General features: G+C 63.3%; 36 protein-coding genes and 2 riboswitches (2 of these 38 cut by a window edge). Of the genes, 18 read left to right on the forward strand and 18 right to left on the reverse strand.

Annotation, left to right across the window (positions count from 1 at the left end; genetic code table 11):
• The 7 genes from VRB54_RS09780 to gloB all read right to left on the reverse strand — a co-directional run.
• Positions 1-837: the 5' portion of an ABC transporter ATP-binding protein gene (locus tag VRB54_RS09780; RefSeq protein WP_338480596.1), read on the reverse strand. Its footprint begins 774 nt before the window's first position; the window shows 837 of its 1,611 coding nt (coding positions 1-837); it begins with the start codon at positions 835-837; its stop codon lies off the left edge, out of view.
• Position 838: 1 nt separating this feature from the next.
• Positions 839-1,858, reverse strand: coding sequence for an ABC transporter permease (locus tag VRB54_RS09785; protein WP_003235508.1), 1,020 nt, complete (start codon positions 1,856-1,858; stop codon positions 839-841).
• A gap of 1 nt (position 1,859) precedes the next feature.
• Positions 1,860-2,933, reverse strand: a complete 1,074-nt coding sequence (locus VRB54_RS09790) for a microcin C ABC transporter permease YejB (RefSeq protein WP_209981197.1) — start codon at positions 2,931-2,933, stop codon at positions 1,860-1,862.
• Entirely contained in the window at positions 2,934-4,772 is a 1,839-nt protein-coding gene (locus VRB54_RS09795) for an extracellular solute-binding protein (RefSeq protein WP_338480598.1), read from the reverse strand.
• The gene (locus VRB54_RS09800) at positions 4,769-6,598 is read right to left on the reverse strand and encodes an extracellular solute-binding protein (protein ID WP_338480600.1); all 1,830 of its coding nucleotides are present in this window, start codon (positions 6,596-6,598) and stop codon (positions 4,769-4,771) included. The genes VRB54_RS09795 and VRB54_RS09800 overlap by 4 nt, the downstream gene beginning before the upstream one ends.
• 210 nt (positions 6,599-6,808) lie before the next feature.
• Positions 6,809-8,215, reverse strand: a complete 1,407-nt coding sequence (locus VRB54_RS09805; protein WP_338480602.1) for a transglycosylase SLT domain-containing protein — start codon at positions 8,213-8,215, stop codon at positions 6,809-6,811.
• Between the two features lie 98 nt (positions 8,216-8,313).
• Positions 8,314-9,081, reverse strand: a complete 768-nt coding sequence (gene gloB, locus VRB54_RS09810) for a hydroxyacylglutathione hydrolase (protein ID WP_338480603.1) — start codon at positions 9,079-9,081, stop codon at positions 8,314-8,316.
• 65 nt (positions 9,082-9,146) lie between these two features.
• Between gloB and VRB54_RS09815 the strand changes: the two genes are divergently transcribed.
• The 4 genes from VRB54_RS09815 (at position 9,147) to VRB54_RS09830 (ending at position 12,066) form a co-directional block, all read left to right on the forward strand.
• Positions 9,147-9,905, forward strand: a complete 759-nt coding sequence (locus VRB54_RS09815) for a class I SAM-dependent methyltransferase (RefSeq protein WP_338480604.1) — start codon at positions 9,147-9,149, stop codon at positions 9,903-9,905.
• Between the two features lie 32 nt (positions 9,906-9,937).
• Complete coding sequence (rnhA, locus tag VRB54_RS09820; protein WP_003207474.1) at positions 9,938-10,390, forward strand: ribonuclease HI; 453 nt, start codon at positions 9,938-9,940, stop codon at positions 10,388-10,390.
• 72 nt (positions 10,391-10,462) lie between these two features.
• Positions 10,463-11,203, forward strand: coding sequence for a DNA polymerase III subunit epsilon (gene dnaQ / locus VRB54_RS09825; protein ID WP_338481081.1), 741 nt, complete (start codon positions 10,463-10,465; stop codon positions 11,201-11,203).
• Between the two features lie 284 nt (positions 11,204-11,487).
• Positions 11,488-12,066, forward strand: coding sequence for a GNAT family N-acetyltransferase (locus VRB54_RS09830; protein ID WP_057009524.1), 579 nt, complete (start codon positions 11,488-11,490; stop codon positions 12,064-12,066).
• A gap of 31 nt (positions 12,067-12,097) precedes the next feature.
• Here VRB54_RS09830 and VRB54_RS09835 read toward each other — a convergent pair whose 3' ends face one another.
• Positions 12,098-13,012 (reverse strand): LysR substrate-binding domain-containing protein, encoded by a 915-nt coding sequence (locus VRB54_RS09835; protein ID WP_338480605.1) that lies wholly within the window; start codon positions 13,010-13,012, stop codon positions 12,098-12,100.
• Positions 13,013-13,193: 181 nt separating this feature from the next.
• Between VRB54_RS09835 and VRB54_RS09840 the strand changes: the two genes are divergently transcribed.
• Positions 13,194-13,538: a hypothetical protein gene (locus tag VRB54_RS09840; protein WP_338480606.1), complete on the forward strand. Its 345-nt coding sequence runs from the start codon at positions 13,194-13,196 to the stop codon at positions 13,536-13,538.
• A 62-nt stretch (positions 13,539-13,600) separates the two neighbouring features.
• Here VRB54_RS09840 and VRB54_RS09845 read toward each other — a convergent pair whose 3' ends face one another.
• A complete protein-coding gene (locus tag VRB54_RS09845) occupies positions 13,601-13,837 on the reverse strand; it encodes a hypothetical protein (protein ID WP_057009432.1) in 237 nt (78 codons plus the stop codon).
• Between the two features lie 227 nt (positions 13,838-14,064).
• On the opposite strand from VRB54_RS09845, the gene VRB54_RS09850 reads away from it, so the two are divergent.
• Positions 14,065-14,622, forward strand: coding sequence for an NADPH-dependent FMN reductase (locus VRB54_RS09850; RefSeq protein WP_057009431.1), 558 nt, complete (start codon positions 14,065-14,067; stop codon positions 14,620-14,622).
• 67 nt (positions 14,623-14,689) lie between these two features.
• Here VRB54_RS09850 and poxB read toward each other — a convergent pair whose 3' ends face one another.
• Together poxB and VRB54_RS09860 are read right to left on the reverse strand one after the other, a co-directional pair.
• Complete coding sequence (gene poxB / locus VRB54_RS09855; protein WP_338480607.1) at positions 14,690-16,414, reverse strand: ubiquinone-dependent pyruvate dehydrogenase; 1,725 nt, start codon at positions 16,412-16,414, stop codon at positions 14,690-14,692.
• A 78-nt stretch (positions 16,415-16,492) separates the two neighbouring features.
• On the reverse strand, positions 16,493-17,725 hold the full coding sequence (locus tag VRB54_RS09860; protein WP_338480608.1) for an NADH:flavin oxidoreductase/NADH oxidase family protein: 1,233 nt from the start codon (positions 17,723-17,725) through the stop codon (positions 16,493-16,495).
• Between the two features lie 71 nt (positions 17,726-17,796).
• On the opposite strand from VRB54_RS09860, the gene VRB54_RS09865 reads away from it, so the two are divergent.
• Positions 17,797-18,198 (forward strand): MerR family transcriptional regulator, encoded by a 402-nt coding sequence (locus VRB54_RS09865; protein WP_338480609.1) that lies wholly within the window; start codon positions 17,797-17,799, stop codon positions 18,196-18,198.
• A gap of 130 nt (positions 18,199-18,328) precedes the next feature.
• Here the strand turns inward: VRB54_RS09865 and VRB54_RS09870 are convergent, their stop codons facing one another.
• Both VRB54_RS09870 and VRB54_RS09875 read right to left on the reverse strand, forming a co-directional pair.
• On the reverse strand, positions 18,329-18,823 hold the full coding sequence (locus VRB54_RS09870) for a DUF934 domain-containing protein (RefSeq protein ID WP_338480610.1): 495 nt from the start codon (positions 18,821-18,823) through the stop codon (positions 18,329-18,331).
• Positions 18,807-20,465 carry a nitrite/sulfite reductase gene (locus VRB54_RS09875; RefSeq protein ID WP_338480611.1) on the reverse strand — a complete coding sequence of 553 codons (1,659 nt, stop codon included), beginning with the start codon at positions 20,463-20,465 and terminating at the stop codon, positions 18,807-18,809. The genes VRB54_RS09870 and VRB54_RS09875 overlap by 17 nt, the downstream gene beginning before the upstream one ends.
• Positions 20,466-20,889: 424 nt before the next feature.
• On the opposite strand from VRB54_RS09875, the gene VRB54_RS09880 reads away from it, so the two are divergent.
• The gene (locus tag VRB54_RS09880) at positions 20,890-21,957 is read left to right on the forward strand and encodes an ABC transporter substrate-binding protein (RefSeq protein ID WP_338480612.1); all 1,068 of its coding nucleotides are present in this window, start codon (positions 20,890-20,892) and stop codon (positions 21,955-21,957) included.
• Positions 21,958-21,993: 36 nt separating this feature from the next.
• On the opposite strand, the gene metH is transcribed toward VRB54_RS09880, so the two are convergent.
• On the reverse strand, positions 21,994-25,704 hold the full coding sequence (metH, locus tag VRB54_RS09885; protein ID WP_338480613.1) for a methionine synthase: 3,711 nt from the start codon (positions 25,702-25,704) through the stop codon (positions 21,994-21,996).
• Between the two features lie 165 nt (positions 25,705-25,869).
• Here metH and VRB54_RS09890 point away from each other — a divergent pair, with 165 nt between their 5' ends.
• A complete protein-coding gene (locus tag VRB54_RS09890; protein ID WP_338480614.1) occupies positions 25,870-28,161 on the forward strand; it encodes a fatty acid cis/trans isomerase in 2,292 nt (763 codons plus the stop codon).
• 100 nt (positions 28,162-28,261) lie between these two features.
• A complete protein-coding gene (gene nfuA / locus VRB54_RS09895) occupies positions 28,262-28,846 on the forward strand; it encodes a Fe-S biogenesis protein NfuA (protein WP_003190728.1) in 585 nt (194 codons plus the stop codon).
• Between the two features lie 146 nt (positions 28,847-28,992).
• Here the strand turns inward: nfuA and cobM are convergent, their stop codons facing one another.
• The 4 genes from cobM to VRB54_RS09915 form a co-directional block, all read right to left on the reverse strand.
• Positions 28,993-29,739 carry a precorrin-4 C(11)-methyltransferase gene (gene cobM / locus VRB54_RS09900; RefSeq protein ID WP_338480616.1) on the reverse strand — a complete coding sequence of 249 codons (747 nt, stop codon included), beginning with the start codon at positions 29,737-29,739 and terminating at the stop codon, positions 28,993-28,995.
• Between the two features lie 69 nt (positions 29,740-29,808).
• Positions 29,809-30,201, reverse strand: coding sequence for a cobalamin biosynthesis protein (locus tag VRB54_RS09905; RefSeq protein ID WP_338480618.1), 393 nt, complete (start codon positions 30,199-30,201; stop codon positions 29,809-29,811).
• Entirely contained in the window at positions 30,198-30,890 is a 693-nt protein-coding gene (locus VRB54_RS09910) for a CbtA family protein (RefSeq protein ID WP_338480619.1), read from the reverse strand. The genes VRB54_RS09905 and VRB54_RS09910 overlap by 4 nt, the downstream gene beginning before the upstream one ends.
• An 11-nt stretch (positions 30,891-30,901) precedes the next feature.
• On the reverse strand, positions 30,902-31,090 hold the full coding sequence (locus tag VRB54_RS09915) for a CbtB domain-containing protein (RefSeq protein ID WP_338480621.1): 189 nt from the start codon (positions 31,088-31,090) through the stop codon (positions 30,902-30,904).
• 94 nt (positions 31,091-31,184) lie between these two features.
• Positions 31,185-31,399, reverse strand: a riboswitch (cobalamin riboswitch).
• A gap of 69 nt (positions 31,400-31,468) precedes the next feature.
• Between VRB54_RS09915 and VRB54_RS09920 the strand changes: the two genes are divergently transcribed.
• The 8 genes from VRB54_RS09920 to VRB54_RS09950 all read left to right on the forward strand — a co-directional run.
• Positions 31,469-32,971 carry a M10 family metallopeptidase C-terminal domain-containing protein gene (locus VRB54_RS09920; RefSeq protein ID WP_338480622.1) on the forward strand — a complete coding sequence of 501 codons (1,503 nt, stop codon included), beginning with the start codon at positions 31,469-31,471 and terminating at the stop codon, positions 32,969-32,971.
• Between the two features lie 51 nt (positions 32,972-33,022).
• A riboswitch (cobalamin riboswitch) is annotated at positions 33,023-33,222 on the forward strand.
• Positions 33,223-33,315: 93 nt separating this feature from the next.
• Complete coding sequence (cobW, locus tag VRB54_RS09925) at positions 33,316-34,377, forward strand: cobalamin biosynthesis protein CobW (protein WP_338480623.1); 1,062 nt, start codon at positions 33,316-33,318, stop codon at positions 34,375-34,377.
• Positions 34,378-34,380: 3 nt separating this feature from the next.
• Positions 34,381-38,142: a cobaltochelatase subunit CobN gene (gene cobN / locus VRB54_RS09930; protein WP_338480625.1), complete on the forward strand. Its 3,762-nt coding sequence runs from the start codon at positions 34,381-34,383 to the stop codon at positions 38,140-38,142.
• Between the two features lie 44 nt (positions 38,143-38,186).
• Positions 38,187-39,185: an ATP-binding protein gene (locus VRB54_RS09935; RefSeq protein ID WP_338480627.1), complete on the forward strand. Its 999-nt coding sequence runs from the start codon at positions 38,187-38,189 to the stop codon at positions 39,183-39,185.
• 2 nt (positions 39,186-39,187) lie between these two features.
• A complete protein-coding gene (locus VRB54_RS09940; RefSeq protein WP_338481082.1) occupies positions 39,188-39,841 on the forward strand; it encodes a vWA domain-containing protein in 654 nt (217 codons plus the stop codon).
• An 836-nt stretch (positions 39,842-40,677) separates the two neighbouring features.
• A complete protein-coding gene (locus VRB54_RS24525) occupies positions 40,678-48,462 on the forward strand; it encodes an amino acid adenylation domain-containing protein (RefSeq protein ID WP_422396077.1) in 7,785 nt (2,594 codons plus the stop codon).
• Positions 48,463-48,470: 8 nt separating this feature from the next.
• On the forward strand, positions 48,471-53,582 hold the full coding sequence (locus VRB54_RS24530) for an amino acid adenylation domain-containing protein (RefSeq protein ID WP_422396078.1): 5,112 nt from the start codon (positions 48,471-48,473) through the stop codon (positions 53,580-53,582).
• Positions 53,579-57,671, forward strand: the 5' end (the start) of a protein-coding gene (locus VRB54_RS09950) for an amino acid adenylation domain-containing protein (protein ID WP_338480629.1). The gene runs 7,244 nt beyond the window's last position; 4,093 of the gene's 11,337 nt are visible here — the first part of the coding sequence; its start codon is at positions 53,579-53,581; the stop codon falls past the right edge of the window. The genes VRB54_RS24530 and VRB54_RS09950 overlap by 4 nt, the downstream gene beginning before the upstream one ends.

The following is a 57,671-nucleotide window of genomic DNA, read 5'->3' on the forward strand; positions in this document are numbered from 1 at the left end:
GTCGACTTCCAGCAAGGGTGGCCCAACTTCATTGGTGGCCGGCCCTCCGCTGGGTTCCGCCGCCAGCAGTTCCTGGGTGTAAGGGTGCTGCGGCGACTGGAACAAGGTCTCGCAGTCGGCCTGTTCGACGATGCAACCCTGTTGCATCACGCACACCCGATGGGCAATGCGCCGAACCAGGTTCAAGTCGTGGCTGATCAACAGCAGCGACATGCCCAGCCGCGCCTGCAGTTCCTTGAGCAGTTCGAGAATTTTCAGTTGCACGGTGACGTCGAGGGCGGTGGTCGGCTCGTCGGCGATCAATAGTTCCGGCTCGTTGACCAGGGCCATGGCGATCATCACGCGCTGGCGCTGCCCACCGGACAGTTCGTGGGGCAGGGCCTTGAGGCGCTTGTGTGGCTCGGGAATGCCCACCAGTTCGAGCAGTTCCAGCGTGCGCCGGGTGGCCACCTTGCCGGTGAGGCCCTTGTGCAGGCCGAGTACTTCGTTGATCTGTTTTTCGATGCTGTGCAGCGGGTTCAAGGAGGTCATCGGCTCCTGGAAGATCATCGCGATGCGGTTGCCGCGAATATGCCGCAGGGTCTTTTCCTTGAGCGTCAGCAGGTCTTGCCCGGCATAGCGGATAGTGCCGCTCGGATGCCGCGCCAGCGGGTAGGGCAGCAGGCGCAGAATCGAATGGGCGGTGACCGATTTGCCGGACCCGCTTTCGCCTACCAGGGCGAGAGTTTCGCCGCGCTTGATGTCGAAGCTGAGGTTGTTGACCACCCGGTGGTGGTGCTCGCCCGTGACGAACTCGACGGAGAGGTCGCGGACTTCGATCAGATTGTCCTGATTCATCTCATTTCCTCGGGTCGAAGGCATCGCGAGCGGACTCGCCGATAAACACCAGCAAACTCAGCATGATCGCCAGCACGGCAAAGGCACTGATGCCCAGCCACGGCGCTTGCAGGTTGGATTTGCCCTGGGCTACCAGCTCGCCCAGGGACGGAGAGCCGGCCGGCAGGCCGAAACCGAGGAAGTCCAGGGCGGTGAGGGTGCCGATGGCGCCGGTGAGGATGAAGGGCATGAAGGTCATGGTGGAGACCATGGCATTGGGCAGGATGTGGCGGAACATGATCGCACCGTTCTGCATGCCCAGTGCCCGGGCTGCACGCACGTATTCAAGGTTGCGCCCGCGCAGGAACTCGGCGCGCACCACGTCCACCAGGCTCATCCACGAGAACAGCAGCATGATTCCCAGCAGCCACCAGAAGTTGGGCTGCACAAAACTGGCCAGGATGATCAGCAGATAAAGCACCGGCAAACCGGACCAGATTTCCAGAAAGCGCTGCCCGGCCAGATCCACCCAGCCGCCATAGAAGCCCTGCAAGGCGCCGGCAATCACGCCGATGATCGAGCTGAGCACGGTCAACGTCAGCGCAAACAATACCGACACACGAAACCCGTAGATCACTCGCGCCAGCACATCGCGGCCCTGGTCATCGGTGCCCAGCAGGTTGACGCTGGACGGTGGCGCGGGAGCCGGCACCTTAAGGTCGTAGTTGATGCTCTGGTAGCTGAACGGAATGGGCGCCCACAGAGTCCAGGCGTCCTTGGCCTTGAGCAGTTCGCGGATGTACGGGCTTTTGTAGTTGGCTTCCAGCGGGAATTCGCCGCCGAAGGTGGTCTCCGGGTAGCGCTTGAGCGCCGGGAAATACCAGTCGCCGTCGTAGTGCACGGCCAGTGGCTTGTCGTTGGCGATCAACTCGGCGCCCAGGCTCAGGCCGAACAGGATCAGGAACAGCCACAGCGACCACCAGCCACGCTTGTTCGCCTTGAACCGCTCGAACCGGCGGCGATTGAGGGGGGACAGATTCATCTCAATGCTCCCGGCTGGCGAAGTCGATACGCGGATCGACCAGGGTGTAGGTGAGGTCGCCGATCAGTTTCACCACCAGCCCCAGCAGGGTGAAGATGAACAGCGTGCCGAACACCACCGGGTAATCGCGGTTGATGGCGGCTTCAAAACTCATCAGGCCCAGGCCGTCGAGGGAGAAGATCACTTCAACCAGCAGCGAACCGGTAAAGAAGATACCGATGAACGCCGAGGGGAATCCGGCGATCACCAGCAGCATGGCGTTGCGGAACACGTGACCGTAGAGCACGCGGTGGTTGGTCAGGCCCTTGGCCTTGGCGGTGACCACGTATTGCTTGTTGATCTCGTCGAGAAAGCTGTTCTTGGTCAGCAGGGTCATGGTCGCGAAGTTGCCGATCACCAGCGCCGTGACGGGCAGCGCCAGGTGCCAGAAGTAATCGAGGATCTTGCCACTCACGCTCAGCTCGTCGAAGTTGTTGGAGGTGAGCCCGCGCAGGGGGAACCAGTCCAGGTAACTGCCGCCGGCAAACACCACGATCAGCAGGATGGCGAACAGGAACGCGGGGATCGCGTAGCCGACGATGATTGCTGAGCTGGTCCACACGTCGAAATGGCTGCCGTGCCGCGTGGCCTTGGCGATCCCCAGGGGAATCGACACCAGGTACATGATCAGCGTGCTCCATAACCCAAGGGAGATGGACACCGGCATCTTTTCCCTGATCAGGTCGATGACCTTGGCGTCACGAAAGAAGCTGTCGCCAAAGTCCAGCCGGGCGTAGTTCTTGACCATGATCCACAAGCGTTCCGGCGCCGATTTATCGAAGCCGTACATTTTCTCGATTTCCTGAATCAGCGCCGGGTCCAGGCCTTGGGCGCCACGGTAGCTGGAGCCGGCCACGGCCACCTCGGCACCGCCGCCGGCGATGCGGCTGGTGGCGCCTTCAAAGCCTTCTAGCTTGGCGATCATCTGTTCCACCGGGCCACCGGGGGCGGCCTGGATGATGACGAAATTGATCAGCAGTATCCCGAACAGGGTGGGAATGATCAGTAACAGGCGGCGAACGATATAGGCCAGCATTCAATCGCCTCCCTTCGCCGGATCGGCGTCAGCCTGGGTGCCTGCGGCGGTCACCGGCGGCACATTGGGTTTGGCCCACCAGGTGGCGGTGCCGACGTCGTACAGCGGTGACACTTTCGGATGGCCGAGGTTGTTCCAGTAGGCCACGCGGAAGGTCTTGATGTGCCAGTTGGGAATCACGTAGTAGCCAAATTGCAGCACGCGGTCCAGGGCCTTGGCGTGGGCGATCAGGCTGGTGCGCGAGTCCGAATCGATCAGTTCCTCCACCAGTTGGTCGATGGCCGGGTCCTTGAGGCCGATGTAGTTGCGGCTGCCGGGCTTTTCGGCACTGGTGGACTTCCAGAACTCGCGTTGTTCATTACCCGGCGACGAGGATTGCGGGAAGCTGCCCACCACCATGTCGAAGTCCCGCGAGCGCAGGCGAGTGACGAACTGGGAGACGTCGACCCGGCGAATCACCAGGTTGATGCCCAGGTCCGCCAGGTTGCGCTTGAACGGCAGCAGGATGCGTTCGAACTCGGTCTGAGCCAGCAGGAACTCGATGGTCACTGGTGTGCCGGTGGCGTCGACCATCTTGTCGTCAACGATCTTCCAGCCAGCCTGCTGCAGCAATTGGTAGGCCTCGCGCTGCTGGGCGCGGATCATGCCGCTGCCGTCGGTTCTGGACGGCTCGAAGGCCTGGGTGAATACCTCGGGCGGGATTTTGTCGCGCAGTGGCTCGAGAATGTTCAGCTCATCGGGGCCGGGCAGGCCGGTGGCGGCCATGTCGGAGTTTTCAAAATAGCTGCGGGTGCGGGTGTAGGCGCCGTTGAACAGCTGTTTGTTGCTCCACTCGAAGTCCAGCAACAGGCTGATGGCCTTGCGCACGCGCACGTCCTGGAACATCGGCTTGCGGATATTGAATACAAAACCCTGCATGCCGGTGGGGTTGCCGTTGGGGATTTCTTCCTTGATCAGCCGACCCTGGGTGACTGCCGGTACGTTGTAAGCATTCGCCCAGTTCTTGGCGCTGAACTCGGACCAGTAATCGAACTGCCCGGCCTTGAGCGCTTCGAGGGCCACGGTGGCATCACGGTAATAGTCGGTGATGCGGTTGTCGAAGTTGTACAGGCCCTTGTTGATCGGCAGGTCCTTGCCCCAGTAGTCCTTGACTCGTTCATAGCGCACGGACCGCCCGGCCTTCACTTCGGCCACTTGATAAGGGCCGCTGCCGAGGGGGAACTCGAGGTTGCCCTTGTTGAAGTCGCGGCTGGCCCACCAGTGCTTGGGCAGCACCGGCAGTTGGCCGAGGATCAGCGGCAGCTCGCGGTTGTTGGTGCGCTTGAACTTGAACAGCACGCGCAACGGGTCTTCGGCGATCACTTCGTCGACATCGGCGTAGTAGGTGCGATAGAGCGGGGTGCCGTCCTTGATCAGGGTCTGGAAGCTGAAGACCACGTCGTCGGCGCGAATGGGGTGGCCATCGTGGAAGCGCGCCTCGGGGCGCAGGTAGAAGCGCACCCAGCTATTGTCCGGGGCCTTTTCGATCTTGCCGGCCACCAGGCCGTATTCGGTGAAGGGCTCATCCAGGCTCTGGGTGGCCAGGGTGTCGTAGATCAGGCCGATATTGTCGGCGGGCACGCCTTTGCTGATGAACGGGTTGAAGCTGTCGAAGCCGGTCAGGCTCGACTCGCGAAACGTGCCGCCCTTGGGCGCGTCCGGATTGACGTAATCGGTGTGCTTGAAGTCGGCCGGGTACTTGGGTGGCTCGTTGTACAGGGTCAGCGCATGCTGCGGCGCGGCCTGGGCGGCGCTGCACAGCAACAGGCTGCCCAGCAGGACGTTGCGCAAAGACATCATTGGGCTTTCTCCGAAGCTTTCAGCCACCACGCGCTCAGGCCCAGGCTGTAGGGCGGCGTGGTGACAAAGGCGAACCGGTTGCGGTAGGCCAGGCGATGATAGTTGAGGTACCAGTTGGGAATACTGTAGTGCTGCCACAGCAGCACCCGGTCCAGCGCGCGGCCGGCGGCCAGTTGTTCTTCGCGGGTCTGGGCCGCGAGCAGTTGGTCCAGCAGGTGATCGACCACCGGGTTGGCAATGCCGGCGAAATTTTTGCTGCCCTTGATCGCGGCCTGGCTGGAGTGGAAGTACTGCCACTGTTCCAGGCCTGGGCTGAGGGTCTGGTTGAGGGTGATCAGGATCATGTCGAAGTCGAACTGATCCAGGCGCTGCTTGTATTGCGCGCGGTCGACGGTGCGCAGGCGGGCGTCGATGCCGATGCTGATCAGGTTCTCGACGTAGGGCTGCAGGATGCGTTCCAGGTTCGGGTTGACCAGCAGAATCTCGAAGCGCAGCGGTTGTCCGTCCTTGTTCAGCAGGTGTTGGCCCGACAGTTTCCAGCCGGCCTCGCCGAGCAGGCCGAGGGCACGACGCAGGGTTTCGCGAGGGATGCCGCGCCCGTCGGTCTGCGGCAGGCTGAAGGCTTGGGTTAACAGATTGGGCGGCAACTGGTCGCGGTAAGGCGAGAGCATCAGCCATTCATGGCCGACCGGTATGCCCGTGGCGGCGAACTCGCTGTTGGGGTAATAGCTGAGGGTGCGCTTATAGGCATTGCTGAACAGGGCGCGGTTGGTCCACTCGAAATCGAACATCAGCCCCAGGGCTTCGCGCACCTTGATCTGGCTGAAGGTGGGCCGCCGGGTATTCATGAACAGGCCCTGGCTCTGGGTAGGGATCTGGTGGGCGATCTGCGCCTTGATCACCTCGCCACGGTTGACCGCCGGGAAGTTGTAGCCGTTGGCCCAGTTCTTGGCCTGGTGCTCGATATAAATGTCGAACTCGCCGGCCTTGAACGCCTCGAACGCCACATCGCTGTCGCGGTAGAACTCCACTTCGACCCTGTTGTAGTTGTAAAAGCCTCGGTTGACTGGCAGGTCCTTGCCCCAGTAGTCCTTGACCCGCTCGAACACCAGTTGCCGGCCCGGGGTGACCTTGCTGATGCGGTACGGGCCGCTGCCCAGGGGCGGCTCGAAGGTAGTGGCCTTGAAGTCGCGGTGCTTCCAGTAATGCTGGGGCAGCACCGGCAGTTCGCCCAGGCGCAGGATCAGCAACGGGTTGCCCGCGCGCTTGAACACGAAGCGGATGCGATGGCGGTTGAGAATGTCCACCCGGGCCACTTCCTGCAGGTTGGTGCGGTACTGCGGATGGCCTTCAGTGAGCAGGGTGCGATAGGAAAACGCGACGTCGTAGGCGGTGATCGGCTTGCCATCGTGAAAACGCGCTTGCGGGCGCAGGTTGAACACTACCCAGCTGCGGTCCTCGCTGTATTCCACCGACTGCGCGATCAGGCCGTAGCTGGACGCGGGCTCGTCGCCGGACGGCGCGTACTGGCCGGTGCCGACCATCAGCGGCTCGTTCAGCTCATTGACGCCGTATTGCAGGAAATTGGGTGTGGAAACCGGGCTTGAGCCCTTGAAGGTGTAGGGGTTGAGGGTGTCGAAGGTGCCAAACGCCATCACCCGCAGGGTGCCGCCTTTCGGCGCTGCAGGGTTTACCCAATCGAAGTGGGTAAATTTGGCCGGGTACTTGAGCGTGCCGAACTGCGTGTAACCGTGGCTCTCGGTTATCGTCGCGTGCGCACCAAAGCTCAAGGCCAGACTTATTAGTAGAAGGAGGGGACGCTTCAAGTCAGAGATCCGATCCAGGCGGCTTGGGCTTTATGGTCGGTACAGTAACAGCTTGTTCCGGTTGGAAAAAGCCGGTTTGGATGATGGAGAACCAATGTGGGAGGGGGCTTGCTCCCGATGGCGGTGTGTCAGCCAGTACATGCGCTGGCTGAATCACTGCTATCGGGAGCAAGTCCCCTCCCACATTGGATTTTCAGTGTTGCCGAGGATTCAGCGCGGTGCCGAAACCACCAGCATTTGACCCGGCTTCAGCGCCTGACCCGTGCGCGGGTTCCAGCGCTTGAGATGTTGCATCTCGACGTTGAAGCGCTTGGCGACGATATACAGCGAGTCGCCTTTCTTGACCTTGTACTGCACCGGTTTTTTGGCGCTGGCCACGGCGCGGCGGGTGTCCTGCATCACCAGGGTCTGGCCAACCTTGAGCGCCTGGCCATTGAGCTTGTTCCAGCGCTGCAGGTCATGCACGTCGACCTTGTTGGCCTTGGCGATCAGCGTGAGGTTGTCGCCGCTGCGCACCTTGTAGTTGCGGGTACGCCCGGCCACGCGTGCGGTCTCGACTTCGTCGAACACCTGCTTTTTCGGGCGCATGGCCAGCAACTCTTCGGGCTTCATCATCGACAGCGTGCTGGTCAGCAAGTGCGCCTTGGAGCTGGGTACGAGCAGATGCTGGGGGCCGTCGAGGGTGGTGCGCTGCTTGAGGGCCGGGTTGAGCTGGAACAGTTCGTCTTCGTCGATTTCCGCCAGCGCGGCGACCCGTGAAAGGTCCATGCTCTGTTTGACTTCAACCACTTCGAAGTACGGCGTGTTGGCAATCGGGTTCAGATTGACGCCATAGGCCTCAGGCGCCAGCACCACCTGGGACAGCGCCAGGAACTTGGGCACGTAGTCGCGGGTTTCCTGAGGCAGGGGCAGGTTCCAGTAGTCAGTGGGCAGGCCGAGCTTTTCGTTACGCTCGATGGCGCGGCTTACCGTGCCTTCACCGGCGTTGTAGGCCGCGAGAGCCAGCAGCCAGTCGCCGTTGAACATGTCATGCAGGCGCGTCAGGTAATCCAGGGCGGCGGTGGTGGATGCGGTGATATCACGGCGGCCATCGTAAGCGCGGGTCTGGCGCAGATTGAAGTAACGCCCGGTGGAAGGAATGAATTGCCACAGGCCGACCGCATCGCTGCGCGAATAGGCCATCGGGTTGTAGGCGCTTTCAATCACTGGCAGCAGCGCCAGTTCCAGCGGCATGTTGCGTTCTTCGAGGCGTTCGACGATGTAGTGAATGTAGAGGCTGCCGCGTTCGCCGGCGTTTTCCAGAAAGGATGGGTTACTGGCGAACCACAGGCGCTGTTGCTCGATACGCGGGTTGACGCCTGCGCTGTCCTGTAATTGAAAGCCCCGACGCATGCGTTCCCAGACATCCTGGGGCACTTCGGGGCTGGGCTTCTCTGAAAGCCAGATGGGTTTTTGCTTGATCTTGGCAGCAAGATTCGGTTTGGGTTGCACGGTGGTTTGTGCAGCATATTGTGTGGATTGGCAGCCCGCCAGAGTTGCGGAAACGGCCACCGCCACGGCTTGAGCCAGGCGGGTCAATGCGTCTGAAGAGATGGATTTACGAATAGATGACGACATTGGCTGGAAGTAAGTTCCGGGCAAAAATGTCGGGCGATTCTAGAAAGCGCTTTGGTTCCGGTCAACCATTCAGAAATTACGTATCAGAATACGTAGGCTTAGAACGTATCTTTCCATGCCCTCAAGCTGGCAAACACCTCGGCCCCAGCCCGGTTGTCGCGACCATCCCGTTCGTCCGCTTTTTGTTTAACGGATGTTTCAGAGGTTCGTAGAAAGGGGTTGGTGCGCTTTTCCAGAGCCAGGTTCGAGGGCAGCGTCATCTCGCCGCGAGCCCGCAATTGGCGGACGTTTTCCACCCGTTCGGCGATATCGGCGTTGTGCGGTTCCACCGCTTGGGCAAATTTCAGGTTGCTTTGTGTGTATTCGTGGGTGCAATACACCTGCGTGTCGTCGGGCAGGTCGGCCAGACGCAGCAACGAGGCGTACATCTGCTGCGGCGTGCCCTCAAACAGGCGGCCACAACCGGCGGCGAACAGAGTGTCGCCGCACAGCAGCACGCCCAGGTGATAAAACGCGATATGGCCGAGGGTGTGGCCGGGCACGCTGTAGACGTCAAAGTCCCAGCCCAGCACGCTGATGCGGTCGTTATCGTGCAGGGCCACGTCCCGCGCCGGGATGTTCTCGCTGACCGGGCCGTAGACCCTGGCGCCGGTCACGTCCTTGAGCTGTGCAACACCGCCCACATGATCGTGGTGATGGTGGGTAACGAGGATGTCGCTGAGGGTCCACTCCGGGTTCTGCCGAAGCCAGGCCAGCACCGGCGCGGCATCGCCGGGGTCGACAGCGGCGCAGCGGCGGGTGTGCGGGTCCTGTAACAACCAGATGTAGTTATCGGTGAAGGCGGGCAGGGCACTGATCTGTATCATTCTTCGATTCGCCAAGCTGAACACATTGGTGCATCTTAGAACGTCCAGGCGAGTAGGAGAATGCAATGACTGATAAAGCGTTCGCCCAGGCCGATCCTGAGTGGCTCGCGCTGATCGGCGCAGCCCGCGAATGGCTGTCCGGGCCCATCGGGCAATTTTTGCTGGAGCAGGAGCGGCGCATGCTCGAAGACGAGCTGGGCCGGTTCTTTGGTGGCTACCTGGTGCATTACGGCCCATCGGCCCAGACCCCGCCCGCCGCGCCGCAGGTGCAGCGCAATGTGCGCCTGGGGGCCCCATTGCCCGGTGTGGAGATTGTCTGCGAGGAACAGGCCTGGCCGTTGAGCGAGCATGCCGCCGATGTGGTGGTGCTGCAGCATGGCCTGGATTTCTGCCTGTCGCCCCACGGCCTGCTGCGCGAAGCGGCGAGCAGCGTGCGCCCCGGTGGCCATTTGCTGATTATCGGTATCAACCCCTGGAGCACCTGGGGCCTGCGCCATGTGTTCGCCCAGGACGGCCTGCGCCAGGCTCGCTGCATCGCGCCTTCTCGGGTGGGTGACTGGCTCAACCTGCTGGGCTTCGCGCTGGAGAAACGCCGCTTCGGGTGCTATCGTCCGCCGCTTGCCTCGACCCGGTGGCAGGGCCGTCTGGCCGGCTGGGAACGTCGCGCGGGTACCTGGCAATTGGCCGGTGGCGGCTTCTATCTATTGGTAGCGCGCAAGATCGTGGTCGGCCTGCGCCCGGTGCGTCAGGTGGCCCGCCAGCCCATGGGCAAGCTGGTGCCGATGCCGATGGCCAAGGTCAATCGCAAGCAAAGCGAACCCTGAACTCCTCTTTTTGATTCAAGACCGAGCAAACGATGACCGATACCGTAGAACTTTTCACCGATGGCGCCTGCAAGGGCAACCCTGGCCCCGGCGGCTGGGGCGCATTGCTGGTGTGCAAGGGCGTGGAGAAGGAGCTGTGGGGCGGCGAAGCCAACACCACCAACAACCGCATGGAGCTGATGGGCGCGATTCGCGGCCTCGAAGAACTCAAGCGGCGCTGCGACGTGCTGCTGGTGACCGACTCGCAATACGTGATGAAGGGCATCAACGAGTGGATGGTCAACTGGAAGAAGCGCGGCTGGAAGACGGCGGCCAAGGAGCCGGTCAAGAACGCCGACCTGTGGCAACTGCTCGACGAGCAATGCAATCGCCACAACATCACCTGGAAATGGGTGCGCGGGCATATCGGCCATCCAGGCAACGAGCGTGCCGACCAACTGGCCAACCGTGGCGTGGATGAGGTGCGCGGCTACAAGCAGAGCTGAGGCCGGCTGCCGTGTTAACATCGCGCCTTCTACACACTCCACCATACCGTTGAGAGCTGAACCCTGATGGCCATCCGATCTGTTGTACTCGATACCGAAACCACCGGCATGCCGGTGACCGACGGCCACCGGATCATCGAAATCGGCTGTGTCGAACTGATGGGTCGTCGCCTCACCGGGCGGCACTTCCACGTGTACCTGCAACCGGACCGGGAAAGTGACGAAGGCGCGATTGGCGTTCACGGCATTACCGACGAATTCCTCAAAGGCAAGCCGCGTTTCGCCGAGGTGGCCGACGAGTTCTTCGAGTTCATCAACGGCGCGCAGTTGATCATCCACAACGCGGCGTTCGACATCGGCTTTATCAACAACGAGTTCGCCCTGATGGGGCAGACGGACCGTGCGGATATTTCCCGGCACTGTTCGATCCTCGATACCCTGATGATGGCCCGTGAGCGTCACCCCGGCCAGCGCAACAGCCTCGATGCATTGTGCAAGCGTTATGGCGTCGACAACTCCAACCGTGAACTGCACGGCGCCTTGCTCGACTCCGAGATTCTCGCCGACGTCTACCTGACCATGACCGGCGGGCAGACCAGCCTCTCCCTGACCGGTAACGCGTCCGACGGCAGCGGCTCGGCGGAAGGCTCGGGCAACCGTCCTTCGGAAATCCGCCGCCTGCCGGCCGATCGCACACCCACGCCGATCATCCGCGCCAGTGAGCAGGATTTGGCCGAGCATGTGGCGCGGCTGGAAGCGATTGCCAAATCGGCGGGTGCGCCGGCGTTGTGGACCCAACTGACTCAACAATGACTCGAATTCAAATGCGATCAAACGTGTGGTAGGGAGCATGCCTTCTCCTACAGTTGATCGCCTTGAACCGTGAAATCTTCATTCGCCACATCCGCTTCCGGCTTCTACCCTTGTGGCAGGAAGTGTTCGTCTTTCGCCGCGCCCTGGCCAAACGCTGCGCGCTGCGAAGTGGAGGCGGTGTCGATGGATGCCGATCTGCATGGGTTACAACATGAGGATGACGGCAGTGGTCGTTGTTACACCGTAGATTGCATCAAGGGTTGAGGAACGTTATGCAAGCTGTCATGAACCCGAAGTATCCAGGGCTCAGTGTGCGGGTCGCCGATGCAGGCTTTGATGCCTATGTGTGGGGCAACGATTTCAGCTTTGAGGTCAGTGCCTATGGCGTGCCGGAGATGGGCAAGCGCGTTGATCAATGGCAGGTGGAGCGCATCCTGCCGTATCGCAAGTGTTATGGCATCGACCCCGAGGAGTTTGCCAGTTTTCGCGATGCGCCCGACAGTGCGATCTTTATGGCCTACCTGGATGATTGCCCGGTGGGGCATATCGTGGTCAGCACCAATTGGAACGGGTTTGCCCACGTCGACGAACTGGCGGTAATCCTGCCGGCACGGCGTCACGGCGTAGCCAAGGCGTTGCTGGATGTGGCGCAGTTCTGGAGCCGCAAGAAAAACCTGCCGGGCATGATGCTCGAAACCCAGAACAACAACCTTGGTGCGTGCCGGTTGTATGAGCGCTGTGGCTATGTGATGGGTGGTATCGACCACCTGCGCTATCGCGGCATCGACCCGCAAACCCGCGAAGTGGCGATTTTCTGGTATCGGTTATTCAAGTCCGAGGCGGTGCTGAAAGCGCAGTCATGAGCCGATCCAGCGCTGGGGCCTGGAGAGCCTGTTACGCGACAGGCGTATGGGGCGAAGTGCCCGCCAGCAGAGCCTCGGCCTTGTGCGCAACGATCTCCAGCAGCGCGTTCAGCGCGGGCGTGGGTTCGACGTTCTTCGACATCAATGCGTAAAGGACCACCGGGATGGGCGGCGACAATGGGCAGGCATCCAGCCCGGCCTCGTGCGCGCCGGCTGCCGTGAACGGGTCGACAATCGCCAGGCCTTCGCCGGCCTCCACCATGCTGCGCATCATCTGATAAGTCTGCACCCGCGTCTGCACCACCGGCAGCGGGCGCAGGGCTTGCAGTTTGGCGTCCAGCAGACGGCTCAAGGGGTCGTGCCCTTCAAGCCCGATCAGCGACTGCCCGGCCAGGTCCTGCAGTGCGATGTACTTTTGCCGTGGCTTGAGCCAGCCTCGAGGCGCGAGTACTTGCAGTTTGCCTTGGGCTACTTGGGTACTCTGGATCTGCGGATGTTCCGGATCATGCAGGCTCAGCCCCACCTGCGCTTCGTGAAGCAACAGGCTTCTGACGATCTCTCGCGTCGGCTGGCTCGACAGGCTGCATGGCGTGTCCTGAAAACGGCGGCGCAATGCGGCAATGCTTTGCGGCAGCAGCTGATTGGCCAGGGGGGTGCAGAGGGCGTGCAGGGTGGGCGCGTGGTGATGTTTCAAGCGGCTGGCCAGGCGTTGCACCGGCTCCAGCGCCTCATAAAGATGGGCAATGTGCGTCTGTAATTCGAGGGTCTCGCGTGTCGCCTGCAGGCGCCCGCGCACGCTGGCAAACAGCATGAAGCCCAGTTGCTGCTCGGCATCCTTGAGCGAGGCTTGTACATCGCCCACCGGGAGTTGCAACCACTCGGCGGCCGTGCCGAGGTGCCCGGTCTGCAGGATGGCTTGAATCACTTCGATATGACGTAAACGCATGGCCGGAGTCTATGTGCAGCGCCGCGGGTATTCAATGGCGCAGGCCATTGTGCGCAAAAAAGACAGTTGGTGTCGGCCATGCGTATGGCGTTGGGCCACGACCTCACTAGAATGACGCGTCTGATCATCAACGACCACTGCCGGCCCGCCGGTACTTACAACAAAAACAGGTCTGGTCTCAATGCGCATGCCCTCGCTGTTTCGCGGGGTAACGGTCAAGCAACTCCTGGTCCTGGTGACCGTGGGGTGTGCGGCTGCTTATCTCCTGCACAATCAAGATGAAATCATCCCGGAAGATTTGGTACTGGAACGCTATATCCGCGCCCAGGAGCAGGTGGACGAACAGGTAGGGGCGATTCTGGGGATCAGGCTGGTCAGGCAGGTCGAGGCTTATCCGGTGGCCGATTCGCCGGGTTACCTGCGTTCATTGTTTGCTGTCGAGGGGGAGCGGGGCAGCCTGATGGTGACGCTCAAGCAGATCAAGGGAGAGGAGGGCATAGAGCTGACGGAGATCCGTCGTCCTTGATCGACCCCGGCCCAGTCAATGCCGTCAATGGCCAGGACTGAGCTGGTAGATGAGGCGAGATCTTATGACGCGAGGGTGGTCTTTGATTCGCGGACGATAACCGTGCCCGATTGAATCAGTCTGAATTCATCGCCTTCCAGTTTCTCTACACGGTCGCCAATGGCCAGCTTGTAGGTCGTGGTGGGCGCCGAGCCAGCCAGGTCGCCTTGGGCCGGGTTGGATTCCTGGAACTCATGCACGGAATACACGCGGCCTTCCGCGTCTCTGGCATGAAACTGTCCGACAAGTACTGCTGCCATCTGCTTAGAACCTCTGGAGATAAACACTCGATTTGCGGTGGTGTAGACCGTCAATAAGCCGGGTAGTTTACCTATGGGAAAAAAATACTATTCGCTGACGAATTCAGACGCTTCCTACGCGGGAGACCGAAAGGCAAACCCGGCGTGAATCTCAAAAAGCTTCTGGTGAACACGCTGCGAAGACTTTATAACTACAGGCTCCTTTATTCAGACGTCGGGAAACCTCAATGAGCAAGGTCTACACGATTGCCGTCCTGGTTGGCAGCTTGAGAAAAGAATCGATCAACCGCAAAGTCGCGCTGGCACTGGCCGAACTGGCCCCTGCCAACCTCAGGTTGAACATTGTCGAAATTGGCGATCTGCCGCTCTACAACGAGGACATTGACGGTGCATCACCGCCGGCAGCCTACAGCACTTTCCGCAGTCAGGTGGGTTCATCCGACGCGGTGCTGTTCGTGACGCCCGAATACAACCGTTCGGTGCCGGCTCCGTTGAAAAACGCGATTGACGTGGGCTCCCGCCCGTATGGCAAAAGCGCCTTCAGCGCCAAGCCCGGCGCGATCATCAGCGTGTCGCCAGGCGCCATCGGCGGCTTTGGCGCCAACCACCACCTGCGCCAGTCCCTGGTGTTTCTGGACGTGTGGTGCATGCAGCAGCCGGAAGCCTACCTTGGTGGGGCCGGGAATGTGTTTGATGAGTCGGGGAAAGTGTCGGAAAAAACCCGGCCGTTCCTGCAGGCATTTATCGATGCCTTTGGCCAGTGGGTAGAAAAACACAACGGTTGAGCGACCAATGATATCCAGGGGTGAGAGCAAGCCTGCTCCCACCCTGGACGATGTAGTGAGCTCAGGATCAGCGCAGCAAGTTGGTCCGTGCCAGTTCAATCACCTCATCCCCACGCCCACTCATCACTGCCTTGAGCATGTACAGGCTGAATCCCTTGGCCTGTTCCAGCTTGATCGTCGGTGGCATCACCAGTTCCTGAGTGGCGGTGACCACGTCCACCAGCACCGGGCCATCGTGGGCCAGGGCGCGGCGCAGGGCCGGCTCCAGGTCTTCGGACTGCTCCACGCGAATCCCGAGGATGCCCATGGCGTTGGACATGGCGGCGAAATCCGGATTTTTCAGCTCGGTGCCCGTGTCCAGATAGCCGGCCGCTTTCATCTCCATGGCGACAAAACCCAGGGATGAGTTATCGAACACGATGACTTTCACCGGCAGGTTCAATTGCGCCAACGAGATGAAATCCCCCATCAGCATGGCAAAACCACCGTCGCCGGACATCGAAATCACCTGCCGGCCAGGGAACGCCGCCTGTGCGCCAATCGCCTGAGGCATGGCATTGGCCATGGAGCCGTGGTTGAACGAGCCGATCAGGCGGCGTTTGCCGTTCATCTTCAGGTAACGCGCAGCCCACACGGTGGGTGAGCCGACGTCGGCGGTGAAGATTGCATCGTCGTCGGCCAGTTCGCTGAGCAGGCGCGCAACGTATTGCGGGTGGATCGGCCGGCCGGCCTTGGACGGCTGCGCGAGGTCATCCAGGCCCTGGCGCGCTTTTTGGTAATGCTTCAGGGAGGTGTCGAGGAAGCTGCGATCGGATTTGCGCGTCAGGCGCGGCAGCAGCGCGGCGATGGTCTCGCCAACGTCGGCGGCGATTCCCAGGTCCAGCGTGGCACGACGGCCCAGTGCCTGCGGGTCGCGGTCGACCTGGATGATTTTCGCATCGGTCGGGTAGAACTGGCGGTACGGAAAGTCGGTGCCGAGCATGATCAGCGTGTCGCAGTCGAGCATCGCGTGGTAGCCGGAGCTGAAGCCGATCAGCCCGGTCATGCCCACATCGAACGGGTTGTCCCACTCCACATGCTCCTTGCCGCGCAGGGCATGCACCACCGGCGCGCCCAGGGCGTCGGCCAGCGCCACCACCTGGTCATGGGCGCCGGCGCAGCCGCTGCCGCACAGCAGAGTGACTTTCTGGCTGCTCTGCAGAATCTCGGTAAGACGCTGCAGGTCCGGCTCTGCCGGCACGCTACGCGGCGCATGCAGGGCAGGCCACGGCTTGAGCTTGGCGTCCACCTCCAGCAGCGACACATCCCCCGGAATGACCACCACCGCCACGCCACGGTTGAGGATCGCCGAGCGCATGGCGCGGTGCAGCACCTGGGGCATCTGTTCGGGATTGCTGACCAGCTCGATAAAATGGCTGCACTCCTTGAACAGCTCCTGAGGATGGGTTTCCTGAAAATAGTTAAGGCCGATCTCCGACGACGGAATCTGCGCAGCGATTGCCAGCACCGGCACATGGTTGCGATGGCAGTCGAACAGGCCGTTGATCAAGTGCAGGTTGCCTGGTCCGCAACTGCCAGCGCACACCGTCAGCTCACCCGTGGCGGCGGCTTCGGCTCCGGCGGCGAACGCGGCGACTTCTTCGTGGCGCACGTGCATCCACTCGATGCTGTCCATGGTGCGCAGGGCGTCGGTGAGGCCGTTGAGGCTGTCGCCGGTCAGGCCCCAGATGCGCTTGATGCCCGCCTGTTCAAGGGTGGTCGCCAATTGCTGGGCCAGGTTGATTTTCGCCATGAAGAACTCCAATCGTCAGTGAGGTAAAAAATTTCTGATCAATAGGGGGACAGTTCGATCACAGCGAATGCTCCGTTTTTAACGTGAAGATTGCTTCATGGCTGCGCGGTATTGTCGAGCACGCCGGGCGATAAACCATTGATCGCGCAGCAATGCCAGCCACGGTGCCATCTTGGCATTGGGTAGGCGGCCGAGGCTCAGGCGGCGCATCTGGTCGCGCATTACGGCGAGAGTAGCGAGGGCGGCCAGAGGCTTGCGTTTCCAACTGATGGGCTGTAGCTGTGGGTTTAGATCGCGGCCTTCGCGCCAGTGCTTGAGCAACTGCGGCTCCAGAGTCAAGGCGGTGGCGATGCCAGCCATGGCGATGCCGCTGTCCAGTACTTGCTGCACCACCGGCAAACGGCGAATCCCACCGGTGACCATCAGCGGCATTTTCGCGATGATTGCCAGCTCCCTGGCAAATTCGAGGAAGTACGCCTCACGCGCCAGGGTGCGCCCGTCGCGCGCCTCGCCTTGCATGGCCGGGGCTTCGTAGCTGCCGCCGGACAATTCGAGCAGGTCGATGGGCAGGGGGTTGAGCATCTCAACCACCGCACGCGCATCGGCGTCATCAAACCCGCCACGCTGGAAGTCGGCCGAGTTAAGTTTGACCGCCACGCAGAATGACGGACTGACCGCCGCGCGCACCGCATGCACCACTTCCAGCAACAGGCGCGCGCGGTTCTCCAACGATCCACCCCAGCGGTCGGTACGGTGGTTGCTCAAGGGCGAGAGAAACTGGCTGAGCAGATAACCGTGGGCGCTGTGGATCTGCACCCCGGTAAAGCCGGCTTTTTCGGCCAGGCGTGCGCTGATGGCGAAGCGTTTGATCACGTCCTGGATATCCTCTTGCGTCATGGCCCTGGGCTTGGCAAACAACCTGGAAAAACTGCCCAGGTCCAGCGCGATGGCAGAAGGTGCCAAAGCCTGCTGGCCAAGGTTGGCCATGGTCTGCCGACCGGGGTGGCTGAGCTGTACCCAGAAGTGCGTGCCTTTGGCGCGGGCCACATCCGCCCATTCACGAAAGCTGTCCAAATGCTGCTCGTCTTCCAGGGCGACGCCGCCGGGACCGGTCATGGCATGGCGGTCGATCATCACGTTGCCGGTCAACAGCAGGCCAGGCTCGCCATCGGCCCAGGCTTTGTACAGTTGCTTCAGCTGGCGGGAAGGTGCTTGCCGAGCATCGGCCATGTTCTCTTCCATAGCAGCTTTGGCGATACGGTTCGCGATAACTTGGCCGTTAGGCAGTTGCAAGGGGTCGAAAGGTGACATGGGTTGACTCCTGAGCAGGGGAGGCCTCAGGCTAAGCTTAAAGTTAACTTTAATGTCAAGCAGGCGTTTTGATGAACATTGGTGAGCTGGCAAAACAGAGCGGACTGGCGGCTTCACGCATCCGTTTTTATGAGGCTCAAGGCCTGATCAGCCAGGTGGGGCGTCAAGCAAATGGGTACAGACGCTACGGGCCGGATGCGCTGCAGACTCTGCAATTGATCCAAAGCGCGCAGCAGGCTGGATTTACTTTGCAGGAACTCAAGGCGTTGATGCCCGCACCAGGCGAGTACAAACGAGACGAACTGATTGAGGGTTTGGAACGCAAGGTAGCGCAGATCGAGGTGATGCAGGCGCAGCTTGAGCACAGTAAGGCACAGTTGCTGGGTGTGATCGAGGCGGTGCGGGCGCAGCCGGAAGGCGTGCCGTGTTCGATGGGGCAGGAGCGGGTGCTGGCGTCGATAAAACAGTTCTGAATGTGCACGGTGCCAATGTGGGAGGGGGCTTGCTCCCGATAGCGGTGGGTCAGTCACGCAGATGTTGACTGAGACTATGCTATCGGGAGCAAGCCCCCTCCCACATTAGGTCCTGCGGCGTTCCGTGAACTCAGCGTCGCCGAAACAGTGGCAGCGGTTCGTCGGTCGCGGCCTGGTAGGTCACCGAAAAGTCCTTCAGGCTATCCAGCGCTTCGTACGGGTCTTTGTCGGCGCGCAGGGCGAAGGCGTCGAACCCGCAACGGCGCAGGTAGAACAGTTGGTCGCGCAGTACGTCGCCAATCGCGCGCAGTTCGCCCTTGTAACCGTAGCGGTCACGCAGCAGGCGCGCGTTGGAGTAGTTGCGTCCGTCGGTGAAGGCCGGGAAGTTCAGGGCAATGACCTGGAAGTGTTCCACGTCGGCGCCGATCTCTTCGGCTTCCTCGTCGGCGTCCAGCCACACACCCAGGCCGCCGTCGCGGGCCTTGAGGGCGTGGCCGTGTTCGCGCCACAGCGCCAGCGGCACGATCAGGTCATCGCAGTTGGAGATGCCGTCGAAGCTCGCGTCCTTGGGCAGCAGGTGCCAGGTTTCGTCGAGGACTTCGTTGTTCTTAATGATTCGCTGCATAGACGCGCTCCTTGAACAGGTCAATGCCGATGCGCTGATAGGTGTCGATGAAACGCTCATCTTCGGTGCGCTGTTCGACGTACACATCGATCAGCTTGCCGATCACCTCGGGCATGGCTTCCTGGGCGAAGGACGGGCCGAGGATCTTGCCCAGGCTCGCATCGCGGCTGGCGCTGCCGCCCAGTGACACTTGGTAGAATTCTTCGCCTTTCTTGTCCACGCCCAGGATGCCGATATGGCCGACGTGGTGGTGACCACAGGCGTTCATGCAGCCGGAGATGTTCAGGTCCAGCTCGCCGATGTCGAACAGATAGTCCAGGTCATCGAAACGACGCTGGATCGATTCGGCAATCGGGATTGACTTGGCGTTGACCAGGGAGCAGAAGTCGCCACCCGGGCAGCAGATGATGTCGGTCAGCAGGCCGATGTTCGGCGTGGCGAAACCGCCTTCGCGCAGCTCGCCCCACAGGGTGAACAACTGGCTCTGTTCGACGTCCGCGAGAATGATGTTCTGCTCGTGGGAGGTGCGCAGTTGGCCGAAGCTGTAGCGTTCGGCCAGGTCGGCGACGGCGTCCAGCTGCTTGTCGGTGATATCGCCAGGCGCAACGCCGGTGGGTTTGAGCGACAGGGTCACGGCCACGTAGCCCGGCTGTTTGTGCGCCAGGGTATTGCGGGTGCGCCAGCGGGCGAAACCCGGGTGCTGCTGATCGAGCGCCGCCAGCTCGGCGTCCTGATTGCTCAGGGTTTTGTAATCCGGGTCGACGAAGTGCCTGGCCACGCGATGCACTTCGGCTTCGGTCAGGGTGGTCTGGCCGCCGCGCAGGTGTTCCATCTCGGCATCGACTTTCTGCGCGAACACCTCAGGGGTCAGCGCCTTGACCAGGATCTTGATCCGGGCCTTGTACTTGTTGTCACGGCGGCCGTAGCGGTTGTAAACCCGCAGGATCGCGTCGAGGTAGCTGAGCAGGTCCTGCCACGGCAGGAACTCATTGATAAAGGCACCGACCACAGGGGTACGGCCCAGGCCGCCACCCACCAGTACGCGGAAACCCAACTCGCCTGCGGCGTTGTGCACCGGCTCCAGGCCGATATCGTGCACTTCGATGGCGGCGCGGTCCGAGGTCGAGCCGTTGATGGCGATCTTGAACTTGCGCGGCAGGTAGGCGAATTCGGGGTGGAAGGTGGTCCACTGACGCACGATCTCGCACCAGGGGCGCGGGTCGATCAGCTCATCGGCGGCCACACCGGCAAACTGGTCGGTGGTGACGTTGCGCAGGCAGTTGCCGCTGGTCTGAATGGCGTGCATCTGCACGGTGGCCAGCTCGGCGAGGATGTCCGGCACGTCTTCCAGCGCCGGCCAGTTGAACTGTACGTTCTGGCGCGTGCTGATGTGGGCGTAGCCCTTGTCGAAGTCGCGGGCAATCCTGGCCATCATGCGCGTCTGGCGCGAGGTCAGCTGGCCGTAGGGCACGGCCACCCGCAGCATCGGCGCAAAGCGCTGAACGTAAAGGCCATTTTGCAGGCGCAGAGGGCGGAACTCTTCTTCGCTCAGTTCGCCTGCCAGATAGCGTCGGGTCTGATCACGGAACTGCTTGACGCGGTCCTCGATGATGCGCTGATCGTATTCGTCGTATACGTACATATAGGTCCTGTTCTCGGCAAATCTGCGCGCACGGCCGCGCACTCCCAACGGAGCCGGCGCACGATAACAGGTTGCGTTTATGCGCAAAAGTGATGTTTGAGTATATGCAAATAACCAAAATGACTAATGCGAACCGTTATCGCGATACCCACATTTGTCATATGGGCAAGCATGAACTTTACTGTGCTCGAGTCTTGATGCAATCACCTATAAAACCGACAAGAGGCGATGCGATGAGCAATTCTACAAAAGCCCGTAAACCCGGCATTACCGTGGATGCCTGGGCCATTCTGTTCCTGGTTGTGCTGGTGGTGGGCACAGCGCTTTTCTGGGTTGGGCATCCATAACGGCCTTTTCGCTGGCGTCTCGATTGCCTGTCGTATTGCCACTATGATGGCGGTCAATATTCAAGGCTTGGACAACCATGTTGAAGGTTCTGATTGCGTGTGTGTGGCTGCTCGGATCGACGTGCGCGGCGATGGCCCAGGCGTCGTCCGTCGTATTTCTCAACCCGGGCATGTCGACGGAAGCGTTCTGGGTCAACTACGCGCAATTCATGCAGGCTGCCGCTACTGACCTCGGCCTGGATTTGCGCGTGCGCTATTCCGAGCGCGTTTCCGACACTACCTTGGCCCAGGCCCGTGAAGCGCTGCAGGGCAGTGCGCGGCCCGATTACCTGGTACTGGTGAATGAGCAGTACATCGCCCCGCAGATCCTGCGCATGGCCGAGGGCAGCGGGGTCAAGTTGCTGATCGTGAACAACGCACTGACGGCCGATCAGGCTCAGTTGCTGGGTACACACCAGCATCCCGACTGGATCGCCAGCCTGGTGGCCGATGACGAGCAGGCTGGTTACCTGATGCTCATCGACCTGCTGCGCCAGTACGGCCCGGTGGCGCCCGGGGCATCCATCGACCTGCTGGCATTCTCCGGCAGCAAGACCACCCCGGCTGCGCAGTTGCGTGAGCGCGGCCTGCAACGCGCCCTGGCCGAGCATCCCGAAGTGCGTCTGCGCCAACTGGTCTATGGCGAATGGAACCGCCAGCGGGCCTTTGAGCAGGCCACGCAGCTGTTCAAGCGCAACCCGCAGACGGCATTGGTGTGGGCTGCCAACGATGAGATGGCGCTGGGCGCGATGCAGGCGGTGCAAGCGGGCGGGCGAACGCCGGGCAAGGATGTGCTCTTCAGTGCCGTTAACAGCTCGCCGGAAATTCTGCAGGCGCGGCTGGACGGACGGCTGACCACCCTGGTGGCCGGGCATTTCACGCTGGGAGGCTGGGCCATGGTGTTGATCAATGATCACGCCAAGGGCGTGGACCTCGACGCCCACGGCGGCCGCGATCGCCAGGCAGCCCTGTTCCAATTGATCGATGCCAACCAGGCCCGGCGTTTACTGGGGCCGCCGACGGCCGTGGACTTTCGCGCGTTGTCGGCGGTGGGCAAGCCCGCGTCCTACCGTTACCCGTTCAGCCTGCAACTGCTGCTGCGTTAAACGCCGGTTGCTAGCAGCACGACCGCCCCGACAAGCCTAGTTGTCATAACCCAGGTTCGGCGCCAGCCAGCGCTCGGTCACGGCCAGGTCCTGGCCCTTGCGCGCGGTGTAGCTGTTTACCTGATCCTTGTCGACCTTGCCGACGGCAAAGTACTGGGCCTGCGGGTGGGCAAAGTACCAGCCGCTGACCGCTGCCGCCGGGAACATCGCGTAGTGCTCGGTGAGGAACACGCCGCTGCGACCGGCATGCATTTCGCGGGCTTCGGGGTCCAGCAACTGGAACAACTGGGCTTTCTCGGTGTGGTCCGGGCACGCCGGGTAGCCTGGGGCAGGGCGGATGCCGCTGTACTGCTCCTTGATCAACGCTTCGTTGTCCAGCGCTTCGTCCCTGGCATAACCCCAATGCTCTTTACGCACCTGCTGGTGCAGCCACTCGGCGCAGGCTTCGGCCAGACGGTCGGCCAGGGCCTTGACCATGATCGAGTTGTAGTCGTCGCCCGCGTCCTGATACGCCTTGGCCACTTCCTCGGCGCCGATGCCGGCGGTGGTGATGAAGCCGCCGATATAGTCGGTTACACCGCTGGCCTTGGGCGCCACAAAGTCGGCCAGAGAGAAGTTCGGCTTGCCGTCGGTCTTGATGATTTGCTGGCGCAGGTGGTGCAGCCGCGCAATCGGCTGGCCGTCGTCGCCGTAGACTTCCAGGTCGTCGTCCTGCACCTGGTTGGCCGGCCAGAAACCGAACACCGCGCGGGCACTGATGAGTTTTTCGTCGATAAGCTTCCTGAGCATTTCCCGGGCATCGGCATACAGCGCGGTCGCGGCTTCGCCCACCACTTCATCGGTGAGGATACGCGGGAATTTGCCGGCCAGATCCCAGGAAATAAAGAACGGCGTCCAGTCGATATAGTCGGCCAGCACGTTGAGGTCGATGTTGTCCAGCACCCTGGCGCCAGTAAAGGTCGGCACCACCGGGGTGTAGCTGCTCCAGTCGAACTGCGGCTTCTTGGCGATGGCGGCCGGATAGCTCAGGCGCTCGGTGCGCGCACTGCGGTTGGCGGTGCGCTCGCGTACGTCGATGTATTCCAGGCGGGTTTTTTCGACAAAACCAGCCTTCAGTTCCTTGGACAGCAACTGCGTGGCCACACCCACGGCGCGCGAGGCGTCGGTGACGTAGATCACCGCGTCGTTGCTGTACTTGGGCTCGATTTTCACCGCCGTGTGCGCCTTGGAGGTGGTCGCGCCGCCGATCATCAAGGGCAGGTGGAAGTCCTGGCGCTGCATCTCACGGGCCACGTGCACCATTTCATCCAGGGACGGCGTGATCAGGCCGGAGAGGCCGATGATGTCGCACTTCTGTTCCTTGGCCACCTGCAGGATTTTTTCCGCAGGCACCATCACACCCAGGTCCACGATGTCATAGCCATTGCAACCGAGCACCACGCCGACAATGTTCTTGCCGATGTCATGCACGTCACCCTTGACCGTGGCCATCAGGATCTTGCCCTTGGCTTCCGGCTTGTCGCCTTTTTCCAGCTCGATGAACGGAATCAAATGCGCCACGGCCTGTTTCATCACGCGGGCGGACTTCACCACCTGGGGCAGGAACATCTTGCCGGCGCCGAACAGGTCACCGACGATGTTCATGCCGGACATCAGCGGGCCTTCGATCACTTCGATCGGGCGCGCGAACGACTGGCGCGATTCTTCGGTGTCTTCAACGATGTGGGTGGTGATGCCTTTGACCAGCGCGTGCTCCAGGCGCTTGTTCACCGGCCAGCCGCGCCATTCCTCGGTCTCGGCTTCCTTGACGCTGCCGTCGCCCTTGTACTTGTCGGCGATGGCGAGCAGGGCGTCGGTGCCTTCCGGGGTGCGGTTGAGCACCACGTCTTCCACGGCATCGCGCAACTCGGCGGGAATCTGGTCGTAAATCTCCAGTTGACCGGCGTTGACGATACCCATGGTCAGGCCGTTGCGGATCGCATACAGCAGGAACACCGAGTGGATCGCCTCGCGCACCGGGTTGTTGCCACGGAACGAGAACGACACGTTGGACACGCCGCCGGAGGTCAGCGCATACGGCAGCTCGTCGCGGATGTACGCACAGGCGTTGATGAAATCGACGGCATAGTTGTTGTGCTCTTCGATACCGGTGGCGACCGCGAAGATGTTCGGGTCGAAGATGATGTCTTCCGGCGGGAAGCCGACTTCATTCACCAGAATGTCGTAGGAGCGTTTGCAGATTTCCTTCTTGCGCGCTTCGGTGTCGGCCTGGCCGGCTTCGTCGAAGGCCATCACCACCACGGCGGCGCCATAGCGCTTGCACAGTTTGGCGTGATGAATGAACTGCTCCACGCCTTCCTTCATGCTGATGGAGTTGACGATGCCCTTGCCCTGGATGCACTTGAGGCCGGCTTCGATCACTTCCCACTTGGAGGAGTCGATCATGATCGGCACGCGGGAGATGTCCGGCTCGCCGGCAATCAGATTGAGGAAGGTCACCATGGCCTTCTTCGAATCGAGCATGCCCTCGTCCATGTTGATGTCGATCACCTGCGCGCCGGCTTCCACCTGCTGCAGGGCAACTTCCAGGGCTTCGGTGTAGTTGTCTTCACGGATCAGCCGGGCAAAGCGCGCGGAACCGGTGATGTTGGTGCGCTCGCCGACGTTGACGAACAGCGAGCTGCGATCAATGGTGAACGGCTCCAGCCCCGACAGTCGGCAGGCTTTGGGAATGTCCGGGATCGCACGCGGTGCATAGCCGGCCACCGCGTTGGCGATGGCTTCAATGTGGCCAGGCGTGGTGCCGCAGCAGCCGCCGACGATATTGAGGAAGCCACTTTGGGCGAACTCTTCGATGACCTTGGCCGTTTCCGATGGCAGTTCATCGTACTCGCCGAATTCGTTGGGCAGGCCGGCATTGGGGTGCGCGGACACATGGGTGTTGGCCTTGTTCGACAGCTCTTCCAGGTAAGGGCGCAGGTCGCTGGCACCGAGGGCGCAGTTCAGGCCCACGGAAATCGGTTTGGCGTGGGCCACGGAGTTCCAGAACGCTTCGGTGGTCTGGCCCGAGAGGGTGCGGCCGGAGGCGTCGGTGATGGTGCCGGAAATCATGATCGGCAGTTCGACATCCAGTTCCTCGAACACACCCTGCACGGCGAAGATCGCAGCCTTGGCGTTGAGGGTGTCGAAGATGGTCTCGATCAGGATCAGGTCGGCGCCGCCTTCGATCAGGCCTTTGGTAGCCTCGGTGTAGTTTTCCACCAACTCATCGAAGGTTACGTTGCGATAGCCGGGGTTGTTCACGTCCGGCGACAGCGAGCAGGTGCGGCTGGTAGGGCCGAGCACGCCGGCGACGAAGCGCGGCTTGGCCGGGTTTTCCAGGGTCTTGGCGTCGGCCACCTGGCGCGCCAGGCGTGCGCCTTCCACGTTCAGTTCATAGGCCAGTTCTTCCATGCCGTAGTCGGCCATGGAGATGCGCGTGGCGTTGAAGGTATTGGTTTCCAGAATGTCGGCGCCGGCGTCCAGGTAGGCCTTTTCGATACCGCCGATCACGTCCGGGCGGGTAATCACCAGCAGGTCGTTGTTACCCTTGACGTCGCTCGGCCAGTCGGCGAAGCGCTTGCCGCGATAATCCTGCTCTTCGAGCTTGTAGCTCTGGATCATCGTGCCCATGCCGCCGTCGAGGATCAGGATACGGTCCTTGAGGGCTTGGTGAAGGGCTTGCAGGCGAGCGCTACGATCGGACATGGGACTACTCTGGGTCAGGCATTACGGAGGGCGTGAATCATAGCAAACCTGTGCCGATTTTGAGCATGTGCGGTTTTTCATGAATATCGTTCATGTTGGTGCGGCGGCTGGCCCGGTAGAATCGCTGGCACTTCATATCGCACGCATTGAATCGGGACCGGATACATGTCACTTCGTTTTATCGTCAGCGCCGCCCTGGCCTTGATCGCCGGCAGCGCTTACGCAGAAGGTCCCGCCGCAGCGATCTCCTACACCCGCGACATTCAACCGATTTTTACCGAGAAATGCGTGGCCTGCCATGCCTGCTATGACTCAGCGTGCCAGCTTAACCTGGGCAGTGCCGAGGGCGCAGCGCGGGGCGCAAGTAAAATGCCGGTGTATGACGGCGAGCGCAGCCAGGCGGCGCCGAGCACGCGTTTGTTCTACGACGCATTCGGTAAACAGGCCTGGCAGCAGAAGGGCTTTTATTCGGTGCTGGACGCTCAGGGCAGCCAGGCGGCGCTGATGGCGCGCATGCTGGAGCTGGGGCACAACGCGCCGCTGCAAGCCAACGCCAAGCTGCCCGACGAGATTGCTCTGGGCCTGAATCGCGCAAACATGTGCGCAACCCCAGCCGAGTTCAACGCCTATGCAGGTGCCCACCCCAAAGAAGGCATGCCGCTGGCGGTGACCGGCCTGACCGACCAGCAATACCAGACGCTGCAGCGTTGGCTGGCGTCCGGCGCGCCGATTGACGAGCAAGGCCTGGCGCCGAGTGCCAGGGAGGCGCTGCAGGTTCAGCAGTGGGAAAACCTGTTCAATCAGCCCGGTGCCCGCGAAAGTCTGGTGGCCCGTTGGCTGTTTGAACATCTGTATCTGGCACATATCTATTTCCAGAACGGCGAGCCGAGGCATTTCTTCCAGTGGGTGCGCTCGCGTACGCCAAGCGGGCAGCCCATCGACCTGATCGCCACGCGCCGCCCGAACGATGACCCCGGCACCCGGGTGTACTACCGCCTGTGGCCGGTGCAGGGGGTGATCGTGCATAAAACCCATATCACTTACCCGTTCAGCGCGGCGAAGATGGCGCGCATCAAGCAACTTTTCTATGCCGGTGATTGGCAAGTGACCGCACTGCCGGGCTACGGCCCCGGTCGCCGTGCCAACCCCTTCGAAACCTTCGAAGCCATCCCGGCCAGGGCGCGCTACCAGTTCATGCTCGATAACGCCGAATACTTCGTGCGCACTTTCATTCGCGGGCCGGTATGCCGTGGGCAGATCGCCACGGACGTGATCCGCGACAACTTCTGGACACTGTTCCAGGACCCCGACCATGATCTGTATATCACCGATGCGCGTTATCGCGGGCAGGCCACGCCGCTGCTGGCGATGCCGGGGCAGAACGACGATGTGGGCAGCGTGCTGGGGTTGTGGCTGAGTTACCGCGACAGGCGCAACCGCTACGAAGCGTTACGCCGGGACAGCTACGCCGACCTGCCGCCGCCGGGGTGGTCGACCCTGTGGGCTGGCAATGACAATGCCTTGCTGAGCATCTTCCGCCACTTCGACAGCGCGTCGGTGACCAAAGGCCTGATCGGTGAAGTGCCGCAGACGATGTGGCTGTTCGATTACCCGTTGCTTGAGCGCACCTATTACCAGTTGGCCGTAAATTTCGATGTGTTCGGCAACGTGGCACACCAGGCCCAGACCCGACTGTATTTCGACCTGATCCGCAATGGCGCCGAGCAGAATTTCTTGCGCCTGATGCCAGCCGATAGCCGTGAGGATTTCCTCGACGATTGGTATCAGAACAGTGGCAAGCTCAAGATGTGGCTGGATTACGAGGCCATTGATGACGACAAGCCCACCGGCCTGCACCTGGATGAAAAACACCCGAAACGAGATTTTGCCCGGCAGTTGCTCACGCGTTATGCCGCGTTGAATGCCAATCCCGACCCGATCAACCGCTGTTCGGGCGCCTATTGTTCGCGCGATGGCATTGAGCCTGCGTTGCAGGATGCGGAACAGGCGCTGAGCCGCGTTACCTCGCGCCCGGCCGCCGGGCTCAAGGTCATCGAGCAATTGCCCGAAGCGACGATGCTGCTTGTCGAAACGGCCAGCGGCAGGCACCAGGTCTACAGCCTTTTGCGCAACCGCGCCCACAGCAACGTGGCGTTTTTGCTGGGCGAGGCCTACCGCTATCAGCCAGGCCTGGACACCTTGACCGTTTATCCAGGCGTACTCAGCAGCTACCCGAACTTCATGTTCGCGCTCAAGGCTCGTGAAGTACCCGAGTTCGTGGCTGAACTGGAGCAGGTCACGGATGCCGCAGGCTTTGAAAAAATCGTCGACCACTGGGGCGTGCGCCGCAGTCATCCGCAGTTCTGGCAGTATTTTCACGATTTGTCGCAGTACCTGCGCGAAACCACGCCGGTGGAAGAAGGCGTATTGGACATGAACCGCTATGAGAATCTGTGAGCGTGCCGATTGCCTTGTCACTATCCCGACAAAAACACTCGGACTTTGTACCTGCGTAATAATTTGGCGTAAACTCCCCCCAAGCCTGTGAGGAGTTTCCATGACTGCCATAACCATTACCGACGCCGCCCACGATTACCTGGCTGACCTGCTGTCCAAGCAGAACACCCCGGGTATCGGCATCCGCGTCTTCATCACCCAGCCCGGTACCCAGTACGCCGAGACGTGCATTGCCTACTGCAAGCCTGGCGAAGAGAAACCTGAAGACACCGCGCTGGGGCTCAAAAGCTTCACCGCCTACATCGACGCCTTCAGCGAAGCCTTCCTGGACGATGCCGTGGTCGACTACGCCACCGACCGCATGGGCGGCCAGTTGACGATCAAGGCACCCAACGCCAAGGTGCCGAACGTCAACGCCGACAGCCCGGTCAATGAGCGCATCAATTACTACCTGCAAACCGAGATCAACCCGGGGCTGGCCAGCCACGGCGGCCAGGTCAGCCTGATCGACGTGGTCGATGACGGTATCGCCGTTCTCAAGTTCGGCGGCGGCTGCCAAGGTTGCGGCCAGGCGGACGTGACCCTGCGCGAAGGCATTGAGCGCACCTTGCTTGAGCGCATTCCGGAGCTCAAGGGCGTTCGCGACGTGACCGACCACACGCAGAAAGAAAACGCCTACTACTGAGTAAGGTGTTCACTGCAAACAAAAAACGGCGCCCGTGAGCGCCGTTTTTTATGCCTTGAATTCAGAAGCTTACACCTGCTATCCAATCAATCAGATCAAATAGGGGAGTGGGCTTGCTCCCTCCCACCGTTTTGCCCCGCGTTCATTCAAGGACGGTAGAGGTGAGCATGACCCGCGCGATACAGCGACGAATCACCAAAACTGTCACTGGCCAGCACCCTGCCCACCACGATCAACGCCGTACGCCGAAAGCCCTTGGCTGCGACTTTTCCGGCAATATCACTGAGCGTGCCCGCTACCCAGTCCTGATCCGGCCACGTTGCCCGGTGCACCACAGCAATCGGACAGTCGGCGCCATAGTGCGGCAGCAGTTCGGCAACGATCTTCTCCAGGTGATTGACCCCCAGATGAATCGCCATTGTGGTGCCATGGCGCGCCAGGCTGTCGAAGTCTTCGCCGTCCGGCATGCGGGTCTTGTCGGCGTAGCGGGTCAGGATCACGCTCTGGGCGATGTCCGGCAGGGTCAGTTCGGTTTCCAGCAGCGCGGCGCAGGCGGCTACCGCCGTGACGCCCGGGATGATCTGGAACGGAATGCCCAGCTTGCGCAAATGACGGATCTGTTCGCCAATCGCCCCGTACAGGCTTGGATCGCCGGAGTGCACGCGGGCCACATCCTGGCCGCTGGCGTGGGCGACCTCGATCAACGCGATGATCTGTTCCAGGTGCAGTTCGGCGCTGTTGACCACCTGATGTGCCTGATGCCCCTCCAGTACCGCCGCCGGTACCAGCGAGCCGGCGTAGATGATCACCGGGCAACTGCGGATCAACCGCTGGCCCTTGACGGTGATCAATTCCGGGTCGCCGGGGCCTGCACCGATAAAGTAGACGGTCATGGGAGTTCCTGTTGGAAATGGGACGAGCATGAAGACTGCTCATGATCAAGGAGGGTGATTATCGAGGTTTCAGCCGGCGCAGGCCAATGCAAAGGTTGCCCTGGCGTTGTTTCTGCGGCTGATCAACAGGCGGGCAGGGGCGCCCGACAGCTGTTCTGCCAGGGCGAGGGCGGCACTTTCGGCAATGCCATGGCAACCGGTGTGGGCAAAGGCGACGGCTGATTTGTGGCTCAGGCGATCCTCATAAATCGCCAATTGCGCAGCGCTGAAACACTGCAATGGCAATTGCAGCCGCTGGGCCAGAGCGATCAGCCCAGGCTCATCCTGTTTGCGATCGATGCTGGCCAGCGCGGTGACACGCTGGCGCTCGATACCCGTCTCGGCAAGGGCGCCGTCAAGCAGAGCCAGCAGGGTGTAAACATCACAACCGCGCTGACAACCCAGGCCTACCGCCAGAATCATGCCGAGTATTGACCGTCGCGGTTGCGCCGGAACAGCCAGGCGCTGATCAGGCCCAGAGCCAGCCAGAATGCGATGTTGGTCAATTGCGACGCGATCTTGAACTGCGCCTCGAGGGCCTCCGGGGCCAGCATTGCATGCACTTCGGGCTGCGGCGCACCGATCACATGGGGCACTGCAAGGATCGCCACGCCGAGAATCTTAAGCAGCCAGTTGCGGCCGAACACGATCAGCGCAATACCCGCAGCCGTGGAGGCGGCGGTACCGATCCACCAGGTCTGGCGCAGTGCAAGGTCGGCGGCGGCAGTGCCCGGCAATTCGGGCGGCAGGCCCAGGGTGGGCGCCAGCACAAACGTCGCGTACCCGGCCAGGCCCCACAACAGTCCCTGGGCCGTGCGGGTTGGGGCGCGCAGGGTGTAGAGACCGGCCAACATCAGCGCGAAACCCACTGCCACCACCAGGTTGCCGCCGGTGGTGGACAGCACACGCTGCCAGCCATCTTCCGGCTCCCAGGCTTCGGCGTCGTGGCTATGGGCAGTGCGCTCATGCGCCACCTCGGTTGCAGCTGGCGCTTTCTCGAAGGTTTCGGCCTGCAGAATCAACGGGGCGACCCAGAAGCTTTGCAGCAGAGTCAGCAGCAGGGCGGCCAGCAGGCCGGTAAAGCCGGCGGTTTGCGCAATACGCTTGATCATGTCGGCAGGCCTCAGTGGCACGGGAATGCGGCGCTGTGGCGAGTATCGTGGGCAGCGTTGTGCACCGCCTCGATATGCGAGAACCCGGCGAAATACACCAGGCATGCGCCGAGGATCGACGCGCCAATGGCGGCGGTGAGGCGTTGGCTCAGGGTGGCGGTGTGGCTGGCGGCGGGTGAGGTGCTGCTGATGATCGACATGGCGCGTCCCTATCAAGTGTCTGGGCGAAACGAGCGCATGAAAACCCCGCGAGCGGGGCACGCGGGGTTTGAACAGCGCCCGCCCACCGCGGGTTTGTTATCTGATTTTCGGGCCGGTCTCCGGGCTTGCGAGGGACGCTGGGTCAAAAAGCATCGCCTTCCCATGCCTGCTGGCACAGTGGATCTGACGCTTCACTCGCTTACCGTTGCGGGGGCAGCACCGGACTCGTCATACCCTGGTATCGCAGGCCATGACTCACCGGTTTCCCGTTTCACCCTGTGAAGGGCACCCGAAACAAGATGTACAGGAAAACACGAGTATGACCGGGGCGTCAATTGAGGCGGGCAATAACGAATATTCGTCGAGGGCGCGACGTAATGGCGTTTTTGCCAAGTAATATTTTCAATTGTTTTATGGGCCTGGCGCACTTCTTTTTTAGTGTTGGTTATTGGAAGGTGGTCGCGCTGAAGTTTATGTCGTCCATTAAGTTAATAAGGTTTTTTATGTCTGTTATATCTCGTGCCAGTTTTAATGCGCCAATTGTTAATCAACATATTATAAACCCGAGTGCTGAATCCGCTGGCCCGCAGGGCAAGGCGCATTATCATGCGGTTTCCAGCAAACCGTCCTGGGCCACCCGCCAAGCTGCAGACCAGATTGATCGAAGGCAGCGCAGATTGCAGGATCTTAATGGCGATAAGTTACTGCGCGTGGGTTATACGTTCCGCGACATTGATCCGGTGGAAACCAGGTTCAATAAAACGCAACAGGAACAGGCCCGTCTTTCAATGCAGTCCTGGTCTGATATTGCAAATATCGAGTTCGAGGAAGACGCCGTTGCGCCCGAGGCCCTGTTACGTTTCGTCAATAGCTCGGAGACAACCTTTGCCGATGCCATGTTTTCCGAAACTTCTGGGCGGGTGCGCCTGAACTCAAGCCACTGGGTCAATCGCGCGCCCTCCGTAAACGGCTATGGGCGCCAAACGCTGACCCACGAAATCGGCCACTTGCTGGGCGCTGCCCATACCGGTGACTACGACGCGTCGCGGGGCCCGAGCAACTACACAGAGCATGCCGTTTTTGCAGAGGACAGCCGGGCCTACTCGGTCATGAGCTATTTCGAAGCGAGCAATACGGATCATGATCACCAGGGCGAGTACGCCTCGGCACCGTTGATGACTGACATTGCCTGGGCCCAAAAGGCCTACGGCGCCAATTACAAGACCCGTAACACGGATACCACCTACGGCTTCAATTCCAATACCCGGCGAGACGATCTTTCACTGGTATCCCCGCGGGACGGCGCCGTTTTCTGCGTCTGGGACGGCGGCGGTAACGATACGCTGGATTTCTCCGGCTATTACCAGAATCAGGTGATCAATCTGAATGCTGAAACCTTCTCCAATGTCGGCGGGAAGAAGGGCAATGTCTCCATCGCCAGGGACGTTACCGTGGAGAACGCTATCGGCGGTTCCGGCAACGATGTGTTGACCGGCAACGCCGCCGACAACCGGCTTGAAGGCGGTGGCGGCGCCGATCGTCTGCAGGGCGGCGCAGGCCGCGATACCTTCGTGTACGACACCGCCACCGATTCGACGTTACGCAGCACCGACCTGTTGACGGACTTCGTCACCGGCCAGGATAAAATCGATATTTCCGGATTGCTGCGCAAGCATGGCCTCCACGACCTCACTTTCGTCAACCGGCTTTCCGGCCGACCAGGGGAGGCGGGGCTGGGCTACGATCCGCAAAAAAACGAGTCGTGGCTGGTGCTTGACCTGACAGGCAATGGCGAAATTGATTTCTACGTTGAAAGCCAGGGGCGCATCGCGCTCGCCGACATCGTGACGGATGTGCCCATCAAACATCGCTATGTGTAGATCGGCGTGCGGGTCCCGGGTTTCCGACATTGACCGCTTGCCATGCACTGCGTAGCCTTGCGGGTTCGAGGTTCTTCGGCCCAGGCCGAAGCTAAGAAGGGAACGCGGTTCAAGCCGCGGCTGCCCCCGCAACTGTGAAGGGTTCTGCTGACTGCCACGCCACTGCCGATCCGGCGGGAAGGCGCAGTTGGCGCCGGTCGCAAGACCCGCAAGCCCCAAGCCAGGAGACCTGCCTCGCAACCGATTTTCCAATTAAACCGGGCGGGGTGATCCGGTGACGAAATCCGCTGCTGCGCGCCGTCGCAGGGCCACTCGTCCCGTATGCCCGCCCCAAAGGGCATCCGATGAAAACACTGGCCAAACTTCCCGTCACCATCGTCACCGGCTTCCTCGGCTCGGGCAAGACCACCCTGTTGCGCCACATGCTCGACAACGCCCAGGGCCGCCGCATTGCGGTGATCGTCAACGAGTTCGGCGAGCTGGGCATCGACGGTGAAATCCTCAAACAGTGCTCCATCGGTTGCACCGAGGAAGAAGCCAACGGCCGCGTGTATGAACTGGCCAACGGCTGCCTGTGCTGCACCGTGCAGGAAGAGTTCTTCCCGGTGATGCGCGAACTGGTTGCCCGTCGCGGCGACCTTGACCATATCCTTATTGAAACCTCGGGCCTGGCCCTGCCAAAACCCTTGGTGCAGGCCTTCCAATGGCCGGAAATCCGCAGCGCCTGCACCGTGGACGCGGTAATCACCGTGGTCGACAGCCCGGCCGTGGCCGCCGGCACCTTTGCCGCCTTCCCGGACCAGGTCGATGCCCAGCGCAAGCTCGACCCGAACCTGGATCACGAATCGCCGCTGCACGAACTGTTCGCCGACCAACTGGCCAGCGCCGACCTGGTGATCCTCAACAAGGCCGACCTGATCAGCCCCGAAGACCTGGCCCGCGTGCGTCTGGAAGTCGCCGAAGAGCTGCCGCCGGCGGTCAAGGTCATCGAAGCCAGCAGCGGCCGTGTGCCGTTGGACGTACTGATCGGCCTGGGCGCCGGCTCCGAAGAACACATCGACGCGCGCCACAGCCATCACGATGCGCACCACGAAGGTGAAGACGACCACGATCACGACGCCTTCGACTCCATCTCCATCGACCTGCCGCAAGCCGACGAAGCCCTGCTGCTCGACGCCCTGACCCAGTTGGTGGTGCAGCACGGCATCCTGCGTATCAAGGGTTTTGCCGCCATTCCCAACAAACCTATGCGCCTGCTGATCCAGGGCGTGGGTACCCGCTTTGACAAGCACTTCGACCGCGCCTGGGGTGCCGACGAAGCGCGCATCACGCGCCTCGTGCTGATTGGCCAGGAACTGGACGCCGTTGGCCTCGAAGCGCAACTGCGCGCCGCGCTCAGCGTTTAATCCATGCACCTGCTAAGGACCCAGCCCGGTGGTTTCGTCTCGGACGACAATATTGCCGACCTTGGACAGACCCCCGCTGAACTGGTGATCCTGTGCAGCGGCGACTCGAGCCTGGCACTGCTGGCCGAAGCGGCCCGGCAGTTGCCCGACGACTACCCCAGCCTGCGCCTGGCCAACCCGATGCAGGTGCAGAACCACGCCTCGGTCGACCTCTACGTGGACCAGGTGCTGCGCCACGCCAAGGTGATCCTGATCTCGCTGCATGGCGGCATCGGCTATTGGCGCTATGGCGTCGAGCGCCTGGTGGCATTGGCCGAGCGCGGCGTGCAGCTGATTCTGGTGCCGGGGTGCGACCGCCCGGACCCGGAGCTGGGCAGCCTGAGCACCGTCGGAGTGCAGGAGCGCGACCGTCTGTGGCACTTCCTGCGCCAGGGCGGTTTGGGCAATGCACTGAATTTCTATCGCTGCCTGGCTTCGGGATACCTGGGCCGCGACTATGGGTGGGCCGAGCCGCAGACCCTGCCGCGGACTGCCATTTATCACCCGCATAACGCCAATGCCGCGCTGCAGGACTGGCAGGCAGCGTGGCGCGCTGATCTGCCGGTCGCAGCGGTACTGTTCTACCGCTCGCATTTGCAGGCGGCCAACACCGGTTTTATCGACGTGTTCTGTCAACGCTTGCAGGCGGCGGGCCTCAACCCGCTGCCGATGGCGGTGGCCAGCCTCAAAGAGCCCGGCTGCCTCGCGGTGGTCGAGGACCTGCTCGACGAAGTACAGGCGGCGGTGATCCTCAACACCACCGGATTTGCCCAGTCCAGCCCCGAAGCACCGCATCTGCGCCCGTTTCGTCGCAATATCCCGGTGATCCAGGCGATCTGCGCGCAAGACAACCAGCCCGGCTGGGAAGCCAGCGCACAGGGTCTCGGCCCGCGCGACCTGGCGATGCATATCGCCTTGCCGGAGCTGGACGGGCGCATCATCAGCAGGCCCATCAGCTTCAAGGACCTGGCCTGGCGCAGCGAGCGCAGCCAGTCGGACGTGGTGTGCTACCGCGCCGCGCCCGAGCGCATGGACTTCGTCGCCGAGCTGGCGCGACGCTGGGTCGAACTGGCGCGGGTGCCCAACGGCGACAAACGCATCGCGCTGATCCTCGCCAACTACCCGACCCGCGACGGCCGCATCGGCAATGGCGTGGGCCTGGACACTCCGGCCGCCGCGCTGAATATCCTGCGTGCCCTGCAGGCCGAAGGTTATCCGCTGCCGGACGCGTTGCCGGAAAGCGGCACGGCGTTGATCCACGAGTTGCTCGGCGGCGTCACCAACGACCTCGACAGCCTCGACCTGCGGCCCTGCCACCAGAGCCTGGGCCTGGACGACTACGCGGCGATGTTTGCGCGCCTGCCCGCCGCCAATCAGCAGGCGGTGCTTGAGCGCTGGGGCGCGCCGCAGAATGATCCGATGTGCCGCGATGGCCGCCTGATGATCGCCGGGTTACGCCTGGGCCTGACCTTCGTCGGCATCCAGCCGGCGCGGGGTTATCAGGTGGACGCCAGCGCCGTGTACCACGACCCCGATCTGGTGCCGCCCCACGGTTACCTGGCGTTCTACTTCTGGCTGCGCCACACCTATGGCGCTCACGGCGTGATTCACGTCGGCAAGCACGGCAACCTCGAATGGCTGCCGGGCAAGGGCGTGGGCCTGTCGGAAAACTGCTGGCCGGACGCATTGCTCGGGCCGTTGCCGAATATCTATCCATTCATCGTCAACGATCCGGGTGAGGGCGCCCAGGCCAAGCGGCGGACCCAGGCGGTGATCATCGACCACCTGATGCCGCCGCTGACCCGCGCCGAAACCTACGGCCCGTTGCGCAACCTCGAGCTGCTGGCGGACGAGTATTACGAAGCGCAGTTGCTCGACCCGCGGCGCGCGCTGGCGCTGCAAAAGGACATCCTCGCGCTGGTGCGCGAAACCCGGATCGACCAGGAGCTGGCGCTGGACAGCGACGCCGAGGCGGCCGTGTGGCTGCCGCGCCTTGACACCTACCTGTGCGATCTCAAGGAGTCGCAGATCCGCGACGGCCTGCATATCTTTGGTGAGTCGCCCCAAGGCCGCCTGCGCATCGACACGTTGCTGGCGTTGCTGCGCATTCCGCGTGACGACGGTCGCGGCGCGCAATCGAGTCTGCTGCGCGTGTTGGCCAAGGCATTCGCGCTGGGTTTCGACCCGCTGGACTGCGCGTTGGCCGAGCCGTGGAGCGGCCCGCGCCCCGACGTGTTGCAGCGCATCGATCCACAGCGTTGGCGCACCGCCGGTGACACCCGCGAACGTCTGGAGCTGTACGCGGCGCGCTTGATCGAGCAGGCGCTCGAAGGCCCGCTGGAGCAGCTTGAGGCGCCAGGCTGGGAGGACGTGAAAGCGGTGATCGAGCATTTGCGCATTATCGTCGCGCCGCGCCTGGACGCCTGTGGCCCGGCGGAAATGCGCGGTTTGCTGGATGCCTTGAGTGGCCGCTTCGTGCCGGCGGGGCCAAGTGGTGCGCCGAGCCGTGGGCGTCTCGACGTGCTGCCCACCGGGCGCAACTTTTTCAGCGTGGACGTACGCAACCTGCCGACCACCACCGCCTGGCGCATCGGTTTCCAGTCGGCCAACCTGATCCTTGAGCGGCACTTGCAGGACCACGGCGACCACCTGCGCCAGCTCGGCCTGTCGGTGTGGGGCACCGCCACCATGCGCACCGGCGGCGATGACATCGCCCAGGCCATGGCGTTGATGGGCGTGCGTCCGGTGTGGGCCACCGGCAGTCAGCGCGTGGACGATTTCGAGATCCTGCCGATCAGCCTGCTCGACCGCCCGCGCGTGGACGTGACGCTGCGCGTGTCCGGGTTCTTCCGCGACGCCTTCGCCAACCTGATCCGCCTGTTCGATGCGGCGGTGCAGGCGGTGGCGGCGCTGGATGAGCCGGATGACATGAACCCGCTGGCGGCCAAGGTGCGCAGTGAGCGCGAGGCTCTGCGCATGGCCGGCCTGGACGAAGACGCGGCGGCAAAACAGGCGGGCTGGCGCATCTTCGGCGCCAAACCGGGCGCTTACGGTGCCGGTGTGCAGGGCGCCATTGACGGGCGCCTGTGGCAGAGCCGCGAGGACCTGGCCGAGGTCTACCTCAATTGGGGCGGCTACGCCTACGGCGGTGCCGATGAAGGCACCGAGGCCCGCGAGCCTTTCGCGCGGCGCTTGAGCCAAGTGCAGGCGGTGGTGCAGAACCAGGACAATCGCGAGCACGACCTGCTCGATTCCAACGACTACTACCAATTCCAGGGCGGCATGCTCGCCGCCGTGGAAACCCTGAGCGGCGACAAGGCCGCCAGCTACCATGGCGACCACAGCCAGCCGGACCTGCCGAAAATACGGACGCTGAAGGAAGAACTCAACCGGGTGATTCGCTCCCGTGCAGCCAACCCCAAGTGGATCGACGGCGTGAAGCGCCATGGCTATAAAGGCGCGTTCGAGATGGCCGCGACCGTGGACAACCTGTTCGCCTTCGACGCCACCACCGAGCTGATCGACGATCACCAATACGCCTTGCTCGCCGACGCCTACCTGCTCGACCCGGACACCCGCGCCTTCGTGCAACAGCACAACCCGGCGGCGTTGCGTGACATGACCGAACGCATGCTCGAAGCCCAGCAGCGCGGCCAGTGGCAAGCGCCGGGCGCCTACCGTGAAGCGCTGGAAAACCTGTTGCTCGATATAGAAGAAGACAGCTGATGAGCGATCGCCACAATAAGTGGCAGAATTTAAAGAGAACCGGTATGACCGATATTCCACATTTCCCGCTGTCCGCCGTCGTCGGCGCCGACGAGCTGAAACTGGCGCTGTGCCTGGCTGCCATCGATCCGAAGATCGGCGGTGTGCTGATCGAAGGCCCGCGCGGCATGGCCAAGTCGACCCTGGCCCGTGGCCTGGCGGACCTGCTCGCCAGCGGGCAGTTCGTCACCTTGCCCCTGGGCGCCACCGAAGAGCGGCTGGTCGGCACCCTCGACCTTGACGCGGCGCTGGGCGAAGGCCGCGCGCAGTTTTCCCCCGGCGTGTTGGTCAAGGCCGATGGCGGTGTGCTGTATGTGGATGAAGTCAACCTGCTGCCCGACCATCTGGTCGACCTGCTGCTGGACGTTGCCGCCAGCGGCACCAACCTGGTCGAGCGCGACGGCATTTCCCACCGGCATGCGGCGCGCTTCGTGTTGATCGGCACCATGAACCCGGAGGAGGGTGAGTTGCGCCCGCAGTTGCTCGACCGCTTCGGGTTCAACGTGGCGTTGAGCGGCTACACCTTGCCGGCCGAGCGTGGGCAGATCATCCGCCGCCGCCTGGATTTCGACAGCGACCCCGCTGCCTTCTGCGCGCAATGGGCCGAGCCTCAGGCCGCCTTGCGCGCGCGTTGCACCCAGGCGCGTGCGCGGCTTGAGCGTATTGCCCTGGATGACGAGGCGCTGACGCAAATTACCGAGCGCTGCTTTGCCGCCGGTGTCGACGGCCTGCGCGCCGACCTGGTCTGGCTGCGCGGCGCCCGTGCCCATGCAGCCTGGCGCGGCGCTGATGCCATCGCCGAGGAAGACATCCAGGCCGTGGCCGAATTTGCCTTGCGTCATCGCCGCCAGGAGCAATCCCCGCCGGCGAGCCCGCCCGATCAAGGCCAGTCTGCGCAGCCGTCCGACACCTCGCCGGGCCAGGGCCAGTGGGGCGACCTGCCCGCACCGGCACTGCCCACCGGCGCGCGCCGGGAAGTGCCCGCCTGGCCAAAAAAGCCCTAGGCATCCGCCCTCGACCTGACCGGGGGGCGGATGCACGGCCCCGAGCGGGCAGAGTCACCAGCGGCAGGCACGGCAAGGCGCGCGACGCAGAGCAGGGCACCGTCAACTGGCCGGGCACCTTGCTCGGCGGGCGCCCACACTCGCGTGAGGATTTACGCTTCCAGCAGCGCAATCGTGCGGCCCATGAGCTGTGGCTGGTGATCGTCGACGCCTCGGCCTCCACTCGGCGGCACAGCGCACTGACCGATGCCAAGGGCCTGCTCGCGCAGCTGTTCGATGACGCTTACCGGCAACGGGCGCGCATGGCCTTGCTGACCGCCAGCGGGTCATCGCCGCAGTGGCAGGTTCAAGGCCTGAAAGCCGCCAAGGGCCTGGCAGACTGGCTGGCGCAACTGGGCGCCGGCGGCGGCACGCCCTTGCTCGCGGCGTTGAGCGAGGCCGCGCAGTGGCTGCAGGTGCGGCGCAAACGTCATCCCACTGAGCAGCAACGCCTGTTGATCATCACGGATGGCCGACTCAAGGCCATCGATCAACTGCCCCAACTCGACTGCCCGGGCCTGCTGGTGGATATCGAACGCGGCCCGATCCGGCTGGGAAGGGCGCAACAGCTGGCAGACGGATTGAACCTGGATTATCAGCATATCGATGCCAGGTAGCGCTGCAGAGCATCCTGTGTAAGCCGTTTCAACCTGTGGCGAGCGGGTCCTGTGGGTGCGGGGCTTGCCCTAATGCAGGCAGTTAAGCGCAGGTCCCCCTGTGGGAGCGGGCTTGCCCGCGAAGGCGATTTTCGGTGTACATGTCCGTTTCTGCGGTAACGGCGACTTAAGGTTCCGCTCTTACAGCGGGTCACTTTTGTAAAGGCACAAAAGTAACCAAAAAGCCTTCGCCCCAACACTCGGCACCTCGCTAATGCTCGGTGTGCCCGAACGTAGGCTTGAATCCGTGGGCCGCCGCAATGGGCCATCCCTGGCCCAGTGCGGCTAACCCGGCGTCCTGCCGGGTTACCCACGGATTCAAGCCTGCGTTCGGCCAGCGTGTTTGACGGGGCGCTTCCAGATCAAAAGCAAAAGCGCGGCGGCCCGAGAGCCGACCGAAATGGTCTGCCGAACGAGGTACAACATGTGGGAGCGGGCTTGCCCGCGAAAGCGGTGGGTCAGCCAGCGTCAATGTTTGCCGGGCCAACGCCTTCGCGGGCAAGCCCGCTCCCACATTTGATCTGCGTCGCTATGAGCATAGCGTTCGCTTAACTGAACGGCATCAGGGCAAGCCCGCTCTCCACAACAAACCTCAAGTGAAACCTTTTCCCATTCCGCTTGTCCCCGCTTCCCATGTCACCTCCCGCCTGCCAAATCCCTTAATTTTCCAAGCCTGCCGGAAGCCTCTTCAGGCCCCCGGCTGCGCCCGCTATTTCAAGGCGCCCAGCACGCCCGATTCAAACGGCAGCTGAAAACGGACTTTCTTCTCCCCCGTGACTTATCAGGCAGGTTACTCCATGCAGTTCAGCGAATTATTGACAGCGATTTCCACCCACGCGATCCGTCTGCAACTGGAAGAAGGCGACCTGATCATCCTCGGTGACGACGAGGCCCTGGATGACGCGCTATGGGATCAACTCATCGCCCACAAACCTCAGCTTCTCGAGCTGGTGGCCGAGCATGGCGGCGACTGGCTCAGCCCCGCCTACCGCATTACCCCGGACATGCTGGCGCTGGTCAGCCTCGACCAGGACGCCATCGATCGCATCGTCGCGGCCATCCCCGGCGGCGCAGCGAACGTGCAGGACATCTACCCGCTGGCGCCACTGCAGGAAGGCATGCTCTACCACCACCTCTCGGCGCAGCAGGGCGACCCCTACGTGCTGCACGCGCAATTCGTGTTCGACAGCCGCACTCGCCTGGATGCTTTCGCCCAAGCGCTGCAATGGGTGATCGACCGCCACGACATCCTGCGCACCTCGCTGGTGTGGGAGCGTCTCGACGAGCCGCTGCAAGTGGTGTGGCGCAAGGCAACCCTGGCCTGCGAAGAAGCCCGCTTCACCGGTGGTGACGTTCTCGCGCAACTCGGCGCGCGCCACGACCCGCGCAGCTATCGCATGGACCTGGGTCAGGCGCCGCTGCTGCGTCTGGTGTTCGCCAACGACCCGGCCAACCAGCGCGTGGTGGCGATGCTGCTGTTCCACCACACCATTCTCGACCACACCGCCCTCGACGTGGTGCGCCATGAAATCCAGCTGTACCTGACCGGCCAGCAGGCACTGGCGAGCGAGCCGGTGGCGTTTCGCAGCTACATCGCCCAGGTGCGCCATGGCGTCAGCGAGCAGGCCCATGAAGCGTTCTTTCGCACGATGCTGGCGGATATCGATGAGCCAACGCTGCCGTTCGGCCTGCAGGATGTGCAGGGCGACGGCCAGGGCATCGACGAGGCGCGCGTCCCCGTCGACAGCGACCTGAGCCGCCGCCTGCGCAGCCTGGCACGTCCACTGGGGGTGAGCGTGGCAAGCCTGATGCACGTGGCCTTTGCCCGTGTGCTGGGCGTGGTGTCCGGCCGCGACGCGGTGGTGTTCGGCACCGTGATGCTGGGGCGCATGGGCGCCGGTGAAGGCGGTGAACGTGCGCTGGGCATGTTCATCAACACCCTGCCGTTGCGCGTGGATGTGGGCGGGCAGGGCGTGCGCGCCGAGGTCAAGGCGACCCATGCGCGCCTGACCGCCTTGCTCGACCATGAGCACGCGTCCCTGGCCCTGGCCCAACGTTGCAGCGGCGTGACGGCGCCCACGCCGTTGTTCAGCGCGATGCTCAATTACCGCCACAGCGCGGCGACGGACATGGCCCAGGTGATCGACATCGCCGAAGGCATCCAGGTGCTCGGCGCCGAAGAGCGCACCAACTACCCGCTGACGGTCAACGTCGACGACCTGGGCGAAGACTTCGCGCTGACGGTGATGGTCGACGCCTCCATCGGCGCGCAGCGCGTGGCCGACTACCTGCATGTTGCCCTGCACAGCCTGGCCGACGCCCTGCACGAGCGACCGGACATGCCGCTCTGCGGCCTGAACATCCTGCCTGACACCGAACGCAAGCACCTGCTGCACACGCTTAACCACAGCCCCACGTCTTATGCCGACACTGCGTTGATCCACCAGCAGGTCGAAGCCCACGCCGCCGCCCATCCCGACGCCATCGCATTGCGCTACGACCAGCAGCGCGTGACCTACCGCCAGCTCAACGAACGCGCCAACCAGGTCGCCCACCGCCTGCTTGCCCAGGGCATCCGTGCAGACGACCGTGTGGCGATCTGCGTAGAGCGCGGCGCCGAAATGATCATCGGCCTGCTCGGCATTCTCAAGGCCGGCGCCGGCTATGTGCCGATCGATCCGGCCTACCCGCAGGAACGCATCGCCTACACCCTGGCCGACAGCGCACCGCTGGCCGTGCTGGTGCAGGCCAATACCCGCCATCGGGTGGGCGACCTGGCGCAGATCGACTTGAACGACCTGCGCGGTGAGTCCATCGTCAACCCGCGCGTGCCGCTCAGCCCGGCCAACCTCGCCTATGTGATCTACACCTCGGGTTCCACCGGCCTGCCCAAGGGCGTGATGATCGAGCATCGCCAGGTCGCGCGCCTGTTCAGTGCCACGGAGCACTGGTTCGGTTTCAATCACACCGATGTGTGGGCGCTGTTCCACTCGTTCGCCTTCGACTTTTCCGTGTGGGAAATCTGGGGCGCGTTGATGCACGGCGGCCAGTTGCTGATTGTGCCGCAATTGGTCAGCCGTTCGCCGGATGCGTGCTATGCGCTGCTCTGCGAAGCCGGCGTGAGCATCCTCAACCAGACGCCGAGCGCGTTTCGCCAATTGATTGCGGCCCAGGGCCACAGCAGCGAAGCGCACTCCCTGCGCCAGGTGATTTTCGGCGGTGAAGCGTTGGAACCAGGCATGCTCAAACCCTGGTATGCCCGCGCGATCAACGCCGGCACGCAGTTGGTGAACATGTATGGCATCACCGAAACCACCGTGCACGTGACCTACCGCGCCCTCGAGGCGGCGGACGCGCGTCTGGTGGGGGTCAGCCCGATTGGCGTGCGCATTCCCGACCTGCAACTCTACGTGCTGGACGCCCAGCGCCAGCCGCTGCCCATGGGCGTGGTCGGCGAGCTGTACGTGGGCGGCGCCGGTGTTGCGCGCGGCTACCTGAACCGCGATGAACTGAACGCCGAACGCTTCCTGGCCGACCCGGCCACCGGCCTGCGCATGTACCGCACCGGCGACCTCGGCCGCCTGCTGGCCGATGGCAGCGTCGAGTACCTGGGGCGCAACGATGACCAGGTGAAGATTCGCGGCTTCCGCATCGAACTGGGCGAAATCCAGGCGCGCCTGGCCACCGCGCCGGGCGTGCGCGACGCAGTCGTTGTCGTACGCGAAGACGAGCCGGGCGACAAACGCCTGGTGGCCTACGTGATTGCCGACGGCACGCCCGATATCGCTGCACTGCGCGACCACCTGCTGCTGAGCCTGGCCGAACACATGGTGCCGGCCGCCTTCGTGCTGCTCGACCAGTTCCCGCTGACCACCAACGGCAAACTCGACCGCAAGGCCTTGCCTGCACCCGACGCCGATGCCGTGGCCCGGCGCGGCTACGCGGCCCCTCAGGGCACAGTGGAAAACACCCTCGCGGGCATCTGGCAGGAGCTGCTCAAGCTCGACCGGGTGGGCCGCGACGATAACTTCTTCGAGCTGGGCGGGCATTCTCTGCTGGCGGTCAAGCTGATCGAGCGCATGCGCCAGGTCGACCTCAGCGCCGACGTGCGCGTGCTGTTCGGTCAGCCCACATTGGCGGCATTGGCTGCGGCGGTGGGCGGGCAGCACGAAGTGCAGGTGCCGGCCAACCTGATCAGCGCCGGCAGCGAGCGCATCACCCCGGACATGCTGCCGCTGATCGACCTCGACCAGGCGGCCATCGACCACATCCTGCACAGCGTGCCCGTGGCCAATGTGCAGGACATCTATGCCCTGGCGCCGTTGCAGGCCGGCATTCTCTACCATCACCTGGCAACCACCGAGGGCGATCCCTACGTGTTGCAGGTGCAGTTGCGCTTCGAACACCAGGCGGCGCTGGACGCCTTCGTTGGCGCGCTGCACAGCGTGATCGAGCGCAATGACATTCTGCGCACCGCGATCCTCTGGGAAGGCCTGGATGAGCCGGTGCAGGTGGTCCTGCGCCAGGCGCCGCTGGCGGTGGAGCGCATTGAGCATCAGGGCGGCGATGGACTGGCGCAACTGCAACAGCGCTTCGACCCACGTCACTATCGCCTCGACCTGTCCCGCGCTTCACTGATGCGCCTGGTCTACGCCGAGGAGCGGGGTGGCTTCGTCGGCATCCTGCTGTTGCACCACATCCTGCTCGACCACACCGCGCTGCAAGTGCTGGTGGAAGAAATGAGCGCCAGCCTGTCCGGTCGCAGCGCACAGCTGCCCGACGCGGTGCAGTACCGCAATTACGTGGCCCAGGCGCGCATGGGTGTCAGCCAGGCCCAGCACGAAACGTTTTTCAGCGAGATGCTCGGCGATATCGACGAGCCGACGCTGGCCTTCGGTCTGCAGGATGTGAACGGCGACGGCAGCGGCATCAACGAGGTTCATTTGCCGCTGGAGCCGGCGCTGAGCCAGGGCCTGCGCGAACAGGCGCGACAGCTGGGCGTGAGCCCGGCCAGCCTGATGCACCTGGCCTGGGCGCAGGTATTGGGCCAGGTGTCCGGCCAGCAGGACGTGGTGTTCGGCACCGTGTTGCTGGGGCGCATGCAGGGCGGCGAGGGCGCCGACCGCGCGCTGGGCATGTTCATCAACACCTTGCCGCTGCGGGTGAGCCTCGGCACCGTTGGCGTGCAGGCCGGCGTGCGCGCCACCCACGCGCGCCTGGCGCAATTGCTCGGCCATGAGCACGCTTCACTGTCCCTGGCCCAGCGTTGCAGCGGCGTGCCGGCTTCGCTGCCGTTGTTCAGCACCTTGCTCAACTACCGCCACAGCGCACCGGACGAGGCGCCGGGCGCCAGTCCGTTCGCGGGCTTTGGCATCGATATCCTCAGTTCCCAAGAGCGCAGCAACTACCCGCTGGTGCTGAGTGTCGATGACCTGGGCACGGGCTTTGCGCTGGCGGTGCAGGGCGTGGCCCAGGTCAATGTGCAGCGTGTGGGCGACTACATGCTGACCGCATTGCGCAACCTGCTGATCGCGCTGCAACAGGCGCCGACCACGGCGTTGCAGGCGGTGTCGATTCTGCCGCCGGGCGAGCGTCACCGACTGCTGGTGGACTTCAACGCCACCGCCCGCGAGTACCCCGCGCATCTCACCGTGCATCAATTGTTCGAAGCCCAGGCCCTGGCGCGTCCCGACGCGGTGGCAGCGGTGCATGGCCTGGTGTCCCTGAGCTACGGCGACCTCAACCGGCGTGCGAATCGACTGGCCCATCACCTGATCAACCAAGGCGTGCAGCCGGGAGAAAGCGTGGCGATTGCACTGCCACGCTGTCTCGACCTGCTGGTGTGTCAGCTGGCGATCCTCAAATGCGCGGCGGTGTATGTGCCGCTGGACATCAATGCCCCGGCGCAGCGCCAGGCCTTTATCATTCGCGACAGCGGCGCGCGACGCGTGCTGGACAACCTCACCGAGCTGAACCCGGCGGCGCTGTCAGCGCAAAACCCGCTGCTTTCGCAATCGGCCGAGAGCGTTGCGTACATCCTCTACACCTCCGGTTCCACCGGCGCGCCGAAAGGCGTGCAGGTACCGCATCGGGCGATTTCGCGGCTGGTACTCAACAACGGTTATGCCGATTTCAACCGGGATGACCGCGTAGCGTTCGCCTCCAACCCGGCCTTCGACGCCAGCACACTCGACGTGTGGGCGCCGTTGCTCAACGGCGGTTGTGTGGTGGTGGTCGACCACGCAGTGCTGTTGTCCCAGTCAGCGTTTGCCACGCTGTTGCAGGAACAGGCCGTGAGCGTGTTGTGGATGACTGCCGGACTGTTCCACCAGTACGCCGACACATTGATGCCGGTGTTCGGCCAGTTGCGCTACCTGATCGTCGGCGGCGATGTGCTGGACCCTTCGGTGATAGGTCGCGTGCTTGCGCACGGCAAACCCCGACACCTGGTCAACGGCTACGGTCCGACCGAAGCCACTACCTTCTCCACCACGTTTGAGATCACCACGGTCGGCGCGGGCAGCATTCCGATTGGCCTTCCCATCGGCAATGCCCAGGCCTACGTGCTGGACGCGCGCCAGCAGCCGTTGCCTTTGGGCGTGACCGGTGAGTTGTATATTGGCGGGGCCGGTGTGGCCAAGGGGTACTTGAACCAGCCGCAATTGACCGCCGAGAAATTTATCCCGAACCCCTTTGGCGAAGGCCAGCTGTACCGCACCGGCGACCTGGCGTGCTGGCAGGCCGACGGCACCTTGCTGTACCAGGGGCGCAATGACCTGCAAGTGAAAATTCGCGGTTTCCGCATTGAACCCGGAGAAATTGAAGCCGGCATGGCCGCGTTCCCGCAGGTAAAGGATGCGGTTGTGATGGTCCGTGAAGACGAGCCTGGTGACAAACGCCTGGTGGCTTACTACACCGCCGCTGCAGCGCTGCCGATCGAAGCATTGCGCGACCACCTGCACGGTCGATTGCCGGATTACATGGTGCCTTCGGCCTATGTCTGGCTGGCGCTGTTGCCGCTGACTGCCAACGGCAAACTCGACCGCAAGGCCCTGCCGGCGCCGGACCAGGCTGCGCTGCTCAGTCGCGGCTACGAGGCCCCGCAAGGCGAGGTGGAAGCCGTGCTGGCGCAAATCTGGCAGGACGTTCTCAAGCTGGAGCGCGTGGGCCGGCATGATCACTTCTTCGAACTGGGCGGGCATTCGCTGCTGGCGGTGAGCCTGATCGAACGCATGCGTCAGGTCGGCCTCAGCGCCGATGTGCGCGTGCTGTTCAGTCAGCCGAGCCTGGCCGCGTTGGCGGCGGCCATCGGCAGTGGCCGCGAGATTGTGGTGCCGGCCAATGGCATCGCACCGGGCTGCACCCACATCACCCCATCCATGTTGAGCCTGGTGCAGCTCGACCCGGCGGCCATCGAGCGTGTCGTCGCGACCGTGCCCGGTGGCGCGGCCAATGTGCAGGATATCTACCCGCTGGCGCCGTTGCAGGAAGGCATCCTCTACCACCACATCAGCGCCGAACAGGGCGATCCCTACCTGCTGCAATCGCGCATGGCGTTCGACAGTCTTGAGCGTTTGCACAGCTTCATGGGCGCGCTGCAACACGTGGTTGCGCGCCACGATATTCTACGCACCGGCGTGGTGTGGGAAGGCCTGGACAGCCCGGTGCAAGTGGTATGGCGCAAGGCGCAACTGGTGGTGCAAGCCATTGATCTGGACCCGGCGGATGGCGACATCATCGAGCAGTTGCACGGCCGTTTCGATGCGCGACATTACCGCCTGGACATCACCCAGGCGCCGTTGTTGCGCATGGTCTACGCCGAGGATCCGGCCAATAACCGCGTGGCGGCGATCCTGCTGTTCCACCACCTGGCGCTGGACCACACCGCCATGGAAGTGGTGGGCCAGGAAATGCGCGCGTTCCTGTTCGACCAGGCCGATGCGTTGCCCGAGCCTGCGCCATTTCGCAACTACGTGGCCCAGGCGCGCCTGGGCGTGAGCACCGCCGAGCATGAGCAGTTCTTCCGCGAAATGCTCGCCGACATTAATGAGCCGACGTTGCCGTTTGGCGTGCAGGACGTGCAGGGCGACGGGCGCGCTATCGAAGAGGCCGAGTTGCCCCTCGACACCGCGCTGGCTCAGCGCGTACGTGAGCAGTCGCGGCAGCTGGGCGTGAGTGCCGCCAGCCTGATGCACCTGGCGTGGGCCCAGGTGCTGGGGCTGGTGTCCGGGCGCGACGACGTGGTGTTCGGCACCGTATTGATGGGCCGCATGCAGGCCGGCGACGGCGCCGACCGCGCGCTGGGCATGTTCATCAACACCTTGCCATTGCGCGTCGATGTAGCTGCCAGCGCGGCGGTGGCGGTCAAGGCCACCCACACACGCTTGAGCGCGTTGCTGGGCCATGAACACGCGTCGCTGGCGCTGGCCCAGCGTTGCAGTGGCGTGGCGAATTCAACGCCGCTGTTCAGCGCCTTGCTCAATTACCGTCACAGCACCCCCGGCGAAATGGCCCGCGACGGCCATGGCATCTGGGAAGGCGTGCAACTGCTCGGGGGGAAGAGCGCAGCAACTATCCGCTGACCTTGAGCGTGGATGACCTGGGCACTGACTTCAGCTTGAGCGTGCTGGCTTTGCCACAGATTGGCGCGCAGCGGCTGTGTGGCTATATGCATAAGGCCGTGGAGCAACTGGTCGGCGCCCTGGAAAACAACCCGAGAACCCCGCTGAACCAGCTGCACATTCTGCCGCCGGCCGAGCGCGACACCCTGCTGCGTGACTTCAATGCCACCGCCCGGGATTTCCCGCGCGGTCAGACCCTGCATGGCGCTTTCGAAGTTCAGGCCGAGCGCCAACCCAAGGCGGTTGCCGTGCAGCAGGACGACGAATCACTGACCTATCAGCAACTCAATCAACTCGCCAACCAACTGGCCCATCACCTGCTGACACTGGGCGTGCAACCGGACGACCGCGTGGCGATCTGCTGCCGTCGCGGCCCGCAGATGCTGGTAGGCCTGCTCGGTATTCTCAAGGCGGGCGCCGGCTACGTGCCCATCGACCCGGCGTACCCGGCCGAACGCATCGCCTACCTGCTGCAGGACAGCGCGCCGGTGGCGGTGCTGGCCGAATCCAGTACTCGCGAGCTGTTGGGCGAGGTCAGCAGTATCGACCTGCACGACCCACGCTGGCAGCACCACGCGGTTGATAATCCGCGGCTCGCCAACCTGACCCCGGCGCACCTGGCCTACGTCATCTACACCTCCGGCTCCACCGGCCAGCCCAAGGGCGTGATGGTGGAACACCGCAGTGTCGAGAATCTGCTGCATTGGCACTGCGCGGCCTTCGGTTTGAAACCTTCAGGACATACCAGCAGCCTGGCCGGTTTCGGCTTCGATGCGATGGCCTGGGAAGTCTGGCCGGCCCTGTGCATAGGCGCGACCCTGCACCTGCCGCCCGCTCAGGTGGGCAATGAAAACATCGACGAACTGCTGGCCTGGTGGCTGGCGCAACCGCTGGAGGTGAGCTTTCTGCCCACGCCAGTGGCCGAATACGCGTTCAGCCAGCCACTGCAACACCCGACCTTGCGCACGCTGCTGATCGGCGGCGACCGCCTGCGCCAGTTCACCCACGAGCAGCGCTTTGCGGTGATCAACAACTACGGCCCCACTGAAGCCACGGTGGTCGCGACCTCCGGCCGCATGCGCGCCGGGCAGGTCCTGCACATCGGCCGGCCCGTGGCCAACGCCACCAGCTACGTGCTGGATGCCCAACTGCGCCCGGTGCCGGTGGGCGTGGCCGGTGAATTGTATGTGGGCGGCGGCGGCGTCGCGCGCGGTTACCTGAACCGCCCGGACCTGACCGCAGAGCGCTTCCTGCAAGACCCTTTCAACGAGGGCCGTATGTACCGCACCGGCGACCTGGTGCGCTGGCTGCCCAATGGCAACCTTGAATACCTGGGCCGCAACGACGATCAGGTGAAAGTGCGCGGCGTGCGCGTGGAACTCGGTGAAATCGAAAGCCGCCTGGCGGCACTGGATGGCATTCGTGAAGCGGTGGTGCTGGTGCGCGAAGGCCGCCTGCTGGCCTGGTTCACCGAGCAGCGCGCGCTAGATATCGAGAGCCTGCGCGCGCACCTGCAGGCGCAGTTGCCCGAGGCGCTGGTGCCGGTCGCCTATATGCGCCTGGATGCGTTGCCGCTGACCGCCAACGGCAAGCTGGACCGCAAGGCGCTGCCGGAGCCGGATCAATCCGCCTTGCTCAGTCGCGCGTACGAAGCCCCGCAGGGTGACGTCGAAACCACCTTGGCGCGCATCTGGGCCGAGGTATTGCAGGTGGAGCAAGTCGGTCGCCATGACCACTTTTTTGAGCTGGGCGGGCATTCGTTGCTGGCCGTGAGCCTGATCGAGCGCATGCGTCAGGCCGGCCTGAGCGCCGATGTGCGCGTGCTGTTCAGCCAGCCGACCCTGACCGCGCTGGCCGCCGCCGTGGGCAGCGGTCGCGAAGTGCAGGTGCCGGCCAACCGTATCGCGGCCGATTGCCAACGCATCACGCCGGACATGCTGGCGCTGGTCAGCCTCGACCAATCGACGATCGATCAGGTGGTCGCGCAGGTGCCGGGTGGCGCCGCCAATGTGCAGGACATTTACCCGCTGGCGCCGTTGCAGGAGGGCATCCTTTACCACCATATCAGCGCCGGGCAGGGCGACCCGTACCTGCTGCAATCCCACCTGGCCTTCGACAGCCTCGAGCGTCTGGACGCCTTTTCAGATGCGTTGCAACAGGTGATCGACCGTCACGATATTTTGCGCACCGGCGTGGTGTGGGAAGGCCTGGCGCAACCACTGCAAGTGGTGTGGCGCGAAGCCCGGCTGAGCATGACGGAACTGCACCTGCAAGGCGACGTACTGGCAGGGCTGCATGAACGCTTCGATGCGCGGCGCTATCGCCTGGACATCACCCAGGCGCCGTTGATCCGCTTGAACTATGCCCAGGACCCGGCCAACGGGCGCGTAGTGGTGGTGTTGCTCTATCACCATATCGCCCTGGACCACACGGCATTCGACGTGGTTCTGCGCGAAATGCAGGGCCATCTGCTCGGCCACGGCGCGCCCACGGCAGCGCCGATGCCTTATCGCAACTATGTGGCCCAGGCGCTGTTGGGCGTCAGCGAGCAGGAGCACGAGGCATTTTTCCGCGACATGCTCGGCGACATTGACGAGCCGACGTTGCCGTTCGGTTGGCAGGACGTGCGGGGCGACGGCCATCAAATCGAAGAATACAGCCTGCGTCTGGATCCCGAATTGAATCGCGGCCTGCGTACCCAGGCACGTTTACTGGGGGTGAGCACCGCGAGCCTGTTCCATTTGGCCTGGGCCCGAGTGCTGGCCGCGACGTCTGGCCGCCACGACGTGGTATTCGGCACGGTGCTGGTGGGCCGCCTGCAAGGTGGCGAAGGCGCCGACCGTGCGCTGGGGGTGTTTATCAATACCTTGCCGTTGCGTCTGGATATCGACGGTCAGGGCGTCAAGACGGCGGTGCGCGCCACCCACGGCCGACTCAGCGCACTGCTTGGGCATGAGCATGCATCCCTGGCGCTGGCCCAGCGTTGCAGCGGCGTGGCGGCACCGGCGCCGCTGTTCAGTTCAATGCTCAACTACCGCCATCGCGGCGCGGCCACCCGTTCGGCTGATGCGCAGCAGGCCTGGCAAGGCATGCAGACCCTGGCCAATGACGGGCGCACCAACTACCCGCTGAGCCTGAATGTGGACGACCTGGGCGACGGCTACGATGTCACCGCCCTGGCCCGCCTGGACGCGCAACGGGTGTGCGGCTACATGCAGACGGCTTTGGCCCGCCTGGTCGAAGCGCTGGAGCAGGCGCCGCAGCAGCCGATCAATCGCCTGTCGATCCTCGGCGAGCAGGAACGCCGGCAAGTGCTGCAGGGCTTCAACGCCACCGAGGTCGCTTACAACCTCGACCAGACCCTGCACGGCCTGTTCGAAGCGCAAGTGGTGCGTACGCCGCACGCTGTGGCGGTGAAGGCTGATCATCAACAGCTGACCTACCAGCAACTCAACGAGCGCGCCAACCGTTTGGCCCATCACCTGCGTGACCTTGGCGTGCAGCCGGATACGCGGGTGGGCATTTGCGTGGAGCGTGGCCTGGACATGGTGGTGGGCCTGTTCGCGATCCTCAAGGCCGGCGGCGGTTATGTGCCGCTCGACCCGGCCTATCCCCAGGAGCGCATCGCCTACATTCTGCACGACAGCGCGCCGGTGGTGCTGCTGGCCCAATCCGCAACGCGTGCACTGCTGGGGGATGTGCCGGTGATCGACCTCGACCACGGCACCTGGCAGCACCAGCGCGCCACCAACCCCGAAGTGCCGGCGCTGACCGCACGGCACCAGGCCTATGTGATCTACACCTCCGGCTCCACCGGCCAGCCCAAGGGCGTGATCAACGAGCATGCCGGCGTGGTCAACCGCCTGCTGTGGATGCAGGACGCCTATGGCCTCAACGCCGACGATGCGGTGTTGCAGAAAACCCCGTTCAGCTTCGATGTGTCGGTGTGGGAGTTCTTCTGGCCGCTGTTTACCGGTGCACGCCTGGTAATGGCGCGTCCGGGCGGGCACAAGGAGCCGGCGTACCTGTGCGAGGTGATCCAAACCGAGCGCATCACCACGCTGCACTTTGTGCCGTCGATGCTCGATGTGTTCCTCGCCCACGGCGATGTCAGCCAGGCGGCGGGGCTGCGGCAGGTGATGTGCAGCGGCGAGGCATTGCCGGGCAGCCTGGTGCGACGCTTCAAGCAGCAGTTGCCGGACATCGGCCTGTACAACCTGTATGGCCCGACCGAGGCGGCGGTGGACGTAACCGCGTGGAATTGCGCGCGCCCGGACGTACCCGACAACACGCCCATCGGCAAACCCATCGCCAACACCCGCATGTACGTGCTGGATGCGCAGTTGCAGCCCGTGCCCCTGGGGGTGGTGGGTGAGCTGTTCATTGGCGGGGTGCAGGTGGCGCGCGGTTATCTCAACCGCGCGGACCTCAGCGCCGAACGCTTCCTCGATGACCCGTTCAACGGCGGCCGTATGTACCGCACCGGCGACATCGGCCGCCACTTGCCCGACGGTAATATCGAGTACCTGGGGCGCAACGATGACCAGGTGAAGATCCGTGGCCTGCGCATCGAGCTGGGCGAGATCCAGGCGCGCCTCATCGAGCATCCGGCGGTCAAGGACGCGGTGGTGATGGCCCGTGACGAACGCCTGGTCGCCTATTACACCGGCGCACCGGCCGAGATCGACAGCCTGCGTGCGCACCTGCTGCAGCACCTGCCGGACTTCATGGTGCCCGCGCTGTTCGTGCACCTGGACGCCTTGCCCCTGAGCCCCAACGGCAAGCTCGACCGCAAGGCGCTGCCCGAACCCGGCCTGCAGGCGCTGAGCGTGCGTGAGTACGCAACGCCCGAAGGCGACACCGAAACCCTCATGGCCACGCTGTGGGCCGAGCTGCTCAAGGTGGAGCGGGTAGGGCGGCATGACAATTTCTTTGAACTGGGCGGGCATTCGCTGCTCGCCGTGAGCTTGATCGGGCGCTTGCGCCAGGAAGGCATGGAAGCCGATGTGCGGGCGCTGTTCGAACAGCCGACCCTGGCCGGCTACGCCGCTATAACCGAACGAATGGAGATCGTCCTATGAGCCTCAATCAACTGCTGGCGACGCTGAAAACCAAGGACATCCAACTGGCCCTCAAGGGCGAACAGTTGTCGGTGCAAGGCAACAAACAGGCATTGAGCGAGCCGGCGATACTCGCCGCGCTGCGCGAGCACAAACCGGCGCTGATCGAGCTGATCAAGGCTGGCGACTACACAGCGACCAAGGCCGGTGAAGTGCAGGTGCCGGCCAATGGCATCCCCGCTGGCGCAACGCGCATCACCCCGGACATGCTGACCCTGTCCACCCTGAGCCAGGAAGAGATCGAGCGTATTGTCGCCAGCGTCGACGGCGGCGTGGCGAATATCCAGGACATTTACCCGCTGGCGCCGCTGCAGGAAGGCATTCTGTTCCACCACGTCAGCGCCGAACAGGGCGACCCCTATGTGATGCAGTCGCAGTTCGCCTTCGACAGCCTGGAGCGTTTCGAGGCGTTTGCCCAGGCGCTGCAAAGCGTCATGGACCGGCACGATATTCTGCGCACCGGCGTGGTGTGGGACGGTCTGCAACAGCCCTCGCAAGTGGTGTGGCGCCAGGCGCGCCTGCCGGTGCAGGCCCTTGAGCTGGACCCGGCCGACGGCGATATCGCCGCGCAACTGCACGCGCGCTTCGACGCCCGGCACTACCGGCTGGATGTGACGCAGGCGCCGCTGCTGCGCCTGGTATACGCCGAGGACCTGGCCAACCAGCGCCTCGTTGCTACCTTGCTGTTCCACCACATGGCCCTGGATCACAGCGCCCTTGACGTGGTGTGCCACGAAATGCAGGCATGCCTGTTGGGGCAGGGCGCGTTGCTGGGCCAGGCCGTGCCGTTTCGCAACTATGTGGCACAGGCCCGTTTGGGCATCAGCGAGCAGGAACACGAAAGCTTCTTCCGGCAGATGCTTGGCGACATCAGTGAGCCGACGCTGCCATTCGGCCTGCAGGATGTGCAGGGCGATGCGCGCGGCATTGCCGAGGTCAGCCTGCCGCTGGCGGCCGAGTTGTGCCAGCGCCTGCGTACGCAGGCGCGGTTGTTGGGCGTGAGCGCCGCGAGTCTGTTTCACATGGGCTGGGGCCAGGTGTTGGGCGTATTGGCCGGCAAGCAACAGGTGGTGTTCGGCACCGTGCTTATGGGGCGTATGCAGGGCAGCCACGCCACGGACCGCGCCTTGGGTATTTTCATCAACACCCTGCCGTTTCGCGTCGACGTGGACGGTCAGGAGGTACGTGCCGGCGTCAAGGCCACCCACGCGCGGCTGACCACCTTGATGCGCCATGAGCATGCAGCGTTGGCCCTGGCCCAGCGTTGCAGCGGCGTGACCGCGCCCACGCCGTTGTTCAGCGCGTTGCTCAACTATCGCCACAGTGCCCCGGCGGCGAGTGCCGAAGCGGTTGCGGCCTGGCAGGGCATCTCGGCACTGCGCGCCGAGGAACGCACCAATTACCCGCTGACCCTTAGCGTCGATGACCTGGGCGACGGTTTCGGCCTGAGCCTGCTGGCCAGCACCCAGGTCGACCCGCAGCGTGTCTGTGGCTACCTGCAAACCGCTTTGGAGCACCTGGTGACGGCCCTGGAGCAGGCGCCGCACACCGCGCTCGATCAACTGCCGGTGGTGCCCGCGGCCGAGCAACACCTGTTGCTGGAAACACTCAACGCGACCGCCGCCGATTTCCCCCAGGGCACCACCCTGCATGGCCGCATCGAGATCCAGGCGGCGCTGACGCCGGATGCCATCGCCGCCGTGTATCAAGGCCGCCAGTTGACCTATGCCGAGTTGAACCAGCAGGCCAACCTGCTGGCCCATCACCTGCTGGCGCTGGGCGTGAAACCGGATGACCGCGTCGCCATCGTCGCCCGCCGTGGCCTGGACACTCTGGCCGGCTTGCTGGCGATCCTCAAGTCTGGCGCCTGCTACGTGCCCGTTGACTCCTCGCACCCGGCCGAACGCCTGGCCTACCTGCTCAGCGACAGCGCACCGGTGGCGGTGCTCACTCAGCATGCGTTGCTCGAGCGCCTGCCCGCGCTGGACGTGCCGGTGATCAACTTGGACCGCTACACCTGGCAGCATCATTCGGCAAGCAATCCGCAAGTCGCGGTCACGCCGTCGAACCTTGCGTATGTGATCTACACCTCCGGTTCCACCGGCCTGCCCAAGGGCGTGATGGTCGAGCACCACACCGTGGCCAACCTGGTGGACTGGCATTGCCGCGCTTTCGACCTGTGCGCCGGACGCCACACCGCCAGCGTCGCCGGTTTCGGCTTTGACGCGATGGCCTGGGAGGTCTGGCCGGCGCTGTGCGTGGGCGCGACCCTGCACCTGCCGCCGGCCAGTGACGGCGCCGAAGACATCGACGCGCTGCTGGCCTGGTGGTGCGCGCAACCTCTGGACGTGTGCTTTTTGCCCACGCCGGTGGCCGAGTACGCCTTCAGCCAGCAGATCGAACACCCGACCCTGCGCACCCTGCTGATCGGCGGCGACCGCCTGCGCGCGTTCAACCGTGAGCAAACCTTCGAGGTGATCAACAACTACGGGCCCACCGAAGCCACGGTGGTCGCCACCTCCGGCAAGGTCGAGGCGGGCCGCGCCTTGCACATCGGCAAGCCCATCGCCAATGCGCGGGTCTACCTGCTCGACGCACAACAGCGGCCGGTGCCGTTGGGCGTGGCCGGTGAATTGTATGTGGGCGGCAGCGGCGTGGCACGCGGTTACCTCAACCGGCCCGAAATGACCGCCGAACGCTTCCTGCAGGACCCGTTCAGCCAGGGCCGCATGTACCGCACCGGCGACCTGGCGCGCTGGTTGCCCGACGGTAATCTCGAGTACCTGGGGCGCAACGACGATCAGGTGAAGATTCGCGGCATGCGCATCGAACTCGGCGAAATCGAAACCCGGCTCAACCAGTTGCCAGGCATTCAGGAAGCAGTAGTGCTGGTGCGTGAAGATCGGCTGGTGGCGTATTTCACCGAGAACCCGCAACTCGAGCCCCAGGATGTCGGCGCCCTCCGAGCGCACCTGGTGGCGCATTTGCCGGACTACATGGTCCCAGTCGCCTACATGAAACTCGACGCGCTGCCGCTGACCGCCAACGGCAAACTCGACCGCAAGGCCCTGCCAGCGCCGGACAGCGCCGCCGTGTTCAGCCGTGACTACGAGGCGCCCGAGGGCGACATCGAGACACTGCTGGCGCAGATCTGGGCCGATGTCCTGCAGGTGGAACGCGTGGGCCGACGCGATCATTTCTTTGAATTGGGCGGGCATTCGTTGCTGGCAATGCGCATGGTCTCGCAGATTCGCCAGCGCCTGGGCGTCGAGTTGCTGTTGGCCGATCTGTTTGCCAATGCCGAACTGGCGGCGGTCGCTCAGGTGCTGGCCAAGGCCGGGCGCAGCACCTTGCCGTCGATCATGCCGGCCAACCGTGATGATGCCGTGCCATTGTCGTTTGCCCAGCAGCGCCTGTGGTTCCTGGCGTTGATGGAAGGGGCCAACACCGCCTACAACATTCCCATTGGCCTGCGGTTGCGTGGTCAATTACACGTCGAGGCTTTGCAGCGCGCCCTGGCACGCATCGTCGCGCGCCATGAAACCCTGCGCAGCCGCTTCGCTCAGCATGGCGACGAGGCTCAAGTGTTGATTGTGCCTGCAGAAGACGTGCTGCCCTTGCAGGTGCAAGACCTGCGTCGCCATCCACAGCCGCAGCAGGCGCTGGACGCGTTGATCCACGGCGAAGCCTCGGCGCCGTTCGACCTGGAACGCGGCCCGTTGCTGCGCGGGCGACTGGTGGTCATGGCCGACGAGCACCATGTGCTGTTGCTGACCCTGCACCACATTGTCTCCGATGGCTGGTCCATGGGGGTGCTCACCCGTGAACTGATGGCGCTTTACCAGGCTTTCAGCCACGGCCAGCCTGACCCGCTGCCGCCACTGGCGATCCAGTACGCGGACTTTGCCGTGTGGCAACGCCTGTGGTTGAGCGGCGAGGTGCTGCAGCGCCAAAGCGACTATTGGCAGCAGGCGCTGGCCGGGGTGCCGGCCTTGCTGGCCCTGCCCACCGACCGCCCGCGCCCGGCGCAGCAGGACTACGCCGGCAGCA

This window comes from Pseudomonas trivialis, assembly GCF_036864995.1.
Classification (GTDB): domain Bacteria; phylum Pseudomonadota; class Gammaproteobacteria; order Pseudomonadales; family Pseudomonadaceae; genus Aquipseudomonas; species Aquipseudomonas trivialis.

Excerpts from the sequence above, each read along its gene's own strand:
- VRB54_RS09785 (WP_003235508.1), bottom strand. The coding sequence starts at position 1,858 with ATGAATCTGTCCCCCCTCAATCGCCGCCGGTTCGAGCGGTTCAAGGCG.
- VRB54_RS09790 (WP_209981197.1), bottom strand. The coding sequence starts at position 2,933 with ATGCTGGCCTATATCGTTCGCCGCCTGTTACTGATCATTCCCACCCTG.
- VRB54_RS09795 (WP_338480598.1), bottom strand. The coding sequence starts at position 4,772 with ATGATGTCTTTGCGCAACGTCCTGCTGGGCAGCCTGTTGCTGTGCAGC.
- VRB54_RS09805 (WP_338480602.1), bottom strand. The coding sequence starts at position 8,215 with ATGTCGTCATCTATTCGTAAATCCATCTCTTCAGACGCATTGACCCGC.
- gloB (WP_338480603.1), bottom strand. The coding sequence starts at position 9,081 with ATGATACAGATCAGTGCCCTGCCCGCCTTCACCGATAACTACATCTGG.
- VRB54_RS09815 (WP_338480604.1), top strand. The coding sequence starts at position 9,147 with ATGACTGATAAAGCGTTCGCCCAGGCCGATCCTGAGTGGCTCGCGCTG.
- rnhA (WP_003207474.1), top strand. The coding sequence starts at position 9,938 with ATGACCGATACCGTAGAACTTTTCACCGATGGCGCCTGCAAGGGCAAC.
- VRB54_RS09830 (WP_057009524.1), top strand. The coding sequence starts at position 11,488 with ATGAACCCGAAGTATCCAGGGCTCAGTGTGCGGGTCGCCGATGCAGGC.
- VRB54_RS09835 (WP_338480605.1), bottom strand. The coding sequence starts at position 13,012 with ATGCGTTTACGTCATATCGAAGTGATTCAAGCCATCCTGCAGACCGGG.
- VRB54_RS09840 (WP_338480606.1), top strand. The coding sequence starts at position 13,194 with ATGCGCATGCCCTCGCTGTTTCGCGGGGTAACGGTCAAGCAACTCCTG.
- VRB54_RS09845 (WP_057009432.1), bottom strand. The coding sequence starts at position 13,837 with ATGGCAGCAGTACTTGTCGGACAGTTTCATGCCAGAGACGCGGAAGGC.
- VRB54_RS09850 (WP_057009431.1), top strand. The coding sequence starts at position 14,065 with ATGAGCAAGGTCTACACGATTGCCGTCCTGGTTGGCAGCTTGAGAAAA.
- poxB (WP_338480607.1), bottom strand. The coding sequence starts at position 16,414 with ATGGCGAAAATCAACCTGGCCCAGCAATTGGCGACCACCCTTGAACAG.
- VRB54_RS09860 (WP_338480608.1), bottom strand. The coding sequence starts at position 17,725 with ATGTCACCTTTCGACCCCTTGCAACTGCCTAACGGCCAAGTTATCGCG.
- VRB54_RS09865 (WP_338480609.1), top strand. The coding sequence starts at position 17,797 with ATGAACATTGGTGAGCTGGCAAAACAGAGCGGACTGGCGGCTTCACGC.
- VRB54_RS09870 (WP_338480610.1), bottom strand. The coding sequence starts at position 18,823 with ATGCAGCGAATCATTAAGAACAACGAAGTCCTCGACGAAACCTGGCAC.
- VRB54_RS09875 (WP_338480611.1), bottom strand. The coding sequence starts at position 20,465 with ATGTACGTATACGACGAATACGATCAGCGCATCATCGAGGACCGCGTC.
- VRB54_RS09880 (WP_338480612.1), top strand. The coding sequence starts at position 20,890 with ATGTTGAAGGTTCTGATTGCGTGTGTGTGGCTGCTCGGATCGACGTGC.
- metH (WP_338480613.1), bottom strand. The coding sequence starts at position 25,704 with ATGTCCGATCGTAGCGCTCGCCTGCAAGCCCTTCACCAAGCCCTCAAG.
- VRB54_RS09890 (WP_338480614.1), top strand. The coding sequence starts at position 25,870 with ATGTCACTTCGTTTTATCGTCAGCGCCGCCCTGGCCTTGATCGCCGGC.
- nfuA (WP_003190728.1), top strand. The coding sequence starts at position 28,262 with ATGACTGCCATAACCATTACCGACGCCGCCCACGATTACCTGGCTGAC.
- cobM (WP_338480616.1), bottom strand. The coding sequence starts at position 29,739 with ATGACCGTCTACTTTATCGGTGCAGGCCCCGGCGACCCGGAATTGATC.
- VRB54_RS09905 (WP_338480618.1), bottom strand. The coding sequence starts at position 30,201 with ATGATTCTGGCGGTAGGCCTGGGTTGTCAGCGCGGTTGTGATGTTTAC.
- VRB54_RS09910 (WP_338480619.1), bottom strand. The coding sequence starts at position 30,890 with ATGATCAAGCGTATTGCGCAAACCGCCGGCTTTACCGGCCTGCTGGCC.
- VRB54_RS09915 (WP_338480621.1), bottom strand. The coding sequence starts at position 31,090 with ATGTCGATCATCAGCAGCACCTCACCCGCCGCCAGCCACACCGCCACC.
- VRB54_RS09920 (WP_338480622.1), top strand. The coding sequence starts at position 31,469 with ATGGCGTTTTTGCCAAGTAATATTTTCAATTGTTTTATGGGCCTGGCG.
- cobW (WP_338480623.1), top strand. The coding sequence starts at position 33,316 with ATGAAAACACTGGCCAAACTTCCCGTCACCATCGTCACCGGCTTCCTC.
- cobN (WP_338480625.1), top strand. The coding sequence starts at position 34,381 with ATGCACCTGCTAAGGACCCAGCCCGGTGGTTTCGTCTCGGACGACAAT.
- VRB54_RS09935 (WP_338480627.1), top strand. The coding sequence starts at position 38,187 with ATGACCGATATTCCACATTTCCCGCTGTCCGCCGTCGTCGGCGCCGAC.
- VRB54_RS24525 (WP_422396077.1), top strand. The coding sequence starts at position 40,678 with ATGCAGTTCAGCGAATTATTGACAGCGATTTCCACCCACGCGATCCGT.